Below are 57,671 nucleotides of genomic sequence, written 5' to 3'. Positions count from 1 at the left end.
AACGCTCAATCCTTGGGTAAAAATTGGCTGCATAGACTCCGTCCCTTAAAGGAGCTTTCAGCTTAGCAAAGACAGCCAACTCCTAATGATGAAGGGATGATGAGAACAGCGGTGAAGGGATAAAGATTTAGGAGAGCTTGGTCAGAATGCTGAGAAGTTTCTGGGTCCTTGGTGACAGCAACGTACGACGGTAAGCGTCAGCGGCTTGTTTGATTGCTCCAGCTTGAGTGGGGTAGGGATGAATCACACTCGAAAGAGTATTGAGACCGAGTTTACCCACGATCGCTAACGTAACCTCGCTAATCATCTCGCCTGCATGACGCGCTACGATCGTGGCTCCCAAGATTTGATCAGAGCCTTTTTTGTGCAGAATTTTGACAAATCCGTTTGTTTCGCCATCTGCGATCGCGCGATCAACCTCCTCCAGCAAAATCTCAATCGTTTCTACCTCAATGCCCTGTTTCTGTGCCTCGTGCTCATAAAGTCCCACATGAGCAATTTCGGGATCGGTATATGTCACCCACGGCATGACTAAACTACTGAGTTTCGAGCGACCCAACCCAAACGGAGAAAAGAACGCATTTTTGATCACAATCCGAGCTGCCGCATCAGCGGCGTGAGTAAATTTCCAATCCATGCAAATATCGCCAGCAGCAAAAATGTGGGGATTTGTGGTTTGCAAATGGTCGTTGACTTTGACCCCTTTGTGTTTGTCATATTCAACGCCGACCCCTTCAAGATTCAAGCCTTCTACATTCGGCGATCGTCCCGCGCCCACCAAAATTTCATCTACCGTTAGCGTGTGTGACTCCCCATCTTGGCTAACGTGAAGCACTTTTCCGTCCGCCGTTTGCTCAACTCGCTCAACAGTCGCACCTAACATGAGCTGAATGCCTTCTCGAATGAAGGTCTGTTGCACAATCTCTGCGGCATCTCCATCTTCGCGATCGAGAATGTGAGGACTCTTATGGATCAACACAACTTCCGATCCCAACCGACGAAACGCTTGAGCCAATTCAGATCCAATGGGTCCACCCCCAATCACCGCCAACCATCGGGGACGCTCCGTTAGCGCAAATACGGTTTCATTGTTAAGGTAATCCACTTCGGATAATCCTGGAATGGAAGGATGCGCGGCTCTTGCGCCTGTCGCAATTACGGCTTTTTTGTAGCGAAGAGTTTGATCCCCTAGGTCTGGATTGCTGACAATGACGGTCTGATTGTCGCCAAATTTTGCTTCTCCTAAAAACACATCTACACCGAGCTTGCGAAATCGCTCGGCAGAATCGTTGGGACTAATGCTCGATCGCAGCTTTCGCATCCGCTCCATGACGGCTGCAAAGTCAACCTCAACCTGTTCTGGCGGCATCACGCCAAACCGTTCCGCTTCCCAAAACTCTGATACCACACGCGACGAGCGAATTATGCATTTAGAGGGCACACAACCTACATTGAGGCAGTCCCCACCCATCAAATGTTTTTCAATCAGCGCCACCTTTAGCCCGACTCCAATACCAGCGGCTATACCTGCAACGACTAGCCCCGCCGTGCCTGCCCCAATCACGACTAAATCGTAGCGATCGCTAGGAGTTGGATTCGTCCAATCTAGAGGATGCACCTGGGAAACTAAGTGCTCATTGTAAACATCTGCTGGAGAGATCAAGGACTGCGACATAACAAACTCCTGTCCGCTAGAAACCAAAAAATTACGACTGATCAAGATTAGTATTTTGTTCGAGGGCTTTACGAGCAATGCGAGTGACATAAAGTGTAACGGCAACGGTTGCAATCAATCCGAGAATCCGACTGATCCATTGTGCTTTCTGAGCCTCCGGGTTAGTGGCCTGCGCCGTTCCGATCGTTGCCAAACTTCCGGCTAAAGAACCAATGTAGACATATAAGATTGTGCCTGGAATCATGCCGACACAGCCTAAGATATAGTCTTTGAGCAACACTTGGGTAACGCCAAACGCATAGTTAAGGAGATTGAATGGAAAAACGGGAGACAGACGAGTCAAGATCACAATCTTTAGTCCTTCTCTAGCAACCGCTTCGTCAATCGCCTTGAATTTAGAATTATTTTCGATCTGTTTAGCAACCCAACCACGGGCGAGATAGCGCCCAATCAAAAAAGCGAGTGTCGCACCGAGAGTTGCACCTATAAACACATAAACCGAGCCCAAAACAACGCCAAAGACAACGCCTGCACTCAACGTTAGGATTGAACCAGGAACAAAAAATATTGCTGCGAGAATATAGATGCCGATGAATACAATGACACCTGTAGCCCCAAGATTTTGAATCCAAAGTAGAGTATTCTGAAGCACTGTTTGAGGAATGGAATGTTTACAACAAAATAATAATTTAGCAATGATGGTGATGTCATGGTTTGAGGAAGAACTGCGAAGCGATCCAAAGGAGCTTGCAAAGCGATCGCAGGTTCAACCTAAATTCATGGCGGTCGAGATTGACGGGTCACACCAACCTCTAGAATAGTTCCTAACTGGCATGGAATGAATGGAATAATTAAAGCGATTTTGATTCTTGGAAGCTTGGTGGAGCCAGTCGCGCTGCCAGAATGATATAGACAACAGGTTGTTTGGAGATGAGTTGTGATTGTGTTTACTCGACGATTATCAGATCAACCGTGCAAAAAGGCTGAGTATTGTTTATCGCTCACGGCTGAAGAACGCCTGCGATCGCGCCATGCCTACCAAACGGATGAGGGACAATCCGTGTATCTCAACTTGCCGAGAGGAACCGCGCTCAAAGATGGCGATTGGCTGCAATCTGATGCTGGAGATGTCGCTCAAGTGTTTGCCAAACCAGAACCTGTTCTGACGGTAACAGCAACAACCTCTTTAGCTCTGCTGCAAGCGGCCTATCATCTTGGAAATCGCCATGTCCCGTTGGAGATTACAAATTCTTTTTTAAGACTGTCGCCTGATTCTGTCTTGCAAAAGTTACTCTTGCATCGTGGGCTGCATGTGCTGGAAGAGATCGCTCCTTTTCAACCTGAGACAGGAGCCTATGAGCATCAGCATTAGGGGAATCGGGTCATGAAGGGGCGAGTGATTTAACGATGCAAACTCAAAATCGGACTCAAAACCATAGGCTCCTACGCTTGCTTCAACTTGCCAGTCCAGTGCTGCCTGTAGGAGCGTATAGCTATTCGGAGGGAATTGAAGCGCTGGTTCAACAGGACACGATAGGAATTGCCAATGCCGCCCATCTAGAGCAGTGGCTGATGGAAGAATTACAGTATGGTGCGGTACGGCTTGAAGCGGCAATTATGGTGCGGGCATATCGTGCTGTCGTTGCTCAAGACCTAATTGCTTTGGAAGCGTGGAATGATTGGTTATCGGCGGCGCGAGAAACTGAAGAACTGCGATCGCAGAGTCTGCAAATGGGCCGTTCTCTGCTTCGCCTGTTTCAAACGCTCTCGCCTGAGACGTCTCTTCCATCTCAATGTCACTTTGCGATCGCGTTTGGTCTGGTTGCTGCGACTTGGCAGATTGACGTAGAGTGGGCAACGCTTGGCTACTTGCACAGTTGGGCTACTAATCTTGTCAGCGCAGGCATCAAACTGATTCCTCTCGGACAAACGGCGGGACAGCAATTGCTCTTCAATTTGGAACCTTCGATTGAATGCGCGGCGCAAAACATTCTCACCTTGCAAGACAATGACTTAAGCAGCTGTGGCTGGGGACTAACTCTAGCAAGCATGGCTCACGAAACCCTTTATAGTCGCTTGTTTCGGAGTTAATACATCTCTTCCCCGAAAGAATACTGGCTACAGGTGGAGGTTGGTAAGAGCACAACAGCGCCATGTCCCCACCTGAATTTGTTGTATTGGTGAATATATCACACCCGATCGCACTCTTTTTCTACTTCTGCTTCAATGCGGTTCAGAAGCTGATCCGTGACATATTTCATCACAACAGGCTGTAAGGTAAACGAGCCAGCCCTTTTTTCAATCAGCGATCGCTGTTTCAGTGACAACAATGCTCCTAACAAAGTCGAGGAAGAGATAGGAACAAAATCATCGCGTAGTGCCGCGAACGATGCCCAGTCTTGATGAACTGCTAGCCAATACAAAACCTGTTTTTCTAAATCGGACAATCGCTGAAACTGTTCGTCCAGCAACTCATAGATATCGCTAAACGTGATTGTGCCTTGCACTAAAAAGGTTGTGATATTGCCATCAAACAGATCGCGAACGGCAGTCGCCACGACCTTGAGCGCAAACGGATTACCAGAATAGTACTTTGCTAACTCAATCCAATCAGTTTGGGTTTCAGCAAAACAGCCATCCGCTTGAACAAGTTCTCGAATCTCCAGTGGATTTAATCCCGTCAACGTTAGAGTACGGATAGGTGAAGCCTTGCCTTCCAAAGACATTAACGTTTTGGGCTTCTCTCGACTCGTTAACACCAAACAACTGGCGTGATGTTCGCTACCGATTCGTCGCAGCAAATCCTCATAGTCCTCATATCCTTCTCGGTATTGCCCTGCTGGAGTCTTCTCTAAAATAGATTCGACATGATCTAAAATCAGCAGACAGCGTGACGAGCGGAGGTAGCCCATCACTTGAGAGATTTGAGTATCAATTGAGGATGCCGGTTGGGTTTCTCGTCCGTGTGACAGGACATGAATCCATGTTGGCAATAGCTCTGCGATCGCAGGCGCATTCCGCAACGATTGCCAAATCACCACATCAAATTTGTCTTGACACTGTTCAGCAAACTTGGCGGCTAAAGCAGTTTTACCCATGCCTCCCATGCCCGCGATCGTCACCAACCGACACCGTTGCGAAGCAGTTCCCCCTAGGTAATCGCGCAAAATCCACTGTTGCAGGAGCGCGAGTTCTTGACTACGACCGTAGAAGACAGACACATCCAACACTTCTTCCCAATGCTGACGGCGAACAGGAAGGGTAACTCTAGTTCCAAAAGCCCTATCATTCTTGCTCAATCGCGCCATTGGTACAGCGCTCTTAGGAGATGGTTCAGGATGTTGCTGAGCATATCGCCGCAGCACAGCCTGAAGATTCTTCTTGGTGACTAACTCTTCCATCTCTTGACTGAGTTGCCGCCATAATTGAGAACCCACATCTCGAATATGACCCGTATCGTAACCGAGATGATCTGCGATCGCCGGATACGTCCAGCCTTGCCAAGAATAACGAAAGATCTGCTCCTGAACATCTCTTAGCTTTTGTCCTTGCAGCACTCGATCAAGCAAGACTAAAGCTTCCTCTACTGTCATGGAAACGACCCTCATCTACTAGTCATCTCTATATTCATGATCAACTTGCTCACTTTATGCACGTTGTGTGATGCAATAACAACATCAAGACTAAAGCTGCGATTTCGATTGCTCAAGCGTTTGCAAAACCTCGTATTTTAGCCAGTTGCAGTAGAAACAGCAGTACCCAAATGGTGAACAAGTAACCCGATCGTTTCTGATCATTGATCCGATCGTTTCCGACTGCCAAAGCAAGTTCTGATTTTTATGGTTGAAGAGTGCTGATATCAGTCAGCCAATCAAACAACATCAGAGGTCGAAATGGCTAAATTTTCTTCACGGACAACTAGGTGCGTACAAACGGTTCTAGTGCTCTTAACCCTTTCCATTCCACTCACAAGTCAGGTTGCGATCGCGCTAGATGATATCAATGATGCGACGTGCAATCTTCCATTTGATAGCTATTGCACTTACGGCGGACCCTATGATGAGCCTCGTGGTGGCGATCGTGATGCTCCTGATCCTCCAGAACCGTACCATCCACCAAGCCAACCTGCTCCTCAACCTGCTCCCCAACCTGTTCCTCAACCTGCTCCTCAACCAAGTGGCAGCGATATCCCTCCAATTTGCCTCAAAAAGCCTGACTTGCCTCAGTGTCTGTAAGCACACATTGCTCGAACAACTTCCAAACGACAAACAACCCATCAAACCAACACGGAGAATTTTATGACTCAAACAGAACTCAAAACCACACTCCAATCTCAAGTAAAGCGGTTTACCCTCAGCGATTCCGAAGGCGTTACCAAAATCGCCTTCTTTCCTCAAGCGCCTCTTCCAACGCTGCCTGGCTCAGCTCGGCTCGACTATCGTGGTCTAGAAGGTGGGTTTACCTTTGTTGGAGATGACATTGCTCAGCAGCAAAGCCCCCTTGGGTTACTCATCACTGTGATTCTAGAACCTGATGTAGACGCAGGAGAACTGGCGCTGACGCTCATTCTTCCTCCAGTTAACTTGGCAGGTCAGAAGCAACAGGACTTTGCAACCGTGGCAATTAAAACTCGGAGCTTAGGCTTTGTCGTAGATCGATCTGGCGCACAACTCAAATACAGAGTTCTGAGCTTAACAGGCGTTGCGGATGGCGTCCTTCTTCCACCCATTTCAAATCAACGGTCAAGCGATCTTACTCAACAAAGCGTTACCGTCACCGCCGTCAACCTGACGCTTCTAGAAAGCCATCCGCCCCAGTTGCAAATCATTGCACGGGGCACAGTTCCTTCGACAGGTTGGACAAATCCTCAACTGATTCCCCTGGTCTACGTCCAAGCGCCGCCCGACTGCATCTATGACTTTGAATTTGTGGCGACCCCTCCTACAGACCCGGCAGCACAAGTGATTACTCCTATCGTTGCCAAGTATCGGTTTCCGGCTCAAGGGCTAAGAGGAGTTCGAGTCAATGGAATCAAAGCTCTGCTAAACAGAGATTTATCGGACTGCGGAATGGCTGAAATATAAAGCCATTAACCACTGCAAAGCTGATTCAAGATTAACGTGCATGATTTTGAATCAGAAATTGCAAACAGATGAGAATCGATTGAGTAATAAAGATTCTCTCGCCATTCAATCAATTTGCGATTACTGATTAACCCAACTCAAATACAAAGGAAACAACATTATGGTGAGCTTACGTAGACAACTGCGCAAGATTGCGATTAATGGTTTACGCAATTCTCTAGGAATCGCAAGCTTAGCTTTACTGACGCTGCTCGGTACTTACAGTCTGGCCTTCGCTGCGCCTGACTGTGACAAAACTCCAGATGCGCCTATCTGTAATGGTGGCGATCCGAAGCCCAAGCCTAAACCCAAACCCCAACCCATTCCTCAACCCGCTCCTGCGCCTGTCAACTATCCCGCCGCGATTCAGTTCATTCTGCAACGGTCTGACCTGATTGAACAAACGATCGATACCGTTTGGAGAGAGTTTGGCAAAGGGGTTGCCGCACAGAAAATAAAAGAGGAACTCAACGGTAAACGGGTTGGAAAGGGCATGAGAATTAAAGATGTGAACGTGAATCTGAGAGATATCACGGTCAAGGAAGTAAAACCAGGTCCGGCTCCCAACCAAGTGAGTGTCAGACTCGTGATTCCACAGAACAATGAGGAGTTTCACGTGAGTGTCCCCATCGTGCCAGATCCATCTTTTAGAGTAAGGCACACACTGACAATGAATCTCACGTTATCGGTAGACAACTCTAGCGAGCCGATCAAAGTGAATCAACTTAGGGTTCAAGTTAGTGATGCAGACGTTAGCGGTTCTAACCTAATTGGAACGCTAGTTAAAGCAGTTGGCGACCTGTTTACCGGAGGAAGCTTCAGCAACAATTTAGAGTCTCGCATCAACCAAGACATTAATCTGACCCGACAATTGGGTGGAGTGATCAAGTCTGCGATCGATCGCTTACCCATTCCTCGCGGTTAATTGTCTTTCTAGATCAACGACCTACTTTTTTCGGAAACGATGGGAGATCAACGGCTGCCAGAGATGGCAGCTTTTTCTGCGATCGCGTCGGATACACCACCGGCGAGGGTGCGTTGCCAGAGGAAGCCGCTACTCCAGCTTGCTCTAACGGTACAGACTGCTTTCCAGAAGAATTTAGTGTGATGAACGGAGACGATCCTTGAGCGTGATTCTCAAAGGTGACAAACGAAGCACTCTTGCTCTCTTCGTTCTTGCTCTCTTCATTGCGCTCTGCGAGCATCGCATTTGCATCTAACGAGGTGGATGCAGGTTCATCGACCTTGCACAATTTGCCAATCTCAAGCTGGTCAACTTCAAGCCCATCTTGAGCTGCAGGATCGTCACTGACAGCCACTTCACCACGGTCGTCTCCAGTCCGATCGATAGCGTCAAGCTGGGCAGCAATGCCTTCTGCGACAAACCGATCCGATTGTTCAGAAGAGGCTGTTGGTTCTAAAGAAATTGGGGCTGGCCGTTGAACTTCCGCAGTACGTTGAACTTTCCCAGCCCGAAGGACGGGAGGCATCTCCGGTGGGGTGAATAGTTGAATTCCACGCTGAAGGTCAGCTAATTCTGAAGAGGCGTGCTTGATGGTGTAACTCAGCGCGTTAGCTTTAGGAATCGGCGCAATGACGCAGTCCTCCGAACTTCGCTCTACAAAACTCTGCGGAGCCTGAGCGCGAACAGTACGTGGAGCGGCATTGAGTTCGTCTTCCAAGCTGTGCAAGGCTGCCATCGAATCGTGCGACGCTTGGAGAGTTGAGCCTAACAAGGATTGTCCTTCTGATAACTCAAAGGAGTCAGAGGGCAGGTCTGTCATCCAGGATGTTTCGGCTAACAGCTCGGCTGTCCATGATGCCTGATCTCGCGAGGTAACTTGCTCTTCTAGGGTCGTCTCATCGGCATCAAACGTTGGGAATCCGGGTGAGGCTGACCACGGTTGAACTGGCTGCGATTTGACAAAGGCGATCGAGGAGTCTGAGAGATCCCCCTCTTCGTCTACAAGCTCAACCTGTTCTGGCAGATGCACTGGAGCGTGAGCCGGGGCATCCAAGCACTTCTCAAGCGCAGCTTTGAATTGCAATGTGTAGCGCTGCTGACGATGCAGGCGCGATCGCAGATCCCGACAGAGGATCTCAGCTTGCCGCGTTCCTTGCAGCTGTTCACTGTAGCGTTGCTGCGTCAGGGCGCATTCCCGCTCTAGCTGGGCAACTTGTTCTTGACTCGATTCAAGCTGAGCGGTGAGGGTTTCGACCAAAATCTGCTGCTTCTGAGCGCTTTGATGAGCGTTCTCTAATTCTTGAAAAAGCTGAGTCAGATGCTCTTGAGCCGTGACTAGCTCTTGAGTACGCTGGACGATCTGCACGTCTTGCTCCCGAATGCGCTGTCCGGCGAAGTCTAAATCTTTGCGGAGTTTAGCAATCAAAGCCACATGCTCGCGCGATCGCTGCTGAGCGCTGGCATACTGCGCGCCTGCTAAGGTTTCTAATCGTTCTGTTTCGCTCTGTCGTAAGATTTCAGAGTGAGCCAAGGCAGCTTCTAAGCTACTAACGTACTCCTGCAACTCCCCATTTTGCCGTTCTAATTCTTGGATACGATCGGCTTTGCCAAGCTCCGACGGATCGGTGGGTTCAGCATAAGGAAGCGCATCGACTGGAATCGCGTCTGGAAAATCCACTGTTGTCCATTCTTCATCGGTTTGGGGCGCGATGGCAGCAATCCCTTCCTCGGTTGGCTGAGAAGCGTCCTGATCCGGATTGGACTCAAACAAATTAGAGGAGTTGTTAGGGATTTCAGCTTCACTCATTGCTTTTAAAACCTAAGAAAATGCGGTGTCCAGGCGAGTAACGAATCTCTACAAGAGACTCAGCTATTAGTTATAGCGACAGTTCAAGAGAATAGAACATATTCTTAAAAAAATCTGTCAAGCTAACAACTAAATTTTGTTAAGCTGGCACTTAAATGTATCAGCAAGCAAAACAATATTAACGGGATTAAAGAACAAATTACGCTTAAACTCTTAAGATTTCCTGATGCATGAAGGCGCGATCGACAAGAGATTGCCGCTGGTCGTCTGAGAGGGCCTCTCCATTCGCATACTCTTCTAGCCACAGTTGGCTAATCTGATTGGCGGTTTGCGGCAATTCTGAGAGTTCGCAGCCTGGTAATTCTAACTGCGTTATCAGTTGACTCACTTTAGGGTCATAGCTGAGAGCAAACGTGCGACATCCTTCTGCGGCTGCCATAATCACGCCATGCAATCGCATTGCGATCGCCATTTCCACACCTCGAAATACCCCTTTTAACGATTGCGGATCGTCGAGCATCAGAATTCGACTTTCTCCGGGCAATTGAGGCTGAATCGTTTGCGCGATCGCCAGATCTTGACTCGCCTGAAAGGGAACCAACAATATACACACCTGAGTTGCTTTCTGAAAGTCGATCAAGGCGCGAGTTAAAAGATGCAATCGATCGGGCGTGAGTAGGGGATGCGATCGCAAGTTCACCGCCACTCGCGGCGCAGGCAAATCCCACAAGCCTTCAACCGGAGTTGACTCCATCGCCCACACCGGATCGGGCGCAAGCAGAAACGGAATCTTCCACTCGTGCAGCAGCGCCGCCGAACCGCGATCGCGCACACTCACTGCCGTACAGTTGCGGAAGACCTGTTTTGCCGACCAGCGATTGAATGAGCGATGAATTGGACCAATGCCCTGCGCCCATGCGATCGTCTTTAGCCCCATAATTTGCGCGATGGCCATCAACCCGGTGTAGTAAACCGGACTCAGCGCACTAGTCGCATCTTGAATCAGACTTCCGCCGCCCCAAATAAACAGATCGGCAGTGCGAAGCGCCCGGATCACGGCTGTGAGAGACTTACGATCGCAGCTTTCAATCCCGTAGCGATCGCGGGTTTGCTCAGGATTACCCGACAGCACCACTGGCTCAACCTCAGGAGGTAACATTTGCAGCAGCGAAGCCAGCAACGCTTCGTCGCCACCATTGCCCATGCCGTAGTAACCACACAAAACAGCCCGCATAATAGAAGGAATAATAGGGTTCCTCAAACCTTACACTATCCTTGATCCCTGTTGTCTAACCTAGTTATCTAAACCTAGTTGTCTAATCCAACGGTTCAACCTTATGCACGCGCTTTCAATTCCAACTTGGGTGATTCATGTTTCCAGCGTCATTGAATGGATTGCGGCAATCTGGCTGATCTGGCGCTATGCCGAGGTCAGTGGCGATTCGACCTGGCGATCGCTCTCGTTTGGAATGCTGCCTGCTTTGGTCAGCGCTATGTGTGCCTGCACTTGGCATTTCTTCGACAATTCTCCGTCTCTCGAATGGCTGGTCACCCTGCAAGCGGCTATGACGGTAGTGGGAAATTGCACCGTTGCGATCGCGGCTTGGTGGATCTGGCGCGGCAGCAAAAAGCTAGAAAAAAGCTAACTTCACTCCTCCTTGCGTCAGCGTTGCCATAAAGCATCCCTCATCCCTCATTCTTTTTCCATGTCCAAAGAATCCCTCTTCGCCCTCTCCCTCTTCCCTTATCTCGCTTTCCTCTGGTTCCTCACTCGCTCTGGCAAAACGCCCAGACTTGCCCTGATTGGCTTCTACATGCTCCTTGTATTTGTCGTTGTCACAATTCCAGCAGGCATTTACGCGAAGGTCGCGTATGGAGAGCAACTCGCTAACATTGATTGGCTCCACGGTGCAGCAGAATTCTTTCTCACGTTGTCTAATATCCTGGTTGTTCTCGGATTTCGGCAAGCCATCATCGACAAAACCCAGTCCTCTGACTCTAAACCCGTTTAATGTCATCCCGTTACACCCTCGCGATTCATACCAGCAGTCCAGATTTAGGATTGGCAATTTCAGATGGTGCAGGAAACCTTCGCCAGCAGGTTTGGCCTTTGGGGCGAGAACAGTCAAATCTCATGCATCATCATCTACAAGCGTTTCTCCAACCTCAAACGTGGGCGGAGTTGAGCGCTCTTGCCGTAGCGATCGGTCCTGGCGGATTTACCGGAACTCGGATCGGCGTTGTGTTGGCAAGAACCTTGGCACAGCAGCTACAGATCCCCTTATTTGGTGTGTCAAGCTTAGCGGCAATTGCTCAGCAAGAAGCGGATCGTTTGTCCCGCCGTGTGCTTCCTTCGGAGTTGCCCTTTGGGCAAATGGCGGTTCAAATGCCTGCCCAGCGAGGACAACTTTTTACTGGGATCTATCAAGTTTCAGATCAGTTCACGGTCATGCAATCTGATGCTGTTATGACTGAAGCAGTGTGGCAAGAAACCTTGGCAACCTTAGAGAAACCCTATCATCTTGTCAAAGCTGAATCGAACCAGGGTGATTACGTCGCCGGTGTTTTAGAACTTGCTCATCGAGCACAAACCGCCGGACATCAGCCAAATTGGTCAGACGTTCTACCCTTCTATGGACAACATCCCATAGAGTAACGCTGAAGAGCAACGCTTACCCATGACCACTCACTCCCTTCAAGCGACTTGGATTACTTCAGAAGCGTTTTATCCCTTTGGGCAACTGATTCGCGCTGCTGACGATGGCGCACCTTATGGCACAAAAGATGCTCAACTGCACCTTCAGAATGGTATTCCTCGGTTTTACATCATGCGTCTGACACGACGCGGTCGCACCTTCGATCGCATCACCCGTCACCAGAAATGTACACAATGTCTCGGTTCATTAGCAGGGAAAGATTGGCTGTTAGCCGTTGCGCCGCCGAGTCATGACAGCCAGCCACCTCTAGACGCGATTACCGCCTTTAGAATTCCGGGGGACTGCTTTGTCAAACTTGAACTGGGTACATGGCACGCCGGGCCGTATTTCGATACCGGCTTTATCGACTTCTACAATCTGGAACTGAGCGATACGAACATCACCGATCACGACACCTGTAATCTTAAAACCGCTTATGGTGCTGCCTTCGAGATTTTGGTGTAACTAAAAAAAGCAAAGCCATCGTATGAGATAACTTTGCTAGATGTGTTGTTGACGTAATGCCAGATCGAAATGCAGTGTTGTAACTGCGGTTAGCCAAGTATTCCAAATGCACTACTCGTGAGCGTATTTGCCTGAACACCAGCCACGATTGCCAGCAATTCATTGGTGCTGCCTGCTTGAATCAACGCATTGCCTGCATTGGTTCCAGTTCCTTGCAGAATCGATAACCGACCAAAGCTCAATCCGCCCGATAAGGCAATGCGATCGCCATCTTCAAAATTGAAATCTTGGATCGTATCGGTTCCGGAGTTTTCGGCTAACACAAACAGATCTGCCCCCATGCCGCCCACGAGGATATCCGCTCCAACGCTACCAAACAGCAGATCGTTTCCAGCGCCGCCTCGGATCAGATCGTCTCCGCTCAAGCCGTTAATGGCGTCGTCGCCTCCTTGGGCGTTGATCACATCATCCGATTGGCTCAAGCCCATCACAACGTTGTCTAAATCATTGAGGAACGTGACACTGTTGCGATTGAAGATGCTGTTTCTGACTAGATCAGCATCGAACACATCGAAGCTATCTTTTATCTGAGTTTGTCCTTCAAACAATAGATTGCCTAAATCAAGCGTTGCACCAGTCGATTGGCTCAGGTTATCTAGGTCATCGAGTTTGAAGTTCCGTAGAATCGCACCAGTTGCCGCAACACCCTCAAAGCTGATGGCTAAGTCATCCCCAATTTGGGTCAGCAGCAAATTTTGAGCCGTCAAATCCGTTCCGCTAAATTTCAGCGTATCTGCTTCTGCAATTGCGCCTTCAGACGGTGCAACGCCACGACCCACACCGCCAAAGTTCACGCCTGCCAAAACCCCTTCACCTTGTTTAACCTCGACTGTTTCCTGCCCACCCTGACCATCAACTACCTCAGAAAAGCGAGTTCCAAACAGGGTTTGGTACATTAAGCGATAAATTTCGGTGTTGTCTAGCGTGCTTGGCAGTTTGTCGGCATTGAGTCCATAGGTTTTAGACACAATGCTGCCCGGAAAATCGGGCGTACCCGCCCAGGCGACCGCAAAATTTCCCATCGGACCATCCAAGCTATCCATTGCCGTCAATGACTGCCAAGGATTATCAGGACTTGCCGTGCTGCCGTTCGCACCATCCAAGAAATTCTTCGTGTTAGAGGTCGTAGGATTGACGTTAATAAATGGCACTTCTGCTTCCGTATCACCCAAGGCAGGGGTTGTAATGGCATTGCCAGAAGGACGAGTGTAAGGGGCAAACTGAAAGACTTGCAATCCACCTGCGTCGCTATCGGCGGCAGTAACCACTAGCGTGTTTGGGTCTTGCGTATCGACATAATTTTTGGCAACCCCGATCGCGGCATCTGCCCGGCGCAACCCTTCGATCGTTCCGGCGGCGTTATTGTTATTGCCGAAGTTATCGGTGCCTTCCTCTTCGACGACAGCAAAGAATCCATCAGAATCACGTTTAAGAATTTTGAGCGATGCGTCTAGCATTTCCGCAACAGTTGGCGCAGTCGCAACATAAAGCGGGCTTGGGTTAGCGGTATTTAATCCCAGTTCTTCTTCTGTGCGATCATCAAATGTATGATTTGCCGCAAACACACCCATTAACTTTTCGGGCGGAGTTGCACCCTCTACCGCTGCGTTCATCTCGTCTTCGGTGTACACCACCGTGTAGCCTAGGGACTTGGCTAAATCAATCAGATTCGTGCTGGGACGATCAGCAGGATCGTCATATTCAGCGTCAATTTCAGAGGTGACGTGAACTCCCGTTGTGCCTTTCGGAAGCAAGTAAACTTCACCGCCTGCCATGATCACATTCACACCAGAGCGAATCACCTGCTCGGCAATTTCTGCTGTCTTGTCCCGCGCCCGCGTATCATCCCCCAAGCGATTGGTGGTTTTCGCCGCAAAAGCAGCCGATCCGGGTTCGCCGATGTGACCCGATTGCAGCAGCGCCGTGGCTTTACCGGATGCGATCGCTTCATCCAAAATCGTCATCCCCGTCTTTCCAGACAACGGCACGACTGGATTGTTGCTTTTATCTAACCCAAAGGATTCAGCAAACACCTTGACCCCATTGGCATGGGTCACTGCACCCGCGTTAGAGGTTCCGGTCAACTGGTCTTCCATGTGTCCGAGGTAAACCCCAGCGTTCGACATCGTATCCCAGTTCAGTCTGCCATCGGGTCCTTGATCAATGTTTCGTAGCGCCATATAGTGCGACGGGCTGGTTCCATCGGGATGGATGAAAATGACATTTCCCGTCTCTTGGGTTGCAGCCGGGGCAGGCGTCGGAGCCGGATTGCGCGCCGCTAGTTCTGTCTCGAACAGCGTTTCATACATCAACTCATATATGCCCGTGTTGTCTACTGTAGCGGGCAGCTTTTCTGAGTTGAGTCCGTGCGCTTTAGACACGATCGACCCGCTAAAGTCTGGTGTACCTGCCCAACCGACGCCAAACGAGAAGCGATCTCCACTAGCATCGGGCACAGAAACAAAAGGTTGAGTGTCGGCTCCGGTTTGACCATCTAGCGGCGCAGAACGGCTAGGGGGATCTGTTGGTGTAGTTGGATTGACCTCAATCGTGCCAACAGTTTCAGCGCGAATCGGATCGCGCACCTGCAAGCCACCAGCATCGCTATCTGCCGCCGTTAAGAGCAGAGTATTGGGATAGCGATCGACAAAATCTAACGCCACCCCGATCGCCGCATCGGCTCGCCGCAATCCTTCGATTGTTCCAGCCGCGTTATTGTTGTTTCCAAAATTATCCGTTCCTTCTTCTTCAACGATCGTGAGTGATCCGTTGCTAAAATTCGGATGTTTTTCTGACAGTTTTTGTGTGACCTCTAGCATTTCCGCAACGGTTGGAGCCGTGGGAACATAAAGCGGAGTCGCATCGGGTTGACCCAGTTTTAGAACCTCTTCAGGCCGATCGTTAAAGGTGTGAAACGCTGCAAACACACCTAACACTTTTTGGGGAGGCGTCGGATTTTTGGCAGGATCGAGCAAGTCAAATAGCTGCTCTTTTGTATAGACGACGGTATATCCCTTATTTTTGGCTAACTCAATTAAATTTTCTGAGGGACGACTGACGGGATCAACGCTCCGCGCATCCAATTGAGCTGCCGTTTCATGGAAGCCGTCTGTGCCAACTGGGAGCATGTGAAGTTCACCGCCGCCCATAATGAAATCTACGCCAGATTCAAGCACGTCTCGCGTGATGTCTGCAAGTCGCTGCCGGGGCGGAATCCGCCGCCCATCCACTGTAATTTCTTCAACTTTAGAGACAAAAGCTGCCGTTCCGGGTTCTGCCATGAATCCTGATTGCAGCAGCGCCGTTACTTTGTTTGCATCAACGGCTTCATCCACGATCGTTTTACCAACACTACCGGATAACGACTGGACGGGAGAATTATCCGCATTTAGTCCAAACGATTCTGCGTAAACTTTTGTTCCGGTTGCGTGAGTGACTGCGCCTGCATTGGAGGTGCCGCCAAGCTGATCCTGCATGTGCCCCAAATAAACACCCGCATGATCCAGTTTGTCCCAGTTGAGGCGTCCGTCAGGACCTTGCTCAATAAATCGGGCAGCCCCAAAGTGAGATGGACTCGCTCCGTCGGGGTGAACGAAAATAACGTGATTATTTGACATGATTTTGCCCAACAAAAAGTACTGCGAAAGGAGCAACAGTGCAGTTCACAATGCGAAAAGCTAGATTGGTCAATGAGTTACTTCAGCAGAAGAGTTGCTGAATGAGCCAATATTCATTCAGCGTTGTGCGTCAAACTCAGTAAGAATTTCACAGTTCCCTATTAGGCTCACATCCAAAGGTTAAGAGGCAGTACTAGGTTGAGTTAAGAGTTGAGCAAGTGCTGTAAGGTAACGCTGCCTTATTTAAAATTGTGGATCAAATATAGATTTTCCATTCATAGCAGAATTGCTCGGATTGGGGCTGAGAGCAAAAGGCACAACCGTAGACCAAAGAGTTCTAAATGTTGTTTAAGCAATATAAGCTCCTATCATTCAAGGAATAGGAGCATTCAAGGAATAGGAGCATTTATAAAGCGAATTTTGGCAACTCACGCGATCGCGTGAGTTGCGCCAGCAAATGCAGCACGTTAATGGATTATTTCGCGATGTGCCTTTCTAGAACCCGTTCTACAGGGGTTGTACATCAGCCAATTCTAATGCCAGTCGCTTCAACAGTATCTGTACCGTTCACACTCATCGCAATTTTGGTCAATTGCGTTAGAACCTGCGAATGCGGCAGGCGTCCCATTAAGATTACTACTCGCCCGCGCTGCGTCACCCGCAAATCTTCGATCTCTGCGACCGCAACACTCTCTCGAAAGGCTGCCAAAACCCGCTTTGACAAACCATTGTGATCATATTCCCCATTCAGCCCAATGCGTTCGGGTGGAATTGTGCTGAATAGAGCATACGGCATTTCTTTCACCGTCGAGGGTTGGTTAGGTCTAGAGGGCGGTCTTTCATCCAGCGGTCTTTCATCCAGCGGTCTTTCATCCAGCGGTCTTTCACCCAATGGAGTTGGCATCTGCACCGAAGATTTCATAACGCTCCGCGAAGAAAAGGTAGAAGTTCTCTTTATTAGAAATTTATAAAAGAGTTTCGACAATCTATCTCAAGGCAGAGGTTATTTTTAGTATCAAATCTAACAAATGCTAGAAAGGTCACTAACGGTATTGCAAAACACAATCAACCACCATGCTTTTCTCGATCACGAGAGATGCACAGCAGCGATTGGTTTGGCTAAATTCCAAAGGATCGCGGAAGGAACGATATCGAAATTAGATTGTAAGTCAGGACACTATAAAACTCCAGAATTTGAAACTGGACGTTACTTCTAGCAATCAATTGCAATTGTTTTAGCGAATGACCTGTTTCATGTAGTTCCCCCATAACTGAGCAGCGATACCGCTATTCCCGTTCGTAGAGGTGTTCTTGTCATTCCCTAACCAAATTCCTGTTACAATTTCACGATTTGGTATGTACCCAACAAACCATAAATCTATATTGTCATTTGTTGTTCCAGTCTTGCCTGCCTCTCCCAAGCCGAGAGCAGCATTTTGCCCGGTTCCAGAGCGCACCACGCCTTGCAACATAGAAGTCATCGTATTAGCAACGTCCGCTGGAATCGCTTGAATGTTATTCTCTCCGTCTTGATCCGCGCGGTAAATGATTCGACAGGTGCTAAGGTCTTCTCGCGTTTTACAGTCGCTACTGTCGAGAATGCGCTTAATCGTGTGGGGCCGATTTCGCACACCCTGGTTTGCCAAAACGCCAAAAGCCCCGGTCAGTTCCAACGGAGTGACTTCACTTTGTCCTAAGACGAGTCCGGGCACGGGATTTAGATCCGACCGAATGCCCATCTTACGAGCCATATCGACGACTTGGTTAAGTCCGACTTCCTGAGCGACGCGCAGCGCAATCACGTTCTCCGATTGGGCAACCCCAGTCGCCATGTCCAAGCTACCGCCGCCAGTCCGACAGCCATCAAATGTGCTGCCACCCCATGAGAGCGGGGCACAGGAAAACGTCGCACTGGGAGGAATGCCTTGAGCGATCGCACCGGTGTAGGCAAAAATTTTGAAGGTTGATCCTGGCTGACGCTGGGCTTGAGTTGCCCGATTGAATTGGCTTTCTTCATAGTCTACGCCGCCGACTAGTGCCATCACCTCGCCTGTTTTCGCATTCAGGGTGACTAAGGCTCCTTGCGAAAATCCGGCGCTACTGCCTTGAGTCTCGACCGTGTTGCGTAGGTTACTTTCGGCGGCAGTCTGCATTCGCTTGTCGAGTCCGGTTTCAACAATGAAATTGCCTTCTCTTGCCAAATCCCCACCAAGCAACTCTTCTAACTCGTCAAACACCGCGCTGTAGTAATAGGGCGCGATCGTACTGGTTAATTCTTGGCGAGCTGCCGGACTGATTTCTAGCCGCGATCGCCGCGCCCGCTGCGCCTCTTCTTGCGAAACCATACCTAGCTCTGCCATCCGCGTAATTACGCCATCGCGCTTCTCGATCGCACTTCTATAGCTCCGAACCGGGTTAAAGCTGTTGGGCGCAGGCAGAATTCCGACCAGAGTGGCCGCTTCAGATAGATCGAGATCTTTGGAGGACTTGCCAAAGTAAAACTGGGCCGCATCTTCAAATCCGTAGATGCCGCTACCTAGGTAAACCCGATTGAGATAGGTCAGCAGCAAATAATCTTTGCTGTAGACCGTCTCCAACTTGAGCGCAACGATCGCTTCTCGGAGCTTGCGACCTGCAGAATCCTGTCGCCCTACATAACTGAACGTGTTTCGCGCGAGTTGCTGCGTTAGGGTACTGCCCCCTTCTCGAATCTCGCCGCCTTTGATATTGGTGACTAAGGCTCGACTTGTACCGATCGGATCGATGCCAATGTGCCAATAGTAGCGAGAGTCTTCAGACGCCATTACAGCCTTGGGCAAGTAGGGCGAAAATTCCCGCAGGTTTTGCATTTCTAAGTGGCGTTGGGTGCGCGGCGTTCTCAATGGTTCACCATCTTTAGACGTCACCACCACGGGGCCTTGAACCGAAACGGGCAGTGGGTAAACCGAAAATTTCTGCCATTCAACGCCAATAATCAACGCGGTTAGAGCTGAAACGGCTGTTACCCCATACAAGGCATAGCGCACTGCTTTGAGATACCAGGGAATTGGATCTTTGAACTCAAGGCGAACGGCGGCGGCGAGTTCTGGTGGCCCTAAGGTCAGCACATCACCGTTGTAAAGGGTTTTAGAGCGGAGTCGCCGCTTACCGCGATAGATGCCATTGGTAGACTCTTCATCGCGGATCAAGAAGCGCGATCGCATCGGGATGCCCAAAAACTTGCGCTTGCGATCGCGCTTCACCACTAGATGCGTCTGACTCACGACCGGATTTCGCACCACAATGTCACACGACTTGGAACTACGCCCCAACACGTAGCGATCGCCCAGTAACGGAAAAACATCTGCGGTTGGCGCGTCTGCATCCTGCACCAAAAGCTCTGGTACACGGGCGTTAGGCTTAATCTTGAGACGAGAGAAGTTGATTCTTGTCAGCGTCGTCTTGACTGCCTGAGTCATCGTACCCAGCAGCGTTTTCGATGCCTTGCGCGAATTTCCAGCAGGGGGGCGGGGGGGTAGCGGTGGTTGAGTCATGCGATATCGAGCAGCAGTACTGCGTTCCATTCTAAAGGAGGAGACAGACGAAGCATCGCCCTCCGTCTCCTCTGAGTATCTCTGACTACCGTTTGAAGGGGTCGTGTTCCGCCAAAATTTTCTCTAGTTTTGCTTCATCGACTCGCGAGATAAATCGTTTTGATTCGTGAACGTCGCGTACCGTCTTGGACAAGCTGAACGTAGAGGTAATCGAAAACACCGTTCCCATGCCTACATAGGACTTAACCCAGCCATCCACAGGCAGGCAAAAGATGCCAGCGGTGGTTGCCGAAACTGAAATTACGAATGCTGCCCACGATTGAACAATCCAGGCATTGCTGTGGGTTTGGGGAGCGGTATCAAGTTTCTGCATATTAACCTCAACGAGAAAAGGGAATTGTGTTTTCACAATATCAGTTAATTCGTATACGAAGTAATTTAGGTAGACACTCCACAAAGCGGCTTGAAAACGCACAATTTGAAACCCGGACAATTAAAATTTTGGACGAAAACGAGTGCCTATTTAATCACTTTGCATAGTTCAAAATTTCCGTCGTGTAAAGCTTTGATGAATTTTAAAGACCTTGCAAATAACGAATGATGAGTAGCGATCGCTAACTTTATTCAGGTCTCCTAACAAACTTGTTAGACAGGTAGATGTTGTCTGACTAAACTAGTAGTGAAGATTCGTGTGTAACGTTTCGCAATACTCCTCTGTTGTGCCCTTTGTCCTACTCTCTTCTGAACTCATTATGATTAACTCAACTCAGCCTCATCGGGTCGTCATTATCGGCGGCGGCTTTGGCGGACTCTACGCCGCCAAAGCCTTTGCCAAGTGCGCCAACGTCGAAGTGACTGTGATCGACAAACGGAACTTCCACCTGTTCCAGCCGCTCCTCTACCAGGTAGCCACTGGAACACTGTCTCCAGCCGATATTTCGTCTCCCCTACGATCGATTCTCAGTCAGCAGAAAAATGCACGCGTCTTGATGAAAGAAGTCGTAGATATCGATGCCGAGCAGCAAGCGGTAATTACGTCAGAGTCGGTGATCCCGTATGACACGCTGATTGTGGCAACCGGAGTGAGCCATCACTATTTTGGCAACGATCAGTGGAAAGAGTCGGCTCCGGGTCTCAAAACTGTAGAAGATGCGCTCGAAATTCGCCGCAAAATTTTCGTCGCGTTTGAAGCAGCAGAGAAAGAAACCGATCCCGAAAAGCGTAAGGCACTGCTGACGTTTGTGATTGTCGGTGCAGGCCCGACGGGTGTTGAACTAGCAGGCGCGATCGCAGATCTGGCATACAGCACTCTGAAGCATGATTTTCGCACGATCGATACTCGTGAAACCCGCGTGATGCTGCTAGAAGGACTCGATCGGGTCCTGCCTCCCTTCGCCCCCGATCTTTCTGAAAAAGCCAAAGAAGCGCTGACTCGCCGTGGCGTCACCGTGTCAACCAGCACGCGAGTCACTCAGATTGAAGCCAATGCTGTCACGTTCCAGAAAGGCGAAACAACAGAAACGATTGCCGCACAAACAATTCTTTGGGCAGCAGGCGTGAAAGCGTCCTCGATGGGACGAGTGCTAGAGCAGCGTGCAGAAGCTTCGCTCGATCGCGTCGGTCGGGTCATGGTCGAGGCCGATTTGAGTTTGCCAAAGTATCCCAACATTTTTGTGATTGGCGACCTAGCGCACTTTAACCATCACGACGGAACGCCGCTCCCAGGAGTCGCCCCGGTCGCGATGCAGGAAGGAGACTACGTAGCGCGGCTCGTTCAAGCCCGACTGCAAAATCGTGCTATCCCTGGATTTGTCTACCGAAACGTGGGCAGCCTAGCCGTGATTGGACGTAATGATGCCGTCGTCGATCTAGGATTCATTCGATTCTCCGGCTTTATTGCTTGGTTTGTCTGGATCGTCGCGCATATCTACTACCTGATTGAGTTCGATAACAAACTTGTCGTGATGGTGCAGTGGGCGTGGAATTATGTCACCCGCAAGCGAGGGGCTAGACTCATCACCGGTACAGAGCTTGAAGAATTAGAGACAAAGCCAGTCTCAGAACCTGATAAATCTCCGATTAAGGTGTAGAGGAAGTAGGGCAGACAAGGAAATATGAGTAGGAGTGGGGAATGAGGTGACTCATTCCTACTCATATCTTTTTCTTGTGTCCACTATGTATGATCCCGTATCGCCTGCTCAACAGTTCTTTCAGCAAGGAGTCCGACTCGCGAAGGCTGGGGTTTACGAGGACGCGATCGCGCTCTTTCAAAAAGCGTTAGAGCGGGAGGCAACATCCTATGAAACTTGGTACGAATGCGGCAAAGCCCTACACGCACTAGAACGATATGAAGAGGCTGTCGAAAGTTTTGCAGAGGTTCTCACGCTCAAACCCGACTATGCTCCCGCTTGGAACAATCAAGGCATCGCGTTAGCGCGGTTAGCCCGCTATGACGGAGCGGTTGCCAGCTATGATCGGGCGATCAAGATTTTCCCGCGCAACTACAAAGCTTGGTACAACCGAGGGAATGCCTTGATGCGGCTTAATGCTAACTATGAAGCGCTGCAAAGCTACGAACAAACCCTAAAACTCAAGCCAGACTATGCTAGAGCCTGGTACAACCGGGGTATTGTTCTGACGCATTTTCAGCGCTTCGATGATGCGATCGCCAGCTATGCTCGTGCGTTATCCTTCCGTCCTCATTTTTCGGCGGCACACTACAACCAAGGCAACTTACTCTACCGAACTGAACGGTATGCAGAAGCGTTGCTCAGCTATGAGCGCGTGTTAGAGATTCGTCCGACCCTGTATGAGGTTTGGTATAACCAGGCAAATGCGTTACACAAGCTAGGATTTGATGAGAAAGCCCTGTTCAGTTATGACAAGGCGTTGGAGTTGAGGCCGGGTGCGTGTGAAATTTGGTGCAGCCGCGCGACTGCTTTGGATGCTCTTGGTCGGTATGCCGAAGCCACTACGAATTTCCGTCGTGCCGTTGAGATTAAACCTGATTTTTATGAAGCGTGGTACAGCTTTGGCAGCAGCTTTCATCGACGCGGGCAGTACGAAGCCGCGATCGCGCAATATGACAAAGCGATCGCCATCAAATCCGATTTTGCAGAAGCGTGGAGCAATCGTGGCAATGCCTTGAGAAAAATGGGGCGCTACCAAGATGCGATCGCCAGTTTTGATGCCGCCCTGAAAGTTAGCCCTAACGCAAACCGAACTTGGTATCGGCGGGGACGGACCTTAGCTCATCTAGGCAATAGTGAAGGCGCGATCGCTAGCTATGACAGAGCGTTGAAAATCAATCCAAATGATGCCAAAGCTTGGTACAGTCGCGGTGTTGAGTTGAGCCGTTTGGGTCGGCACGAAAGCGCGATCGCAAGTTACGATCGTGCGATCACACTTAATGAGAGGCTTGTAGATGCAAAATCTCGACGCTCTGCATCTGTTAAAGCTTTAAACGCTGACTCAAAGAATTTATAACAAATACTATAACTACAAAAATTCGCAGTTCGCCGGTTACATTAAGCCACTAAAATCAACAGCTCAACGAACAACAAACTACGAATTACGCTTAGGGGTTATTGAAGCGAAACATCAATAAAACTACGCCTTGTCAACAGCGTCTTTCACAGCATCTTTTGCATCTTCTGCTGTATTACGAACTTCAGCTTCACCTTGCTTCGCTTTGCCTGCCATCTTGTCAGCTGGGTCGCCAGTAACATTACCCTTAGCTTCTTGTGCCATACCTTCGACATTCTTGGCAGCAGCTTTAGCTTTATCTTCTAAACTCATGATTTTACTCCTTAATTCCTTAATGTTTTGACTGGACGCGTAAATCGCATCGCTTTATTTAACTGTATTCAGCATAACTAAATGCTTTTACACCAGCATCTAACAGAAGACACACTCTTAGTCGAATTTCTAATTTTGTTTCTCTGCCTAAAGACTCAATAAAGCATTACACTGGGCTATTTTGAGCCAAAAAAACTTCTGATTAGAGTTTATAAAAACCAACGTTTCTCATTTTGTAAAGAACAGATAAAAAGTATTGGGCATCGCTTCGATCAAAGGGTTTGAATTATGAATTGCTCAACACTAACTCGTGTTGCCACATCCACTCTCAAATACTAACTCCTTTAAACTGTGGGCATCGTTAGTAAAAACGTTATGCTCCGTTCGCTCAATCTTCAGCAGAAGTTGCTCTATAGCTGCACCTCTGCTGGAATCAATCTGATAAATACTACCGTTGCCACTTGGCTTCTTTACTTTTATGCCCCTCCACCCAACTCTGGTCGCCCTCAATATCTTTCTGTCAGCTTGGTTGGCGTCTTGCTGACAATCGCTCAGTTATGGAATGCCGTGATTGATCCATCTATTGGATATTGGAGCGATGTTAGTCGTACCCAATGGGGACGGCGGCGACCCTTCATGGCGTTGGGAAGCCTTGTAACGGCTGTAGCGCTTTTGCTCTTGTGGACACCGCCGACTGCACAATCGGGGTTGCTCAACGCCATTTACTTTTTGCTGGTGACGATCGCGTTCTATACCGGGCTGAGTTTGGTTGGTGTTCCCTACGATGGTAGCTTGGCAGAAATGGCGACTACTCCTGCCGAGCAAGTCAATTTAAGTATGTGGAAGAATGTATTTGGTATCATCGGCGTCCTGTGCAGTGCCGTCATCGCCAGCGTTTTATATAGCCGTTGGGGCGCGATCGCAATGAGCGTGGTGATGGGTGCGGTTTGGTTAGCATCAGTGGGACTGTCGCTACTGGTCTTACGTGATCGCATCCTTCCTGTTACCCAAAGTTTGAGCTTTCGGCAAAGTATTGTTATCACCTTGCAGAATCGACAGTTTTTAATTCTATGTGTCTCCACGATCGTTGTGCAGACGGCTTACGCGATGCTGCTGTCGAATCTGCCCTACTTTGTGACGCTGATTGTTCGTCAGCCGGAACCAACGGTGGGCAGGTTCCAAGGAATTGTAGTTGTTGCGATGCTGATTGCGGCTCCGATGTGGAATTGGCTGAGCCAGTTTTATCCCAATCGGCGGTTACTGTTGGTTACCATGCTGGGATTAGCAACGAGCAGTGTCCTGCTGGCAGGAGTTGGAGTGTTGCCGGGAGTCGCGCTTCAGGTTCAAGCCGCGATCGCACTTGCACTCATTGCTCCTTTTCTCGGTGGCTACTTTGTGTTGGTGTACGCGCTCATGGCAGCCGTGGTTGAGTATGACGAATGGCTGACGCAGCAGCGTCGAGAAGCCTTTCACTACAGCGTTTTCTCTCTCTCAGCAGGAATAGGAGTTTCTTTATCATCGCTAGTGATAGCGCCCATTTTTTCACGGTATGGGTATACGGTAGAGCAGCCGCTGGGGGTGCGGGTTGTGTTTCTAGCCGCCGCTATTCTAGTTGCACTGGGTGCGGTTGTGTTTTTGGGATACCGCTTGGGAGACACGCTCTCCGAAATGCAATAGAAAGACAGGATTAATTGCATCCGCCGCTATGCAAAATCTCCGATTTTTTCGAGAAATCGGAGATCTGGATAAGCTATTCTTTGAGTTCACGGACTTAAACTTGCAGCATCATAGGGTAGATTTTCACAACTGGCTTGAAAGCGCTAGAGGTCGCTTTCGTAAGTGATGAGCTTTAAATGCTGAGCATTGACAATAAATTCTTTTGCTAACAAATACCCTGAGATTGTCCAAGTTTGATATTTTCTCGCTTCTTTGCCAATCAAACGTCCATCTGGGCCGTCATAGTATTCGGGCCAATCATCGAGCAGCAGACGACGCTCCGCAATTGCGATCGCATGATGTGCCAATTCTGCCCGCTCCATTTTTCGAGCCGCTGCCGCCAACATCCACAGCAACACGGGCCAACTTCCACCATTGTGATATGACCACGGGCGATTTTTTGGATCGGCTCCCGTCACGGTTCGCCATTCTCGGTCTTCCAATACTGGGTAGCATACCTTCATCGGCATTTGACCGACCAGATCGCTCCATCGCAGCTCAATCAGATTCAAAATGCGCTGCGATTGCGACTCGTCAGTTAACGATCCCATAATCGCCATCAAGTTACCCAACGCAAAAAACCGACAATCCAATTGAGACGGACCTAGATTACCCGCCAGGTAGCCTCCTGCTTCGGGCAGCCATTTTGCCAGCCAGTAGAACGGAATCGAATCAGAGTAAAGGTTAAATTGGTTCAGTGCTTCTTCACCATATTCCTCAACCCGATAGCGGTAAATCACATTTAAGCGCTCCGAGTCTAGCCAGTAATTGTCCCGTAGTTGCATTCGCAGCGGACGCAACCGGCTGTGGATTGCTCGTATCATGGCTTGATTTTGCGGATTGGGCAGCAGGAGTTCGAGACTGGCGCGGAGCGCAAAGTAGAACAGCGACTGAATCTCGATCGGGTGCCCATACAACCCCATGCGCCGATCAATCATCGTGGCTCCATCGGGAACCAACATCATCGGGTACATATCAAATCGATTGACCAGACACAGTTCGAGAATGAGGCGAATTCCTTCTTGAACATCGTCTCGTTGACCGAGAGTTGTATCTTGAGTCGAAATCACGTAAGCGCGCAGTAGAATGATCCACCACAGGCAAGCGTCTGCTGGAGCAACTCGCCCGATCGCATGATCACCAAAATCAGCTTTGAGATATTCCTTCCCATTAATGGACTGAATCTTGAAACTAGCAGGCATCAGCCCGCGGCTGGGTCTCAGACAGTCAAGCTGAGTTGTTTTCGGCTGTAGTTTCAGTGTGGCTTCTAAGAAATTGCGAACAATCTCTGGTTTGCCTCGAATCAGAAACAGCAGTGCCGAGGAAATGAAGTCTCGAACAAAACACTGATCGTAATTTAGGGCAATAATATCTGGGTCAGACGCTGCGATCGTGCCAACGGGCTGTCCTTGATAATAAATAATCGACTTTTCCAGTGCATCCCACGCTTTTTCTGCAAGTTCTTGGTTGCTCAACGCTCCGCCCTCGTCTAAAGACAATGAATCAGGCTCTATGGTAGATCAATCCAACAAGGCTAGGAATGAATGCCATTAAACGCTCACACTGTTCTAATACCGACTGTTCTATGCGTATGAACACAAAAAATTGAGCATCCAAATTTCCAATTGCTTAAAAAAATCAAAGATGTTCGCATCTACAAACTGTCCATAACTTGGACATCTTGTGAACCATCAGTTGAGCAAATATGAGAGAGAAAGCTGATCTTATCGTGCTGTCTTACCTTGTAATATTCGATACTTCTAGACCCAAGCTGAACAATAGTACAAACACACAAGCATAAACTGGACAAAGTTTTGTTTGTATAACTTTACGACTAATCTGCTCTCATTTTCTACGTATTAAAAAATTAGTTAAAGAAGCGACAACTCCAAAGATTTCTTTAATAAACTTTGCTTGCTTGAGAAATACTATTTCCTTACTCCATTCACTTATCCTTCGCCAATCATATTCATCGCTTCAATCCCTCGTAGTGTTAGTCTTACCGCGTTGAAGTCTTTTCTAATTGGATGTCTACAGGCTGGCGCTGGGGTATTTTAGCGACAAAGGTTGTTCCTACGCCCACTTCACTCTCGACAGTGATTTGCCCACCGTGCAAGTCCAAACATCGTTTTACCATCGTCAGCCCTAACCCAGTGCCAGGAATTTTACCCACGTTATTCGCCCGTTGAAAAGGCTCAAATAAATGCTTTTGAGCGTCAGGAGGAATTCCAATTCCGGTGTCTCGAACTTGTAACATGACCTGTCCAACGGTACAGGAGAGGTCAAAATAGACCGGGCTACCTTGAGGGGAATATTTGACTGCGTTTGAGATCAAATTTGTGAGAATGTGTCTGAGAAGCTTTTGATCCAGGCAAGCATTCTCACAGTCACCTTGTTTATTGAACAAGATAGGGTGGTTTAACCCTGTGCTGAATTGGATTTCCTCTAGTAAACCTTGACAGAACTGCTCCAAATCTAAAGGGGCTGGATCAAACTTCAAGCTTCCGCCTTCGACTCGACCAATGGCCAATAAATCGTTCAACAGTTGGTCCATAGACCGGACTGATTGTTGAATCATGTATAAGAACTCGCGTCGTCGTTCTTCAGTTAAATTGTGATTTTCATGCTCAAGTAACTGAGCACAACCCAAGATAGATGTCATCGGGCCTCGGATTTCATGAGCTGCCATCGACCAAAACCGAGATTTTAGTTCGCTCAACTCTTTTTCTTTCTCTAAAGCAACGCGAATGGCGGTTTCTGACAATTGGCGGCGCAGGGCAACTTCGATCGCAACATGTAAGTCCCGCTCATCAAACGGTTTCACGATATACCCAAAAGGTTCTGTCGCTTTCGCTCGTTGTAGTGTGGCTTCGTCGGCATAAGCCGTTAAATAAATGACAGGCGTATTAAAATCAGCTCGAATTTGTTCTGCAGCTTCGATGCCATCCATTTGACCTTTTAGGCGGATATCCATTAAGACTAAATCTGGTCTTAATTCTGCGACCTTTTCAATGGCTTCTTCTCCAGAGGCAACCGATGCGGGTACGACATACCCCAACTTCTTTAATCGCTTTTCGATATCTCGAGCAACGACTCTTTCATCCTCAACAACTAAAATTTTTTCAGTAGCCATTTATTATACCTTTCCTGTATTTTCTAATTCTGAGAATTTAATCGTAAAGGTCGTTCCTGCCCCTTCTGCCTGATCGAGGTCGATCGTGCCGTCTAGTTGCTCAGTGAAGATACAGACTAATTCTAAGCCGAGTGATTCTGTGTTACGAAAGTCTAGTTCTGACGGAAAGCCAATCCCATTATCTCGAATAGTTAATATAAATCGATTGTCAGCAGCAGGGGAAATCTCAACAAGGATTTCATTTTCTGAGGTTGGGGTTGGAAAGGCATGTTTCAAAGCATTGGAAACTAATTCATTGATAATCAATCCACAGGGAATGGCCGTATCAATATTGAGGTGAACACCTGCCGCTTGGGTGCGTAACGTTGCTGCCTGTGAATTTGCCGCATACGATCGGAGCAAATTGTCTGCCAAGTCACGAACGTATTCATCAAAGTTGATTTTGAGTAGATTACTTGATTGATGCAGCTTTTCATGAATCAGTGCCATTGAACGGATCCGATTTTGGCTGTCCTTAAACAGTGTGAGGACTCTTTCATCCTTGATGTAGTCGGATTGAAGTCTCAAGACACTCGAAATCACCTGTAGATTGTTCTTGACCCGGTGGTGAATCTCTTTCAATAGGGCTTCTTTTTCTTTCAGCGATAGCTTTAATTGCTCCTCCGTGCGCCTGCGCTCCTTAAGTTCGTTCTGGACTTGCTGATACAGTTCAGATTGCTGAATCGCGATCGCCATGTGAGTGGCGAGTTGCTTCAGTAGCTCAACTTCAAAGGAATGCCATCGCCTTGGTCCAGAACAGTGATAGGCACACAATAACCCCCACAGATGTTCCCCTTGCAGAATTGGTACGACTAAGCTTGCCCGGATATCGTATATGACCAGAATGTCGATATGACACTGAGTTAAACCAGCGGTGTAAATATCCTCACAAACCTGAGTCCGCCCTTCTTTATAGGCTTGGGCATAGTTTTGTCCAAAGCACGTATCCCGAACGCTGCTGTTGAGCGCAGGTCTCCAACCGTTCTCGACCGACTCGACCACAGTCGTACCACTCCAGTCTGGATGGAACTTGTAGATAATCACCCGGTCGGTTTTGAGGAAGTGTCGGACATCCTCTACGCTCCTCTGGAGGATGTCATTTAGGTTAAGGGATTCCCGGATATGTAGCGCCATCCCTGCTAGAATCTGGCTGCACTGCAGTTGTTCCAGCAAGCCTACCGGATTCTCTAGCAACTGCAGGTCTAGCTCTGGGCGCTGGTCTTGAGTGGATTGGGATCTTGAGGTCTCAAACTGCTTAATCGATCGCTGCAGTTGTTCCACGATGCTCTGCATCTCGCTTAGGTCTAAAGTTTCTAGAAAACTCGTCGGTGAGACAACTCCTAAAAGGTCTCCCTGGTTTCCGTACACTCCAAACCGCTGCACTTTTGTTTGCTGCATTTTCCAGTAGGCAACTAATACCGACTCTGAGGAGGCAAAGTGCAGGAATGGAGCGCTCATCACCGTCTCGGCTCGTATCTGCGATAAATCTAGCCCTAATGCCCAAAGTTGAAGAACATGCCGCTCTAAAATCAGTCCCACGGGTTGAGAGCCATTCTGCGTATCGTCTGTTGCCGTTAGCACAACACAATCCACCTGATGGTCAACCATGAGTTGGGCCAACTCGAGAACTGTCATTTTTGCAGGTGCTTGAACCACTGGCGAAGAAACAATCTCTGCCAACTGCTTTGATTTCAGTAATTCATCTAGTTGTAAGACACTACGAAGACTGGCTGGGGTAATGATGCCGAGCCATTGCTCGTGTTCATCAACTACAGGAAGATGATGAATTCGATGCTGACGCAGTTGAGATAGGGCAGTAAAAGCGTTTTGATCCTCAGATTGGGTTAAGGCAATTACAGGTCGCCGCACACCGTCAGCGACTGTTACCGCTGTTAAATCTCGCCCTGAGACAATTGCCCGTAGTGCGTCTCTTTCGGCAAACACCCCCAGAAGCCGCGCTCCTTCCACAATGAGAATGCCACTCGCTCTTGCTTCGCTCATCAATATGGTATTGAGCGAGAGTTCCAAACCCGGAAGAACGCAACTGCTTTGCGCTTTGCTCATCATTGCGATCGCGTTGCTTAGAGACGTATCAAGAGACACGGTCAGCGGGCGTCGATCAATTACAGGGTCTAAAGATAGGAAAGGGGCTGATGAGTTTTGCAAGTGCATGGAGACGATAAATTTTTAGCAGCAGGACTCTATCGAGAGGCGTGTCGTTTAGCCGAGCACATTGGATGTCAATCAACGGATATTAATCAACTCAAGACGATTGATGTAACTTTTATATAAACCATAAGCAACTGAGTTGAGAATATTTCTCTTGATAGAGCTTTAGGCTCCTTGGTGCCTTAACAAGAGGCCCTTTTGGTGTTTCAATCCTTCAAAATTCCAACGTTTCAGTTCAAGATTTTTTGATCCGGTAGAAGCTGTTAAAAGAAGTTCAGATCCTCCTAATCTTCAAGGGATGATATCTCAATCTTGCACTAGTTCACCAAAACTTGGGAAGAGCCAAAACAATTTGAGACGCGGCGACTCTCAAGTTCATTGCGCCTTCCGTGTGAGGATCAGCGACAGAAAGCACGGAACGCAACACTCAAACTCAGCACTTCAAAGAAACGTGAACTGATTCATTGATAAGCCCTAAACTTTACAACGGCTTCATAAAGGGTTGATTCGAGGTATGTGATGATCAGTGCCAACTGCAAATCGGTTGCTCTACCCATCACTTTTCTCAAAATTTTATGAAAATTGCTTTAATCAATCAGCCTATTTGTCAAGTCTTACCACCAGGTTTATCGTCGGTTGGGGCGTGCAGCTATGGCTTAGCGACTTCGCTAGCTCAGCATTCTGAGAATCAAGTGTTTATTTATGCTCGGCAGCAAACCGTCAATCGACAGCTTTATCCAGACGTAGAGAATGATTATGTCGATCGCAACATTCACTTTCGATTCTTGCCTTCGCCAAAATCTGACCAAATTCTCAGCAAGGCAGCACGCGGATTTTATCAGTATGTTCCATTCGCACCGATCTTTAATCGCGGTATGAAGCCTGCACCTTCACAGGCAAACTGGCGATATCCGGGCTATTCTCGTCGCGTTGCGCAAGATATTAGTCAATTCGATTTTGATATTATTCACATCCAACATAGTTCACAATTTTTGCCAGCAATGCGGGAATTTAACCCCAAAGCAAAAATCATTCTTCAGCTTCATGCAGCGCTTCATCCGCAATCCGATGCCGCGATGCTGGCAAATCGTCTGCAATATGCCGATCGCATCGTGGCAGTGGGCAATCATGTGGTTGACAAAGTGCAACAACGGTTTCCTCAGTTCGCCGATCGCGCAGCAACGTTGTATAACGGCTTTGATGCCGAGTATTTCACACAGGAGAAACAATACAAAAGCGATGCTCAATCCGTTAAGCGCGTCATGTTTGTAGGCCGCGTGACGCCAGAAAAAGGCGTTCACCGTTTGGTTCAAGCGTTTAATTCCGTTGCAAAACGCTATCCGAATGTGGAACTGCTCCTGTATGGCGGAATGGGCGTCGGCTTACTCGAAGAAAGTTTTCCAATGAACGATCAAGCACTGCTGCAATCGATGCGTCCATGGTACAAAAATTACATTCAACAGCTTCAAGACCTGCTTGACCCTAAGATTGCGCCCCAAGTGAGGTTTTTAGGTTCTGTGCCTTATACCGAGCTGATGCAGCAGTATTATGCAGCCGATGTCTTTGTGTTTCCGCCGATTTGGGAAGAACCGTTTGGGTTGCCGCCGATCGAAGCAATGGCAGCCGGAACGCCTGCGGTTGGAACACGCCTTGGGGGCGTCATGGAAACGATTGTGCATGGTGAAACCGGATTGCTGGTTGAGCCGAATAATCCGGCAGCGTTGGCAGATGCGATCGTACAGTTGCTAGAAAACGATGCCCTGCGCGAATTGATGGGACGCGCTGCTCGTCGGCATGTGTTCAATCACTTCACTTGGAATCGCATTGCCGATCGAGCGATGAGCTTGTACAACGAGCTTTTGAGCTAAGCCTCTCGCAGTTGTGTGACTGTAAGCATAAGTTGTCCAGAACTGTAAGCATAAGCTGTGCAAACCAACGTTTACAGCCTTTTTCGAAAGTGAGGTACATCCTGAATGGAAAAGGGGCTAGGAGCTGGGGACCAGAGCGTACCTCATGGGAATGGAAATCGCTATAAAACCCTAATTATAGAAAACGAGTTCCCAACTATAGAAAATGAGTTCGTCGAACCAAAGAAAAAACAAGAGGATATGAGGTGAGTCAAACGATTAAGCCATGTTTATCTAGCGATCGCGCCAACCGTGTCACAATGAAACCCATCATTAGCTGCAAGACAACAAAGTAGCGTTGTAGACCTGCTGATCAGCTTCGATCCCATGTTGTAAAGACGCTGTTATTCATGTCTTACAAGGGCGATGCGATCGCTAATTTGCTGATGGTGAATCTCTGCGCTAAGGTGAACTTAAGATTCATTTCAGGACAGTAGACCAATTTCAAAAGTACAAATGTTTGTCTATTCAGTTCAGTCGTTAAACTGAATAATTCTAATAGTTCGCCTCGGCAAATCATTTTCGTCTAGCCAAGCTAAACCAATAACTAGGCATTGCTCCTGCCTTCTCTAGTTTCAACGATCTACACGGTAGGATTACTTCTGCTTCCAGCGCTATCTGATGCAATACTCTGTTCACCCGCCCAATACCTTCATTAGTCAGTATAGCGACCAACTACTGCCAGAATGGTCTGCCCCAGTGCGCTCAATTATCGTGATCTTGCAACCTGCCAATCTAGAGCTGACCCATTGCACTCCAGAAGCCGAATATTGCAAGCACCAGCTCAGGCAACGCTTCCTAAAAATCGGATTAGAAATTATTCAGCATCTCAAGCAGTTAGGCTACTTGGCCGACGGGTTTGATCCTCAAACTGGGTTACCTCTGACTTCTCAAGCTGGACGAATGCGATTGGATGATGTAGCGGTGGTGCGATCGTCCCTCGGCTATTCAACCACTCAATTAGGCGCGTGTTCTACCGTCGTTCATCCCCTGTGGGGAAGCGCAGTCTACCCCTCGATCTTGATGTCTTCAGCAGACACTAAACTCGTTGAGTCCACGGTCAAGGCAGTAGCGGGTTTACTGGAGTGCCACCATTCTTTAAGCGGTTGAGGAAGTTTAACCCAATATAGCGTCATCACAACTGATGCTCCGGCCTGTCCTTGTCCAACAATTTCGACGCTGTAGGATGGGCTGCTACGAGTGGCAATATCGGGTATGAATCGTTTGCCAATCCGCCGCCAACTCGGTTCTTTGCTACGCCATTCAATTCGGCAACAAGGATAGGGCAAGGTTTCGCGATCGAACAATCGGCAGCAGGGGCCAATCACTCGGTAGCTGTAATGACAACCAGGGCTAAAAAAGATGTGTCCGTGGGAAAAAGGATGGGACATGAAATGGGCAAGAGACTAAACAGTAGAAATGACGTGTCCTCTCTATAGTAAAGAAAGAAAGAAAGAAAGAAGAAGTAAGGAAAAGGCGCTGATTCCCATTTGAATCAGCAACCCGACAGATTCTAAGTAGATGGGCGTAATCAAACAGCAGAAGAAGGTCTTCAGTTTAATTACGCCTCCCTACTTATTGGCGATCCATCTTGAAGTCATCAACTGCCTCAATGTGCCAATTCTTATCTGTGTAGGTGGGCAGATACATGCTGATGCCAAAGTCAACTCCAATGAGGAACCAAATCGCAGTTTCTCCGGTGCGACTGTTTTGCCACAGCAGATCGACGGAGCCGTCTTCGCTAAAGTCGCGGATGCTGTAGATGTCCCAAGCGGCATCGCCAACCGTAGGTAAGTAGTGAGCCTGCTGAAACTGAGTGTCATTCATTAACCAAACGGCGACTTCGCCTGTACTCTCATTGCGCCAGAGCAAATCAGGTTGACCATTGGCGTTAAAGTCGCCGACGCCTTTAATTCTCCACTCGTTGGAAACCGTTTGCAGCGGCACAGAGCGGTTAAACTGGAAGCCATCCATCAACCAAATGCCAGTCTCTCCAGTGCGACGATTGCGCCAGAGGAGATCAGGGCTGCGATCGCGGTTAAAGTCTTGTACGCCCTCAATCTCCCAGTCCAGATCAGCGACTCGCGGTAAATAAATACCCTCTGATATGAACACTCCATCCATCTTCCACAGTGCTACTTCTCCAGTGCGATGATTGCGCCACACCAGATCGAGGTTGCGATCGCCATTAAAGTCTGCCGTACCTTCGGCAACCCAAGCTGGATCACCGAATTGAACACCAAAGCCATTGGCGTAGCGTGCGCCGTTTTTCATTAACCAGAGTCCGGCTTCACCCGTTCGGACGTTGCGCCAGAGCAAATCGGCTTCTCCATCTCTAGTAAAGTCACCTGAGAGATCAATGACCCAGTTGGTGTCGCTTACGGTAGCCAGTGGAAGGTTCGATGAGAATAAACTTGAGTTGAGCTGCCAAATCATTGTCGCTCCAGTGGCGTTATTGTGCAGCAGAACCTCCTGCGTCCGGTTCTTATCAAAATCACCAACTAGAAAGCTATCCCAAAGGAGATCGTCTAGGCGGGGTAAGTATAGACCCGTTCCAACATTGGTGCGGTTCATGTACCACACTGCGTTTTGTCCGGTGAGGTAGTTGTGCCAGAGCAAATCGGGATTGAAATCACCGTTCAGATCCTTCGTTCGCTGAATCTCCCAACCTGAACCAGGCAGGGTTTTAATGAAAGACCCTTGCTCAAAGGCAAAGTTACGGGTTTGCCAGATAGCAGCTTGTTGGCTAACGTCGTTTTGCCATACGATGTCTAGGAACGTATCTCCTGTGAAGTCGGCAACGCCTTTTATTTTCCAAGCCAAATCCGCGATCGTCGGCAGGTAGTATCCAGCTTTAAATTGGGTGGTCTGGAGTTGCCAGATAGCAACTTCTCCGTTGCTTTCGTTGCGCCACAGGATGTCGGTGTCGCTATCGTTGTTAAAGTCACCAAACTGCTGCATTTTCCAAGACAGATCTAGCACGGATGGAAGATAAACCGAGCTACTGAGCGTGGTGCCGTTCATCAGCCAGATCGCGTTTTCTCCGGTTCGAGTGTTGCGCCAGATGATGTCTGCTTTGCGATCGCGGTTGAAATCTGCCGCTCCTTGAATTTTCCAGTCTGTTCCGGGCACGAGCGGGGGAATCGCATAGGTGATGGCTTGATTTCCCTCCATCAACCACAGCCCGACTGAGCTGGTGCGCTCGTTTTGCCAGATCAGGTCATCGTCACCGTCCCCATCTAGGTCAGCCGTCGCTTTAATGCGCCACCCTTCCTCGTCTACGGTCGGCAGATTACTTGAGCTTTCATAGGTTGTGTTATTGAGATACCAGATAGCATTCTCACCCGTGAGAGCATTGCGCCAAACAATATCTGTTTTGCTATCTCGATTGATTTGAGTGCTGGGACTGGTGTCGTCGTTTTCAATTGTCCCGTTAACTTCCTCTGAACCAGGAGCGATCGTCGCATTGCTGGGATTGCTGAGTTTGAACTGGAAGGTTTCGTTGGCTTCAGGACGAGTATCGCCTAAGACGTTAACAGTAACAGTCTTCTTCGTTTCGCCCGGATTGAAGGTGAGCCTGCCTGTGGTGGAGGTGTAGTCGTTGTTGGCGATCGTCGCTTGTCCATCAGCGGTAGTGTAGGACACCGTAACCGGCAAGGAACTTGCTTGGGACAGACTGACTTCAAACACAAACGGGGTAATGCCACTATTCCCCTCTTCTCGACTCGGCGTAGCGCTGACTTGCACTTGCGGCAACGAATCGTCATTTTGAATTGTGCCGGTGGCGACCAGCGTAGAGCTTGGAGACGGCAAAGTTGCGTTAGTTGGGTTGCTCAACTCGACGGTAAACGTCTCATCCGGCTCATATTGAGTGTCACCCGTCACCGGCACTGTGATGGTCTTCGATTGCTCAGACGGAGCGAAGGTTAAAGTGCCCGTGTTTCTCGTGTAGTCAGCGGCATCGGCGGTTCCTGGCTTCGTGTCATATTGAACGGTAATAGTTTCGCTACTAGGGTTGGAGAGGTCAACCTTAAAGGTAAACGGGGTTGTGGCACTATTACCTTCTGGTGCTGTGACATTCTGGATGCTAAAAGTTGGACGAAGATCATCAGCAAGAATGGTTCCAGTGCCTTGATTAGACACGGTGGATAGGGTCGCATTGCTGGGATTGCTGAGTTTGAGTTGGAAGGTTTCGTTGGGTTCGAAGCGAGTATCACCTAAGACATTGACGGTGACGGTCTTCTTCGTTTCACCCGGATTGAAAGTGAGCGTGCCTGTGGTGGAGGTGTAATCGTTGTTGGCGATCGTCGCTTGTCCATCAGCCGTCGTGTAGGACACCGTAACTGGTAAGGAACTTGCTTGAGACAAACTGACTTCAAATACAAACGGGGTGATGCCGCTGTTGCCTTCTGCCTGGCTAGGCGAAACACTGACTTGCACTTGCGGCAACGAATCGTCATTTTGAATTGTGCCTGTCGCAGCCAGCGTAGAGCTTGCAGACGGTAAGAGTGCGTTAGTTGGGTTGCTCAACTCGACGGTAAACGTCTCATCCAGCTCATATTGAGCGTCACCCGTCACCGGCACTGTAATGGTCTTCGATTGCTCCAACGGAGCGAAGGTTAGAGTGCCTGTGTTTCCCATGTAGTCGCTGATGTCAGCCGTTCCTGGCTTCGTGTCATATTGAACAGTGATGGTTTCACTACTGGGATTCGAGAGGTCAACCTTGAACGTAAATGGTGTTGTACCACTATTGCTGCCTTCTGGCACTGTGACATTCTGGATGCTAAAGGTTGGACGAAGATCATCAGCAAGAATGGTTCCAGTACCTTGATTGGATAGGGTCGCATTAGTAGGATTGCTAAGATTGAATTGGAAGGTTTCGTTGGCTTCAAAGCGAGTATCACCTAAGACATTGACGGTGACGGTCTTCTTCGTTTCACCCGGATTGAAGGTGAGCGTGCCTGTAGCGGAGGTGTAGTCGTTATCAGCAGTCGTGGCTTGTCCATCAGCGGTAGTGTAGGACACCGTAATCGGCAAGGAACTGGCTTGAGACAAACTGACTTCAAACACGAACGGGGCGATGCCGCTGTTGCCTTCTTGCTGACTCGGCGAAGCGCTGACTTGCACTTGCGGCAGCGGCTCATCATTCTGGATTGTGCCTGTTGCGCTTGAAGGCGGCAAAGTTGCGTTAGCTGGGTTGCTCAACTCGACGGTAAACGTCTCATCCGGCTCATATTGAGTGTCACCCGTCACCGGCACTGTGATGGTCTTCGATTGCTCAGACGGAGCGAAGGTTAAAGTGCCCGTGTTTCTCGTGTAGTCAGCGGCATCGGCGGTTCCTGGCTTCGTGTCATATTGAACGGTAATAGTTTCGCTACTAGGGTTGGAGAGGTCAACCTTAAAGGTAAAGGGTGTTGTGGCACTGTTGCCTTCTGGTGCTGTGACATTCTGGATGCTAAAAGTTGGGCGGAAATCATCAGCAAGAATGGTTCCAGTGCCTTGATTGGACACAGCGGATAGATCTGCATTTTTGGGGTCTTTGAGACCGATCGTAAAGGTTTCGGTGGGTTCAAACGTGCGATCGCCAACGACCTTCACCGTGATGAACTGCCGCAATGGATCACCAGGAAGAAAGGTCAGCTTTCCGGCTGCCCTCTGGTAGTCACTATCGAGCAGGCGAGCAGTGCCATCCAGCGTGTCGTAGTCAACCTCTACAGTGTCAGCAGTTGGATTCGACAGATCCACGGCAAAGACAAAATCTTTTAGTCCAGCATCACCTTCTGTGAGCGCGATCGCATTAATGCTGAGCGTTGGTTTTGCATCATCATTAGTGATTACGCCTTTGGCTTGACTTGCGATCGCCGAAAGTTGAGCATTGGTTGGATTGACTAGAGTGACATTCAGAATTTCGTTTGGCTCAAACTTGCTATCGCCATTTACAAGTACGGTAACGTCTTTTTCGGTTTCGTTTGGTGCAAACGTTAGCGTTGTGGTTGTTACTCCCGTGTAGTCCCCGTCATCTGTTTTGGCAGTGCCGTCGCTCGTTGCGTATTGGACTGTGACCGGAACGGTGGTCGCTTGAGAGAGTTTGACTTTGAATGTGAGTGGCGTTGTAGTTCCGGTGTTTCCTTCGTTGCTACTTGCATCATCAATGCTGATGGTCGGGAATGGAGGCTGATCGTCATTTTGAATGATGCCTTGAGCATCGGTTGCTCCTGCGGGTAACGTTGCCTTGACCGCGTTACTGAGTCTTAGCGTAAAGTCTTCATCTGGCTCAACGTCCGTGTCTCCCTTGGCTAAAACAGTGATTGTCTTTTTCTGATCACCTGGATTAAACGTGAGCGTGCCAGAAGCGGGAATGTAATCCACATCGGGCGTTGAGCTTCCGGGAATCGTAGTGTAATCGACAGTAATCGCGTCACTACTTGGATTCGAGAGAGCCACTTCAAAGGTAAACGGTGTTGTCTCACTATTTCCTTCATTTTGCGATTGGCGACCGCTTAGGGACAGAGTAGGCTGATTGTCATCGTTGGTCAGAACTCCATCCGCTTGGTTGACTGAGATATCGGCATTAACCACCGATTGATCGAGCAGTTTGACGATGAATTTCTCTGTCGGTTCAAACTTGACATCTCCCGTTGTTTGCACGGTAATGGTCTGTTCAAGGGAACCACCAGGGCTAAAGGTGAGCTGTCCTGTTGTGGCGATGTAATCCCCGTCTGCAACGGTTGCTGTATCGTCTTGCGTGGCGTAATCTACGGTGATCACCTCCGCGCTTTCGTTAGACAATGCAACGGTAAAGACATAATCTTGAGTACCGCTATTGCCTTCACCTTTAGTCACGCCACTAATGCCAAGAGTTGGTCTGCGATCGTCGTTTGTGATCGTTCCCGCCGCGATCGCACTTGCAATCGTCGCGTTGATTGGGCTGGTCAGCGTCACCTTAAAGTCTTCGTCGGGTTCTAACTTGGTATCACCATTTAGCAGAATGGTGATCTCTTTCAAGGTTTCTCCAGGGGCAAAGGTAATGCTCGCATTCGACACACTGGCGTAATCGTTGTCACTCGTTTTTGCTGAGCCGTCGCCCGTTGAGTAGGAAACAGTAATCGGATCGGTGCTGGCACTCGACAGGTTCACCTTAAACTTGAGAGCAGTTTGACCGGAATTGCCCTCATCAATACTGGCACCTAGAATGCTAATCGTTGGCGCAGCATCATCGTTCCGAATCAGTCCTTGAGCAGTATCTGTCTTTAGCGTTGCGCTACTGCTGACGTTGCTTAATTTGACGAGATAGGTTTCGTCAGGTTCTTGATCTGTGTCTCCTTTAACATTAACCGTAATGGCTTTTTTCGTTTCACCAGGGTTGAAGGTTAGTATGCCAGAGGCTGCTTCAAAATCATTATTCTCAAGAGTTGCATTTCCACTTGGAAGATTGCCATTCAAAGCATCATATTTAACCGTGATGATCTGAGCGCTAGGATTCGATAGTGAAACTTCAAATGTGTTGGCATTCGTCTCACCGATCGCACCTTCTAGCTGATTTTGAGTGATATTCGCGATCGCAATTTCCGGCGGTAGATCATCATTCTGAATCGTTGCAACGGCGCTCACTCCATTCGCATTTGCAAGGGTTGCATTCGTTGCGTTTGTCAGTTTAATCGAGAAGGTCTCATTCTCTTCTCGCTTGCGATCGCCTAAAACATCGACTGCGATCGTTTTCTCGGTTTCGCCTGGGTTGAAGGTCAGCGTTTGATCAATTTGAGCCGTGTAATCTTCTCCAGCTAATGCGGTTCCATTTTCGGTTGTGTAGTTGACAGTAATCGCTGTATCAGAAGGGTGAGAAAGCGAGATCAGAAAGTTAAACGGATTTGTTGTATCCCCTTCAACTTTATTAGGTGCAGTAATTTGAACGGTTGGATGCAAGTCGTCGTTTTTAATTGTTGCGATCGCGCTGCCTTGCTCAACCGAAATCGCTCCATTGGTCGGCTCGCTCAACACTAGTTTGAACTGCTCATCACTTTCAGACGTGCGATCGCCTTTTACTTTCACTACAACCGTTTGGGTTGTGGTGTTAGGTGCAAACGTCAGCGTATTTGTAAGCGTGTTTGTAATTGGCTCGTAGTCGTTATCAGAGGCTTTAGCCGTCAAATCTTCAGTGCTATATTTAACCGTAACCGTCTCGCCGCTCGGTTTGTCTAAACTGACGGTGAAGACATAATCGGTAGTCGTGCCTTCTGCTCCTTCGTCAATGGCGGTAGCAGCACTTACACTGATAACAGATCCTTGATCATCATTTTTGATCGTACCTATTGCCGTTGCAGTGGCGATCGACGCATTGCTACTGACATTACTTAGCGTGACTGTAAAGGTTTCATCTTGTTCAAATTTCGTATCTCCCGTTCCCGACACAGTGATGATCTTTGAGGTTTCTCCAGCCGCAAAGGTTAGCATTTGCGACGTCGTGGTGTAGTCATTGTCACTTGTGGTTGCGCTGCCATCGGCCGTGGCATAGGTTACCGTCACCGGATCACTGGTCGCATTCGAGAGTTTGACTTCAAACTGGTAGTCCGTTGTTGCTGTATCACCTTCACTAACGGTTGTGGGAGTGACATTTACGATCGAGAGGGTTGGCGGGTTGTCATCATCTAGAATCGTTGCGATCGCGGATGAATCGCTTCCTAACACCGCATTCATCGGCGTGTTAAGAGACACTCTAAACGTTTCATTCGGCTCTTTAGCCGTGTCTCCTTTTGCCGTAATACTCACCGTTTTGGACGTTTCACCAGCCGCAAATGTGACCGTTTGATTAAACGCCTCATAATCGCTGGGACTCGTCGCCGTAATGTCAGCTGTAGTGACTTGTACGCTGACCTCCTGGCTACTGGCCTGATCGAGATTTAGCGTAAAGACGTATGTTGTTCCTTCGCCTTCTAGCTGCTCCAGCGTCGTTGGGCTAATCGTTACTTTAGGCACTGCAACAGCCCGTGAATTTGAGAATTCAGACGTATTGCCCGTTGCATCGGTGATGGTCGCACTGATGAACTGTCCCGCCGCGATCGCTTGAGGATGGGTGTAGCTGACGATCGCTTTTCCGGTAGCGTCGGTGGTGATAGTCGTTGTGCCTAAGAAGGTTTGTCCTTCCCCAAAGCCAGAAGGATCAGCCGTTGTGTTGCTAAAAAATTCGACTTGGAAGGTCGAGTCTGCTGCGCCGTCAAACGTGCCGAAAATAGCGGTACTCGTGCTAGAAGGTTCTGCGATCGTCAGCACGGCTGTATTTTGTAACCCGTTTGCGCCTGAATCAGCGTCTCCAGCATCGTTCGGCGTTACCCCGTCTTTGCCTAAATCAATGCCTAAGCCACTGTTGAGGAAAATCGCATTTTTTTGAATCCGGTTTCCAATGGCATTTCCTTCAACTGTAATTCCCGAACCTTGATTGTTAGCAATCACATTTCCTATCGTGCCACCAATTATATTGTTACTAGAATTAATGCTAATTCCGTCTGAAGCATTTCCAAAACTACCGTTTCCAGCCGCATCCGTTCCAATACGGTTTCCTTCAATAGTATTGCTGCCTGTGCCCTCTAACCGAATTCCATTTTGCGAGAATCGATTAATAACCAATCCCTTAACGGTACTATCGCCTGATGTAATCGTTAATCCATTAGAGTTTTCTGCACCTGCACCGTTAAGTTCAACGATCGGAGTGTTCGTGTAACCCTCTTGAGTTGTGCCGTCGATGATCACAGCATCTGTGATGTCTGGGAGTGCAGATGCAAGAGAAATCGTTTTAACACCCGATCCTTCAATCTTGAAGCTAATAGTATCTTTGCCGCTAAAGGCGTTTGCGTTTAGAATCGCTTGCCGCAGTGACCCTTCTCCACTGTCGTTGATGCTAGTCACAACCGTATCATTCGCCTCGATCGTGACCGTGTCCGTATTGGCGGTGGTTGAAATTGAATAGGCTGGATCGACGGCTAATGTTAGCTTCACAAATTCGGCAGCTTCTGCCTGAATGTCATCTTGCGGAGTGAGCGTCAAGTTCACCGTTCCCACGCCATCCGGTAGAGTAATGATTAGATCACTACCCGTGATGGTAAACGAGCCAGCATCAATCGTCGGAGTAAAGTCTGCTCTTGCACCTACTGTTGCGGCGATCGTGGCGGTACTAGTCGCGTCGATTTTTAGCTTAATTGTGAGTGTACCCTCGGTGCGGCTACGGCGAATTTGATAGGTCGGATTTGCGAGTGCGCCCGATTCAGCAACGCTTTTGTTAGTGGCTGACAGACTTACTATGGTAGCTAGGGTTGAGCCAAACACGTCTGGTTTGCCGTTTAGATCAGAACCGGTTAAATTGCTCGCGTTACTTGCAAAGGCAAGGTAGCTTCCAGTGCTGTTGATGACTGGATTAAATGAGGCCCCGTTGCCGCCTGCTGTATCTGTGCGGCTGATCCAAGTTGTCGAAGCCGTTTTGGAGTCGCGAACAAAAATATCTTGAACTCCATTTGTGTCACCACTAACCAAATCAGTTGAGTAGCTGCTGAAGCCAATAAATCGACCGTCGCTGCTGATGACGGGATTGGAAGAACCAGTTCCAGATGAGCCAGTTGATCCATTGCTCGTGCCCGTTCCACTTGCTCCCGAAGAATTAATACTGACTAATTGAGTTGTGTTATCTTTGAAATTGCGAACGAAAACGTCTTCAGCATTGTTTGAGTCATTGTTAGTGAGATCGATAAAGGTGCTGCTAAATGCGACAAATTCACCGTTACCACTCACCATCGGGTTAAATGCGCCAAAGCGGTTGAGGGCGTCGCCTCCACCTGCGCTGTAAGTACCACTGGTATTTGCACTGACTAGCGTAGTTGTATTGGTATTGAGATTACGAATGAAGATGTCTAGTCCATTATTGCTATCTGTTCCTCCACCTAAGTTGCTTGCAACACTAGTAAAGGCGATGATCTTTCCATCATTACTGATACTAGCCACTGAAGAATCGCCATTGCCGATCGCGCCGCCACTGCTTTGACTGACCAGCGCGATCGCATTCGTTGAGCGATTCCACACAAAAATATCTTTCTTGTTGTTTGTATCGCCTCCAACTAAATTTGAAGCCGCACTGGTAAAGACAACATACTCACCATTACCATTAATCACCGGACTATCAGAGTCACCATTACCACCAGCATTACCACTCACAAGAGTAGTAGTATCAGTTGCACTATTCCAGATAAAAATATTTTTACCACTTGTAGTAACGTCTGTGAGGTTTGGAGCGCTACTAACAAATGCTACAAACAGCCCATCTGTACTTAGAACGGGACTGAGTGATGCTCCGTTGCCCGCAACACCCGCGATCGTATGACTAACCAACACCATTTTATTGGTTTTGCGATCGTACCAAAAGACATCGCTCACTGTATTGCTATCGTTAACGGTGATATTTGACGCAGTACTGCTAAAAACGATGTATTGACCATCAGCACTAATTTGCGGAGCGAAAGAGGCGGCATTTGCACTTGCGGTTCCCGTGTGATTGCGACTAATCAGCGTTGTCTCTCCCGTTTGCAGATCTCGCAAGAAAACATCTTCAGCCGCGTTTGTGTCATCTGCTGCCAATTCAGAGGCTTTGCTGGTAAACACAACATAGCGCCCGTCTGCACTGACCGAGCCAACATGAGTGTTAGAGTCGCCACTTCCAGTTTTAGAATTTCCGAGTGATCCTGTATTGCGACGGGTTGCTAGTACCGCACTGCCAAACGAGACGCCTGTAACGAACACATCTTCTAGGTTGTTGCTATCGTTGATAATCAGGTCAGTGGCAGCGCTGTTAAAGGTAACGAAACTACCATCTCCACTGATCACAGGAGCAACTTGAGTGGAAAGACCATTAATGGTGGTGCTACCCGATGCGTTGTTTCCCACAGTGCTAGCGGGAGTGGGAGTGCGGCTGATGAGATAGGTTGAAGGCGTTGCAGAAATGTCACGAACAAAAATATCTGGCTTGCCATTGGTATCGCCATTCACTAAATTCGTAGCGTTACTAATAAAGCTCACTCGCTTGCCGTTGTAGCTCAAGGTTGCAAAATCAGAGTCGCCGTCACCTGCTGTGCCTGCCGTGCTGCGGTTGACTAAAACTGTTGTGTTTAAGGTCAAATCCCGCAAGAAAACATCTTTCTTGGCGTTTGTGTCATCTCCCACTAGATCGTTAGCGGTACTAGTAAAGGCAACATAAGTACCCGTGTCGTTCATTACAGGTCTAAATGACCCGTCACCCGTAACAGAGTTAGGAGTTGTCCCACTTTGACCCGCACTATTAGCACTGACGAGTTGAATCGTTCCTTTAGTTGGATCGGTCGTTGAACGAGTCCAGACAAAAACATCGTTAAGACCATTCGTGTCGTTTGTGCCCAGCGGACTATTGCTTGTAAATGCAACGCGATCGCCACCTATACTAATCGAGGGCGTGCCGGAAACATTGCCGCCAGAGGTCAATCCTAGTAGGACGCTGTTATCGGTAGAGCCATCATCAGGGCGTTTCCACAAAAATACGTCTGGACTCTGAAATTTATCAGGATCATTCGCAATCAGGTTGCTTGAGGTGCTGGCGAAGGCGACATAGCCTCCATCACTGCTCAAGACCGCTGCACTGACTATTCCATCGCCAACATTTGTTCTGTTAAAATCGCGGCTGATCAACGTGACCTTGTTATCTGATTTAGTCCACAGGTAGGCGTCCCGTCGGGTATTTCCGTCCCGTGGGTCAAGATTCGTGGCTTGGCTGAGAAACGCGATCGCATCTCCAGTTGAACTAATAGTTTGATTAGAGGAAGTATTGTCTCCGCTCAATCCTGTGGTCGAACGGCTCACCAGCGTAGTGGCATTATTCTGTCGATCCCAAACAAAGATATTTTGCCGATTGAATGTATTTTGAATATTGCCGGATACAAGATTACTAGCATTACTGACAAACGTGACGAAATCTCCGTTACTGCTAATGATTGGGTTGATCGAATCACCTGTGGCGCTAAACGTGCTGCCTGCTTGATGACTAATTAGTTTGACAGACCCATCTGTGCGGTTAAATAGGAACACATCTGACTTCCCATTCGTGTCGTTGTCAACCAGATTGTTAGCACTGCTGGTAAAGACAACATACTGCCCATCCTGACTGGTGCTGCTTGCTCCACTGCTGCCACCTACACTGGCGCTAAACAGCGTGGGATTAGAAACCGAGATCAGATCAATGGGCAAAACGCCTTGATAAGCGGCTAACGTACCTGATCGGAGCGCGATCGGAGCCTCAATCTCTCCCGTATTCACTTCTAGCGTCCAGTCGCCGCCCAACTCTGCGTTTCCTGTCCAATTCGTTGAGGCAGCAATGTCCGCTCCGGTTAGTTGACCAAATTGATTAAGGAAGGCTTGCCCCTGTTGTCCCTGAGCAATATCGCACCCATACAGCAGAATATCTGCATCTTCTGTCAGCGCCTCTGACCAACTTTTGAATTGCGATGCGTAGTTGCTGAGTGTCTCCCCTGTTAACCAGGTGCTGCCCAGTTGAACCTTTCCCGCTTCTCCATGAGAAATGATATGCAGGCTAGAAATACCGCTTCGCCCCAAAAGGGTTTGAGTAATCTGCGCGATCGCTCCGCTAGCTTCCTCAGACGCGTTTTGTGCCGAATGAAGGACATGAACTTCGGTTCCTGCCTGCACGCCCGTGACTAACGATTGGTAGTCTTTCACCCCCGACTCGATGAAGAGGATAGAAGCCGGGGCGCTTCGCGCTAATCGGGTCTGAGGGGTTTGCAGGGGCGATGCAGTCGCTTCAAGGGTACGCTCAACGTCATCCGTACTTAGAACAAACGGCGATCGACTCCAGATAGATGACCCAGTAAGTTCCATGGGGCGTACTCCTCAGAAGGGGTGAGTTAGGGCAAAGACTAATGGTGAAAATTATTACCAAGTAGCCGTAGACATTTTGCCCAAAAAACTCATTTTTGCGTACGCTTTCGGATGAGGATACGTAAATTCTGCAATTAAGTAAGTAATAAATTCATAGATATTGTAAAAAACTTAAGAGAAATTACGGAAGAAATTTATTTGGTTCTAAAGCGTAGGTTCGGTAGAGTTTTACTTTGCACAAATAGTTTGTACAAAGCAACGCGACGTTGCTAAAGCTTAGGCTTACCTGAAATACTTCCAAACAGTCAAAATTTGGCTTTACAAAAATCTATTTGATATCATAATATAAAAACATTGACTGTTAGAACTCAAACTATTTAAGGCGTCAACCGACGCAGCGCATTTTTAGCCGTGATGGGTCAAAGTCAGCTAGATATGAGTGGCAAAGAAGCAGAACTTGATCCGGGCAATTGGCTTTGCCAAGCTCCGAACGATCGCTTAACGGCACATCATTTCGGTCAGCGGATTGCGGAAGTGACCGAGCGATATGTAGCAAATAGTTTAGTGGCAGCAGATTAGGTAGTGGATGAACGAGCTATCCGCTATCTCTACTACCTAATTCTTTTCCAAAGCGATTATTTCAAATCTAGCAATCCTTCTTCTTTAATCTTAGGATTGAACCGAATCTCAGATTGAACTCCTCGTTCTTTCAATTGAGCTAAAATCTCTGCCTCAACTCGTCTAGCAACATTTTTCAAGACTTTTCCTTGAGCCACTTCATCATGAATTGGATTTTGATAATTTGCCTGTTCTTCAGGCGTCATCAAGGCTTTTACCTGGATGGGTTGAGTCCAAGAAGTATCGTCACCCAAAGCTGAACCGTTTTCCTCAATCCAAGCCGCACGAATCTCTTCTAAAACTGCTCGACTCGGACGATCAACAGTCTTCACTTTGACCCAATAGCAGCGATCGAGCTGTCGGACTAAATGCTGCTTCAAACTTAGAGAAACATCTCGCGAAAAACCAACAAATTGCAGTGTTTTTGCCTGATCAAAAACAGCATATACGCCTACTTTTCCTTGAAATTGTTCGGGTAATTGACCTTCACTATTGAGATAAGGAACAAAGTCTAAACTTGCCAATGCTGGAATGTCTTGTGCAGTCATTTTGGAATTTCACGTTAAAAATTACTGATGAAAAGTTACTGATGAAATTTTCTATAAATCGCACATAATCGGCTTGGCTTCATGATGTTTGATTTGAACATGAAATTTGGCGGAACGTGGATGACGACATGCTCAGCCGATTCGTGAAATTTTTCAAATTCGGCAGGCATTCCCTTCGGAGTTGCTGTGCTGTAGGGAACAGGCTGAAACAGAAGTCCGGTGAATTCAACCCTATCGCCCTGCAACTCTTGCCCAATCTGTCCCAGAAACGCCTCGCTGTTTAGCAATTCAAACAGGGTGGCTTTCGCTTGAGGATCGAGGGAAAAACTTCCGTCAAACGCTTCGACGATCTTGAGTCCCATACTGCTTAAACCAATCTACAGCCTCTTTCGGATCGTATCCCGTTTTGGCACAGATAAGGCATGATAGTGTCCTATTGCCCTCGCTAGAGACCCGATATGACCCCTCTCAAAATTCCTGCCTGCGCTTGGACTCGCCCCATCGGACTGGGATGGGAAAAGCCTTACACCGTTCGCTATGCCAGCAACTTAGATGATGGAGCTTGGCACGGAATGCCGCTCGGTGGATTTGGGGCGGGTTGCATTGGGCGATCGCATGGGGGCGATTTTAATCTCTGGCACATCGACGGCGGTGAACATGTGTTTCAGTCAATGCCTGCCTGTCAATTCAGCGTGTTCGAGCAAGTTGGGGAGCAGACGCAAGCCTATGCGCTCTCGACGAACCCACCAGAAGGGACGTTGGAGCAGTGGAGATGGTATCCGGCAAGTCAGGCAGAAGCGACAACCGGAACCTATCATGCGCTTTATCCCCGCAGTTGGTTTGCCTATGAAAACGTGTTCAAAGTGACGCTAACCTGTGAGCAATTTTCACCGATCATTGCTGATAACTATCAAGAAACAAGTTATCCGGTTGCTGTGTTTCAGTGGAGGGCTCACAATCCGACCGATGCGCCCATAACGCTGAGCATCATGATGACCTGGCAAAATATGGTCGGGTGGTTTACCAATGCGAATAAGTCGCCGGAAATTAAGGTGAGAGATGATGGCAGCCCCGAATATAACTATCGACCTCGCATCGGGCAGAGTGCCGGAAATTTCAATCAACTGACCGGAAATGAGCAACAGCTTGCGATCGTTCTGCGTCAGCCTGAACTTGATCAACCTACCGAAGGAGATGGACAGTGGGCGATTGCAACGCCTCTCAATCCTTATTTGTACGACGTTTTCTACAACACTCGCTGGAATCCTACAGGGGACGGTTCTGAGGTATGGACACCCTTCTCTAACGATGGCTCATTGTCCGATACGGATGATGAAACTCCAGCGAGAGACGGAGAGCAAATTGGAGCCGCGATCGCAGTGCGGTTCACGCTAAAACCCGGACAGACGCTCACCGTTCCCTTTGTCCTCAGTTGGGATTTTCCAGTCACAGAATTTGCTCAAGGGGTGAACTATTTTCGTCGCTACACCGATTTTTTTGGGCGCAATGGGCAGAATGCCTGGTCGATCGCGCGAACGGCGTTAAAACATCATTCCACTTGGCAAGAAAAGATTGTGGCATGGCAACAGCCGATCTGCGATCGCAGCGATTTGCCTGACTGGTTCAAAATGGCGTTGATCAACGAGCTCTACGATTTGACCCAAGGCGGTACGCTGTGGAGCGCGGCAGATGAGCGCGATCCGGTCGGGCAGTTTGCCGTGTTAGAGTGCATCGACTATCGTTGGTACGAAAGCCTAGACGTAAGGCTATATGGCTCGTTCGGATTATTAATGCTGTGGTCAAAATTAGAGAAAGCCGTGATTCGAGCCTTTGCGCGGGCGATTCCCCAAAGCGACGATCGAGATCGCACCATTGGTTACTACTTAACCATTGGTGCGGAAAGTCCCCAAGCCATTCGCAAAGCCAGAGGCGCAACGCCACACGACTTAGGCGCACCGAATGAGCATGTCTGGGAAAAAACAAATTACACCAGTTATCAAGACTGTAACTTGTGGAAAGATCTCGGTTCTGATTTTGTTCTGCAAGTCTATCGAGATTACTTACTAACAGGCGCAACAGATGTTGAGTTTTTAGCGGACTGTTGGGATGCTGTTGTTCAAACGCTGCATTATCTTAAGCAATTCGATCACGATGGCGATGGCATTCCCGAAAACTCTGGAGCACCTGATCAAACCTTTGACGATTGGCGATTGCAGGGCGTCAGTGCCTATTGCGGAGGACTGTGGATCGCCGCTTTGGAGAGCGCGATCGCAATGGCTAAAATCCTCTCTCAAACCCATTACCCATCCGCTACATCTGCGACTAAATCCGCTGCCACCTTTGTCGCCTGGTTAACTCAATCCCGCGCTGTCTACGAAAAAAAACTTTGGAACGGACATTACTATCGCCTCGACAGCGAAAGCGGCTCTAACATCGTCATGGCAGACCAGCTCTGCGGACAATTCTATGCCCAACTCTTAGGCTTGCCGGATGTCGTCCTAAACGAGTCCAGCGACGATTCACCCAATCGCGCCCAAACCGCTCTCCACACCATCTACGACACCTGCTTTCTCAAATTCAACACCTACATCCAAACCCACTCCTCTACTCAAGAATCTCGCTTCCAAGCTCCCTCCTCGCAAAGCGAGTCGAAGCCTTCATCCCTCTCTTCCTCTCCCATCGGAGCCGCCAACGGTGTCCGCCCCGACGGTTCCCCCGAAAACCCCAACGCTACCCATCCCCTCGAAGTTTGGGTCGGCATTAACTTTGGACTCGCCGCCTTCCTTCTACAGTCCGGCATGACCTCTCAAGCGTGGACATTAACTGAAGCCGTTGTGCATCAGATCTACGAAAATGGGCTACAATTTCGCACACCCGAAGCCATTACTGCAACCGGAACCTTCCGCGCCGGACATTACCTCCGAGCAATGGCAATTTGGGCAATTTATGGAGTATTGACAAACTTTGAGAACGGGTCTGAAAGATAAGTTAAGGTCTGACCCAACCCCAGCACTTTAACGTTAGCGTGGGGAATATCCTCACCGATCTCACGTTAGAACTAGGCTAGATCGCCATCCGCCCCCAGAACGTCTACAGGAAACATGAAACGAGTCTCGCTAATTTTAGCTTTTGTGTTTGGATTAATATTGGTCATCGTGCCAGGATCAGTTGCTCAGTGGTCGTCTGCTCAAGAGCCACCTACCCGCGCCTTGGCGAAACAGCCGTCTGCCGTGGCTCAGCAATCTTTTCCGCCCCCGCCTCCGTCATCTGACCCCAAGCCCGCCAGTAAACCTGCAGACGATGGCGATAGCGAGAAAGGCCAAAAGCCATTTGATGAAGTCATTCAAGATACAACGTCATCAAAAGGACTATTTACCCTATATCAGAACAAAAAAACAGGTAAACTCTACGCCGAGATTAAGCCTAATCAACTGAATCAAAACTATCTCGCCGTCATGACGTTAGAGTCAGGAATTGGCGAGCGTGGCATCTACAGTGGATTGCCGATTGGCGATTTTCTATTTACGCTTCGTCGCGTTAACAACAGCATTCAATTTGTCGTTCCTAACATCAATTTTCGAGCAGAGCGCGGAACACCCATTCGTCGATCGGTGGATCGATCGTTTAGCGATTCAGTTTTAGAAGCGCTTCCCATTAGAAGTACTCATCCTCAGCGTAAAAGCATTTTAGTCGAACTGAATTCGCTTCTACTCGGTGATTTACCAGGGTTAATGCCTGTGGTGTCGTCAGCGCTGGAAGGATCCTACACGTTAGAGCAAAACACATCCTTTTTCGACAAGGTAAAAGCGTTTCCGTCTAATGTCGAGATTGAATCGGTGTACGGATTGTCAGGCAGCGGAAATGATTCAGAGCTTCCGAGCTACATCGCCGCGTTGCCCGATAGTCGTGCCTTTAGTCTGAAAGTGCGCTACAGCTTGTCAGCGTTGCCCGAAAATAATGGGTATCGTCCTCGGTTGGCCGACGATCGCGTGGGTTACTTTATTACCGCGTACCGAGACTACACCGATGATACACCGCGCCAATCGTTTGTGCGCTACATTAACCGTTGGCATTTGGAAAAACAAGATCCCGCCGCTCCATTGTCAAAACCGAAACAACCCATTACCTTTTGGATTGAGAATACCGTTCCACTAGAGTATCGCGATGCTGTTCGTGATGGTGTTCTCATGTGGAATCGCGCCTATGAGAAGATTGGATTTAAAGATGCGATCGCAGTCAAACAAATGCCCGATAACGCCGATTGGGATCCGGCTGACGTGCGCTACAACACGATTCGCTGGTTTAACTCAACCGACGCGATTTTTGCACTCGGGCCGTCGCGAGTCAATCCGCTCACGGGTGAAATTCTGGATGCTGATATTCTAGTTGCCGCCGATTTCACGCGATCGCTCAAAGAAGACTATCGCAGCATTGCAGAGCAAAACCAAATGCGAACGGCTCCGTTTGCCGCGCAACTGCTCGGCAAGGATAACGTGTGTAATTATGGAATGGCAGCCCGTTACTTAGAGCGTCAAGCGAAACCCAGCGAGAAGAAATCGTCGCCGCACCTCAGATTTGGCTCTAGTTTGGGCAACTATCAGGATCTGTGTTTTGGCATGGATGCGGCTAAACAATACGCGGTTGGCAACATGGCGCTGTCGCTGTTTCAAAATGTGTTGCCCAATGGCTCTGAAATGAAAGACTATGTGCAGCAATTTGTTCGCGAACTGATTGCTCACGAAATCGGACACACGCTGGGATTGCGCCACAACTTCCATGCGAGTTCAATGCTGGCTCCAGAAGAGTTAAACAATCCTGCGATCACCCGGCAGAAAGGATTAGTGGCGTCTGTGATGGACTACAATCCGGTGAATCTTGCGCCCCAAGGGACAAAACAAGGGGATTACTTCACTCAGCTAGTCGGTCCGTACGACGAATGGGCGATCGCATACGGCTACACGCCAACGGAGGCCAAAGTACCCGCAGCAGAAAAACGGGTTCTCGATGCGATCGCAAAGAAAGCGCCTCAACCGGAACTCTCGTACGCGACGGATGAAGATGTATTCTCATTTCTCGATCCGAAGGTCAACGCATTTGACATGAGCGGGGATTTGCTGACGTATTCGCAATGGCAAATGGAAAATGCTCGCAAAATGTGGGATCGGATCAACACGCGCTATCCCGGCGAAGGTCAAAGTTTTAATGAAGTTCGAGTGGCATTTAATGCTGTATTCGACTATTACTTTCAATATGCGACGTTCTTGGGAGAGTACGTTGGGGGGCAATTCTTCAATCGCTACAAATACGGAGACGCGAAAGGAAGATTACCGTTTGAGCCTGTGCCAATCGAGCAGCAGCGCCTCGCGCTTGCCACGTTACAGAAAAATGTGTTTAGTGAAGAACCGTTCCAGTTTTCGCCCGATTTGCTCAATAAGTTAGCGCCGTCTCGCTGGTCTCATTGGGGAACTCAACCCAGTGTGACCTTAGACTATCCGATTCATGACAACATTCTGTTTTTGCAGAGCATTGTTCTTTACGATCTGCTCTCTCCTCAGCGTCTTGCTCGTTTGCGGGATGCCGAACTGAAGACGCAGCCCGGTCAAGCCTTGACGATTCCTGACCTGTTTGACTCGCTACAAACCAGCATTTGGGGCGATGTGATCAAACCGAAAGACAATCTCAAACTATCGGGATTGCGTCGTGCATTGCAGCGGCAGTATATGAATGTATTAGTCGCAATGGTGTTACGCCAAGCGGATGCGCTGGAAGACGCAAGAACCGTCGCTCGGTATGAACTAAAGCAATTGCATCGTTCAATTGATGGGGCAATGCGAAAGGTGAATGATAAAGAAATCTACACGAAAGCGCATTTAGAAGAAGCCCGCGATCGCATTGCTAAAGCCCTAGACGCTCAACTGCAATCTCAGTAGAGAAGTGCTAGAAGTGCTAATTGTGTCAGTTGGATTTTATGCTTCAAGCTAACTGACACAATTAGCGATCGCGCTGTTCTTCCATGAGCGTGTTCATCAAAGCGATAACGAAGGTGCATCAGCTATGAATTCTCGGCTGGGGATGCAGCGTGGACAAAATCTCGCTTTCGGTTTGAGCCAAGGCTTCGAGGCGTTCCATCACGGCTGTGCGATCGCAATAAGTATCTGCCAGCGTCCAATATACGCCGTAATGTCGCGCTTCCGATGCCATCAACGCTCGATAAAATTTAGCTAACTCCAGATCAGGACAATGCTCGGCTAACAACCCCAACCGCTCGTGACTTCGAGCTTCAATGATCCCCGACACCAAAAGCGCATCCAACATTCGATCCGGCTCATCGCGGCGGATCTGCTTATTCAACGTTGCCCCGTAGGGAGGCGGAACGAGTGGCGCTAAAGGAATGCCTCGACACTCTAAAATTTGGTTGACTTGCTCAAAGTGCTGCAATTCTTCCTGCGCGATCGCCGTCAATGACCTCACTAACTTAGCGCTAGACGGGTAGCGGAATATCAGATTCAGCGCAACACCGGCCGCTTTGCGTTCACAGTGAGAATGATCGAGCAAAATCGTCTCTATGTTTGCTAGGGCTTGTTCTACCCAGGCAGACGAAGTAGGCTGTTGCAGAAAGCGGATAGTTGGCAAAGACGCCACAGAACTTTTACCCATGATTTGGTTAGCCTTTGCAATTCTAACGGCTTTTTTTGAGTCTTTGAAGGATGTTTCGAGTAAGAAAAGTCTGCAAACCATCGACGCTTACATTGTGGCGTGGATGGCAAATGTGTTTGCGATCGCGTTTTTAATACCGTTGCTATTCATTCTTGGCATTCCACCATTGAACCTTCAGTTTTGGATCGCATTACTGATTGGCGGCAGTCTCAATGTCGTTTCGTTTATTCTCTATCTCAAAGCAATTCAAATTGCAGATTTATCGATCACTGTCCCGTTGGTGACCTTGACGCCATTATTTCTCTTAATTACATCACCCCTGATTGTGGGAGAATCTGCCACGATCGCAGATGTGGTGGGCATCATTCTAATTGTGCTTGGGTCTTACATTCTGAACCTAAGAGAGCGCAAGAATGGCTACCTTGCGCCACTGAAAGCCATTTTGCTAAATCGAGGGAGTCGGCTGATGTTTGTCGTCGCGATCATTTGGAGCATTACCGCCACCTTTGACAAAGTAGGCGTGGTGAATTCTTCTCCGATCTGTTGGTCTACAGCGTTGTACTGTTTCTTAGCGGTAGGAATGTTTCCGATCATGTTGTACAAATCTCGTCAAAAGATGGGCCAAATTCTGCCAAATCTAACGCCGTTGGCTCTGATCGGAGCCTTTCATGCCTTGGGGATCACTTTTCAGATGAGCGCGATCGCATTTACATTAGTGACTCAAGTCATTGCCGTTAAACGTACCAGTGCCTTAATGAGTGTTGTGTTAGGTCATTTCCTGTTCAAAGAAAGAGGGCTGCGAGAGCGGCTTGCAGGGGCAACCATTATGGTACTAGGTGTCGTTGTAATCACCCTTTCTAAACAATTTCTTCCACATTAAGAAGAACTTTTAAACAATAGCTTCGTTAAGTTAAATTTTCCTTTAAGTTAAGCGATTCTTCTGGAAGTTCCGTCATAAATCAAGAAGATCAGAAAACATGCTGGGAAGGCATCGGTAGTTCCTCTATCTACTGATGGATTTGTATCAAAAATCATTAAGTATTCTTAATCGGTTTTTGAAAGTTAAATAACCGAGGCATGATCAACAGAGCGTTAAGAACATCGCTGATGCAGACCCGACTTCGATCGAAACGATACCGCCGCCGCACTCGGAGACTCTCCAACCCAGGCAGCACCTTTATCACCTTGACCTGTGCTTTTCTAACTTGTGTGACTCTGCTACCCAAACTCTGGGAACCGCAGGCGTCTACCCCACCTACCCCGTCTTATCAAGAGGCGGCTAAAGTGTTTCAAGATGAGCGATCGCAGTCTCTCCAGAAGCGGGCTCAACGACCTCAGAAACCCTCTCAGAGGTCTGAGCATCCTCAGTCCGTGCCCCTATCGTTTCAGGAGCCAAAAAAGGCTGAACAGCCTCGACCTGCAAACACACCCCGAAACTCTGTAGAGCCTGATCAGTCTGCTCTAGCACCACTGACAAAGCCAGCGGTAACGCGCCCTGTCACGCTAGAGCATCGCAAAATTGCGGGTATTCCGATCTACTTGATCAATATTGACCTCGCCGATCCGAATACCTTTATTAGCGTTGGGCTAGCGAATGCAGCGACTGAAGCTAACAGCGCGCGATCAACAAAAGGTGACGAAGCGTTTAACGCGATGGTGAAGCGCTACAAAGCGGCTGTGACAGCAAACGGAACCTTCTTTAGCATGGACGCTCAAAAGCGGGTCATGGGCAATTTGGTTTCGGGAGGACGGTTTCTGAAATATAGCCCGTGGGAGAATTACGGAACAACGCTAGGGCTACGACCGGGCAATCGTCCTGAAATGATTACAGCACGAGCAGAAGGTCAGCCCAAGTGGGAACAGCACTGGTTTTCCCTTACGGCAGGGCCACGATTGCTGAAACAAGGCGAACTGTCGATTAACCCGAAACAAGAAGGCTTTACCGATCGGGCTGTGATGGGCGTTGCCACACGATCGGCAATTGGCTTTTCAGAACATGGGAAGCGGCTGTTGCTCGTGACGTTCCATAAACCTGTTTCACTGCAAAAAGAAGCTGCCATCATGAAAACGCTTGGCTGCTATGAAGCCATGAATCTTGATGGAGGGACGTCGGTTGCATTGGCTCAAGGCGATCGCGTCCTTCAACCCGCTGGGCGCGACCTGACCAACGTGATCACGATCTATGACGCTCAGCATCCGGCTCCTGACTCACTTCAGCGATCGTGGGCAGCGTTTCAGAAGAACGATCAGGTGGCGCTAAGACAGGATAAATCATAAGGTGCATTAGCCTGCATTATTCATAAGGTGTAACCCAAGGGCACAAATTAGCCCGACTTGAGAATGCAATCGGAAAAACTGGGGAAAGAATTTGGACAGAAAGGAGTGAATGGCGTTGAGCTAAGTACAGGACAAAAATTGCAGAGTATCCACAAATTCATCCATTTTCTGTTCCAAGTTGAGCATGATATTTCGCAGATAGTCGAAACCATAACGGAAGAGGCTCTGTGCTCTGCGACCATGCTTTTGGATAGCCAGGGGTTTGAGTTGATGTAACCACTCACGGGTGAGGAAGACCCAGCACAAAGCAAGTGAGAGGAGAGCAAGCAGCTTACTAAGTCATTCAGCATCAGTTAAGTGAGTGGATTCTAGACAAAATCCACGATTTTTGAAAATGCCAAAGAGCGTTTCAATTCCTCAGTGCTTGGCATAATCGGAACTGGCAGATTGAGGGTGAGGGACACGTTGAGTCGCAACGACCAGTAAGGAACGATCTTCCAGACGCAAAGCAGAAATGTAGACCCACTGCCCTTAGAGTCGCCGTTTGTTGCGCAACACTTTGTGCTGTCTAGGTTGTAAATCTTGAAACACCACGCTGACCTTGAGTGTTTGCCTTCCGTGGGTGAGCATGTGGTTCCCACGAATACGAATGCGGAACGGCGCACGCAGGTCTTGGAGCAGGTAGCCTAACCAATCTTTGCCCACAAACTCTCGGTCGCTTGTCAGAGACGGGTATGGTTAGCCTAACCTGAATAATTTAATCAGGTAAACCCCCAGCTCTGCTGTAGGGTTGATTCTCTAGTGGGAGGAATGCAAGCTGGAAGGAATGTCACTTGGAATGAGTCATGGGAGTAGAAGCACTGATTGAGCAGTTAAAAACAATTCCCGACTGGAGACGAGGACGTAAAGTCTAATATCGGCGTTGCTGAATGAGAAGATGAATTAGCATGGAATCGGCACATCTCGAAAT

At 48.7% G+C, this 57,671-nt stretch carries 39 protein-coding genes and 1 pseudogene (1 of these 40 running past the window's edge); 20 read left to right on the top strand and 20 right to left on the bottom strand.

Features of this window, described 5'->3' with window-relative positions; all coding sequences use genetic code 11:
- The 3 genes from AC5I6P_RS02805 to AC5I6P_RS02795 all read right to left on the bottom strand — a co-directional run.
- Window positions 1-33: the 5' end (the start) of a metallophosphoesterase gene (locus tag AC5I6P_RS02805; RefSeq protein WP_495692241.1), read on the bottom strand. Its footprint begins 807 nt before the window's first position; 33 of the gene's 840 nt are visible here — the first part of the coding sequence; it begins with the start codon at window positions 31-33; the stop codon falls past the left edge of the window.
- Between the two features lie 94 nt (window positions 34-127).
- Window positions 128-1,675: a mercuric reductase gene (locus AC5I6P_RS02800; RefSeq protein ID WP_495692240.1), complete on the bottom strand. Its 1,548-nt coding sequence runs from the start codon at window positions 1,673-1,675 to the stop codon at window positions 128-130.
- A gap of 31 nt (window positions 1,676-1,706) precedes the next feature.
- The gene (locus AC5I6P_RS02795) at window positions 1,707-2,327 is read right to left on the bottom strand and encodes a TVP38/TMEM64 family protein (protein WP_495692239.1); all 621 of its coding nucleotides are present in this window, start codon (window positions 2,325-2,327) and stop codon (window positions 1,707-1,709) included.
- 10 nt (window positions 2,328-2,337) lie between these two features.
- Here AC5I6P_RS02795 and AC5I6P_RS02790 point away from each other — a divergent pair, with 10 nt between their 5' ends.
- The 3 genes from AC5I6P_RS02790 to AC5I6P_RS02780 all read left to right on the top strand — a co-directional run bounded on the left by AC5I6P_RS02790 (window position 2,338) and on the right by AC5I6P_RS02780 (window position 3,766).
- Entirely contained in the window at window positions 2,338-2,496 is a 159-nt protein-coding gene (locus AC5I6P_RS02790) for a hypothetical protein (protein ID WP_495692238.1), read from the top strand.
- A gap of 116 nt (window positions 2,497-2,612) precedes the next feature.
- The gene (ureE, locus tag AC5I6P_RS02785) at window positions 2,613-3,047 is read left to right on the top strand and encodes an urease accessory protein UreE (RefSeq protein WP_495692237.1); all 435 of its coding nucleotides are present in this window, start codon (window positions 2,613-2,615) and stop codon (window positions 3,045-3,047) included.
- 35 nt (window positions 3,048-3,082) lie between these two features.
- Window positions 3,083-3,766 carry an urease accessory protein UreF gene (locus AC5I6P_RS02780; protein WP_495692236.1) on the top strand — a complete coding sequence of 228 codons (684 nt, stop codon included), beginning with the start codon at window positions 3,083-3,085 and terminating at the stop codon, window positions 3,764-3,766.
- Between the two features lie 98 nt (window positions 3,767-3,864).
- On the opposite strand, the gene AC5I6P_RS02775 is transcribed toward AC5I6P_RS02780, so the two are convergent.
- On the bottom strand, window positions 3,865-5,268 hold the full coding sequence (locus AC5I6P_RS02775) for a helix-turn-helix domain-containing protein (protein WP_495692235.1): 1,404 nt from the start codon (window positions 5,266-5,268) through the stop codon (window positions 3,865-3,867).
- 348 nt (window positions 5,269-5,616) lie between these two features.
- On the opposite strand from AC5I6P_RS02775, the gene AC5I6P_RS02770 reads away from it, so the two are divergent.
- From AC5I6P_RS02770 to AC5I6P_RS02760, 3 genes are all read left to right on the top strand, one after another.
- On the top strand, window positions 5,617-5,910 hold the full coding sequence (locus tag AC5I6P_RS02770; protein ID WP_495692234.1) for a hypothetical protein: 294 nt from the start codon (window positions 5,617-5,619) through the stop codon (window positions 5,908-5,910).
- A 63-nt stretch (window positions 5,911-5,973) separates the two neighbouring features.
- Window positions 5,974-6,759, top strand: a complete 786-nt coding sequence (locus AC5I6P_RS02765; RefSeq protein ID WP_495692233.1) for a hypothetical protein — start codon at window positions 5,974-5,976, stop codon at window positions 6,757-6,759.
- Between the two features lie 160 nt (window positions 6,760-6,919).
- Window positions 6,920-7,723, top strand: coding sequence for a hypothetical protein (locus AC5I6P_RS02760; RefSeq protein WP_495692232.1), 804 nt, complete (start codon window positions 6,920-6,922; stop codon window positions 7,721-7,723).
- A 13-nt stretch (window positions 7,724-7,736) separates the two neighbouring features.
- Here AC5I6P_RS02760 and AC5I6P_RS02755 read toward each other — a convergent pair whose 3' ends face one another.
- Both AC5I6P_RS02755 and csaB read right to left on the bottom strand, forming a co-directional pair.
- Window positions 7,737-9,569, bottom strand: coding sequence for a hypothetical protein (locus tag AC5I6P_RS02755; RefSeq protein ID WP_495692231.1), 1,833 nt, complete (start codon window positions 9,567-9,569; stop codon window positions 7,737-7,739).
- A 205-nt stretch (window positions 9,570-9,774) separates the two neighbouring features.
- Window positions 9,775-10,803 (bottom strand): polysaccharide pyruvyl transferase CsaB, encoded by a 1,029-nt coding sequence (gene csaB / locus AC5I6P_RS02750; protein ID WP_495692230.1) that lies wholly within the window; start codon window positions 10,801-10,803, stop codon window positions 9,775-9,777.
- A gap of 103 nt (window positions 10,804-10,906) precedes the next feature.
- Between csaB and AC5I6P_RS02745 the strand changes: the two genes are divergently transcribed.
- From AC5I6P_RS02745 to AC5I6P_RS02730, 4 genes are read left to right on the top strand one after another with little or no spacing between them, the layout of a single operon-like run.
- Window positions 10,907-11,215 (top strand): DUF2499 domain-containing protein, encoded by a 309-nt coding sequence (locus tag AC5I6P_RS02745; protein WP_495692229.1) that lies wholly within the window; start codon window positions 10,907-10,909, stop codon window positions 11,213-11,215.
- A 60-nt stretch (window positions 11,216-11,275) separates the two neighbouring features.
- Window positions 11,276-11,581 (top strand): DUF3593 domain-containing protein, encoded by a 306-nt coding sequence (locus tag AC5I6P_RS02740; RefSeq protein ID WP_495692228.1) that lies wholly within the window; start codon window positions 11,276-11,278, stop codon window positions 11,579-11,581.
- Window positions 11,581-12,225, top strand: coding sequence for a tRNA (adenosine(37)-N6)-threonylcarbamoyltransferase complex dimerization subunit type 1 TsaB (tsaB, locus tag AC5I6P_RS02735; RefSeq protein ID WP_495692227.1), 645 nt, complete (start codon window positions 11,581-11,583; stop codon window positions 12,223-12,225). Before AC5I6P_RS02740 ends, tsaB begins: the two co-directional genes overlap by 1 nt.
- 22 nt (window positions 12,226-12,247) lie before the next feature.
- Window positions 12,248-12,730 (top strand): ureidoglycolate lyase, encoded by a 483-nt coding sequence (locus AC5I6P_RS02730; protein WP_495692226.1) that lies wholly within the window; start codon window positions 12,248-12,250, stop codon window positions 12,728-12,730.
- An 89-nt stretch (window positions 12,731-12,819) separates the two neighbouring features.
- On the opposite strand, the gene AC5I6P_RS02725 is transcribed toward AC5I6P_RS02730, so the two are convergent.
- The 4 genes from AC5I6P_RS02725 to AC5I6P_RS02710 form a co-directional block, all read right to left on the bottom strand.
- The gene (locus tag AC5I6P_RS02725) at window positions 12,820-16,407 is read right to left on the bottom strand and encodes an alkaline phosphatase (RefSeq protein WP_495692225.1); all 3,588 of its coding nucleotides are present in this window, start codon (window positions 16,405-16,407) and stop codon (window positions 12,820-12,822) included.
- Window positions 16,408-16,930: 523 nt separating this feature from the next.
- Window positions 16,931-17,329 carry a hypothetical protein gene (locus AC5I6P_RS02720; protein WP_495692224.1) on the bottom strand — a complete coding sequence of 133 codons (399 nt, stop codon included), beginning with the start codon at window positions 17,327-17,329 and terminating at the stop codon, window positions 16,931-16,933.
- Between the two features lie 313 nt (window positions 17,330-17,642).
- Entirely contained in the window at window positions 17,643-19,970 is a 2,328-nt protein-coding gene (locus AC5I6P_RS02715; RefSeq protein WP_495692223.1) for a PBP1A family penicillin-binding protein, read from the bottom strand.
- Window positions 19,971-20,025: 55 nt separating this feature from the next.
- Complete coding sequence (locus AC5I6P_RS02710; protein WP_495692222.1) at window positions 20,026-20,313, bottom strand: YiaA/YiaB family inner membrane protein; 288 nt, start codon at window positions 20,311-20,313, stop codon at window positions 20,026-20,028.
- Between the two features lie 379 nt (window positions 20,314-20,692).
- On the opposite strand from AC5I6P_RS02710, the gene AC5I6P_RS02705 reads away from it, so the two are divergent.
- Together AC5I6P_RS02705 and AC5I6P_RS02700 are read left to right on the top strand one after the other, a co-directional pair.
- Window positions 20,693-22,030 carry an NAD(P)/FAD-dependent oxidoreductase gene (locus tag AC5I6P_RS02705; RefSeq protein WP_495692221.1) on the top strand — a complete coding sequence of 446 codons (1,338 nt, stop codon included), beginning with the start codon at window positions 20,693-20,695 and terminating at the stop codon, window positions 22,028-22,030.
- Between the two features lie 85 nt (window positions 22,031-22,115).
- On the top strand, window positions 22,116-23,426 hold the full coding sequence (locus AC5I6P_RS02700) for a tetratricopeptide repeat protein (protein WP_495692220.1): 1,311 nt from the start codon (window positions 22,116-22,118) through the stop codon (window positions 23,424-23,426).
- Window positions 23,427-23,549: 123 nt separating this feature from the next.
- On the opposite strand, the gene AC5I6P_RS02695 is transcribed toward AC5I6P_RS02700, so the two are convergent.
- Window positions 23,550-23,738 carry a CsbD family protein gene (locus AC5I6P_RS02695; RefSeq protein WP_495692219.1) on the bottom strand — a complete coding sequence of 63 codons (189 nt, stop codon included), beginning with the start codon at window positions 23,736-23,738 and terminating at the stop codon, window positions 23,550-23,552.
- Window positions 23,739-24,113: 375 nt separating this feature from the next.
- Between AC5I6P_RS02695 and AC5I6P_RS02690 the strand changes: the two genes are divergently transcribed.
- Window positions 24,114-25,415 carry an MFS transporter gene (locus AC5I6P_RS02690; RefSeq protein WP_495692218.1) on the top strand — a complete coding sequence of 434 codons (1,302 nt, stop codon included), beginning with the start codon at window positions 24,114-24,116 and terminating at the stop codon, window positions 25,413-25,415.
- A gap of 143 nt (window positions 25,416-25,558) precedes the next feature.
- Here AC5I6P_RS02690 and AC5I6P_RS02685 read toward each other — a convergent pair whose 3' ends face one another.
- The 3 genes from AC5I6P_RS02685 to AC5I6P_RS02675 form a co-directional block, all read right to left on the bottom strand.
- A complete protein-coding gene (locus AC5I6P_RS02685) occupies window positions 25,559-26,953 on the bottom strand; it encodes a glycoside hydrolase 100 family protein (protein WP_495692217.1) in 1,395 nt (464 codons plus the stop codon).
- A 500-nt stretch (window positions 26,954-27,453) separates the two neighbouring features.
- Window positions 27,454-28,587, bottom strand: coding sequence for a hybrid sensor histidine kinase/response regulator (locus AC5I6P_RS02680; protein ID WP_495692216.1), 1,134 nt, complete (start codon window positions 28,585-28,587; stop codon window positions 27,454-27,456).
- 3 nt (window positions 28,588-28,590) lie between these two features.
- Entirely contained in the window at window positions 28,591-30,729 is a 2,139-nt protein-coding gene (locus AC5I6P_RS02675) for a histidine kinase dimerization/phosphoacceptor domain -containing protein (protein ID WP_495692215.1), read from the bottom strand.
- A 641-nt stretch (window positions 30,730-31,370) separates the two neighbouring features.
- On the opposite strand from AC5I6P_RS02675, the gene AC5I6P_RS02670 reads away from it, so the two are divergent.
- Window positions 31,371-32,663, top strand: coding sequence for a glycosyltransferase family 4 protein (locus AC5I6P_RS02670; protein ID WP_495692214.1), 1,293 nt, complete (start codon window positions 31,371-31,373; stop codon window positions 32,661-32,663).
- A 660-nt stretch (window positions 32,664-33,323) separates the two neighbouring features.
- Window positions 33,324-33,812: a methylmalonic aciduria and homocystinuria type D protein gene (locus AC5I6P_RS02665; protein WP_495692213.1), complete on the top strand. Its 489-nt coding sequence runs from the start codon at window positions 33,324-33,326 to the stop codon at window positions 33,810-33,812.
- Here AC5I6P_RS02665 and AC5I6P_RS02660 read toward each other — a convergent pair.
- Window positions 33,710-34,093, bottom strand: a complete 384-nt coding sequence (locus tag AC5I6P_RS02660) for a DUF8632 family protein (RefSeq protein ID WP_495692212.1) — start codon at window positions 34,091-34,093, stop codon at window positions 33,710-33,712. The genes AC5I6P_RS02665 and AC5I6P_RS02660 overlap by 103 nt on opposite strands.
- A gap of 184 nt (window positions 34,094-34,277) precedes the next feature.
- Window positions 34,278-46,601, bottom strand: coding sequence for a Calx-beta domain-containing protein (locus tag AC5I6P_RS02655; protein WP_495692211.1), 12,324 nt, complete (start codon window positions 46,599-46,601; stop codon window positions 34,278-34,280).
- A gap of 414 nt (window positions 46,602-47,015) precedes the next feature.
- Between AC5I6P_RS02655 and AC5I6P_RS02650 the strand changes: the two genes are divergently transcribed.
- Window positions 47,016-47,180, top strand: a complete 165-nt coding sequence (locus AC5I6P_RS02650) for a hypothetical protein (RefSeq protein WP_495692210.1) — start codon at window positions 47,016-47,018, stop codon at window positions 47,178-47,180.
- Between the two features lie 56 nt (window positions 47,181-47,236).
- On the opposite strand, the gene AC5I6P_RS02645 is transcribed toward AC5I6P_RS02650, so the two are convergent.
- The gene (locus AC5I6P_RS02645) at window positions 47,237-47,767 is read right to left on the bottom strand and encodes a GIY-YIG nuclease family protein (RefSeq protein ID WP_495692209.1); all 531 of its coding nucleotides are present in this window, start codon (window positions 47,765-47,767) and stop codon (window positions 47,237-47,239) included.
- Between the two features lie 35 nt (window positions 47,768-47,802).
- Window positions 47,803-48,129 (bottom strand): hypothetical protein, encoded by a 327-nt coding sequence (locus tag AC5I6P_RS02640; RefSeq protein WP_495692208.1) that lies wholly within the window; start codon window positions 48,127-48,129, stop codon window positions 47,803-47,805.
- Window positions 48,130-48,225: 96 nt separating this feature from the next.
- Between AC5I6P_RS02640 and AC5I6P_RS02635 the strand changes: the two genes are divergently transcribed.
- Window positions 48,226-50,754 (top strand): GH116 family glycosyl hydrolase, encoded by a 2,529-nt coding sequence (locus tag AC5I6P_RS02635; protein ID WP_495692207.1) that lies wholly within the window; start codon window positions 48,226-48,228, stop codon window positions 50,752-50,754.
- A gap of 114 nt (window positions 50,755-50,868) precedes the next feature.
- Window positions 50,869-53,697 carry a zinc-dependent metalloprotease gene (locus AC5I6P_RS02630; protein WP_495692206.1) on the top strand — a complete coding sequence of 943 codons (2,829 nt, stop codon included), beginning with the start codon at window positions 50,869-50,871 and terminating at the stop codon, window positions 53,695-53,697.
- Window positions 53,698-53,815: 118 nt separating this feature from the next.
- Here AC5I6P_RS02630 and AC5I6P_RS02625 read toward each other — a convergent pair whose 3' ends face one another.
- On the bottom strand, window positions 53,816-54,424 hold the full coding sequence (locus AC5I6P_RS02625; protein ID WP_495692205.1) for a MiaE family protein: 609 nt from the start codon (window positions 54,422-54,424) through the stop codon (window positions 53,816-53,818).
- Between AC5I6P_RS02625 and AC5I6P_RS02620 the strand changes: the two genes are divergently transcribed.
- Window positions 54,423-55,304: an EamA family transporter gene (locus AC5I6P_RS02620; protein WP_495692204.1), complete on the top strand. Its 882-nt coding sequence runs from the start codon at window positions 54,423-54,425 to the stop codon at window positions 55,302-55,304. The two genes, AC5I6P_RS02625 and AC5I6P_RS02620, sit on opposite strands and share 2 nt — an antisense overlap.
- Window positions 55,305-55,531: 227 nt before the next feature.
- Window positions 55,532-56,701, top strand: a complete 1,170-nt coding sequence (locus AC5I6P_RS02615) for a phosphodiester glycosidase family protein (RefSeq protein WP_495692203.1) — start codon at window positions 55,532-55,534, stop codon at window positions 56,699-56,701.
- 120 nt (window positions 56,702-56,821) lie between these two features.
- On the opposite strand, the pseudogene AC5I6P_RS02610 reads toward AC5I6P_RS02615, so the two are convergent.
- A pseudogene (locus AC5I6P_RS02610) lies at window positions 56,822-57,427 on the bottom strand (transposase); the annotation flags it as partial.
- Window positions 57,428-57,671 lie beyond the last annotated feature (244 nt).

The sequence above is a fragment of the Myxacorys sp. genome (assembly GCF_059501405.1).
The sequence above is the reverse complement of the archived record's forward strand: the minus strand, read 5'-3'. Positions and strand labels throughout refer to the sequence as shown.

What these genes read in the sequence shown, in the direction of transcription:
- AC5I6P_RS02790 (WP_495692238.1), top strand. Translation starts at nt 2,338, where the DNA reads ATGGAATGTTTACAACAAAATAATAATTTAGCAATGATGGTGATGTCA.
- AC5I6P_RS02650 (WP_495692210.1), top strand. Translation starts at nt 47,016, where the DNA reads ATGGGTCAAAGTCAGCTAGATATGAGTGGCAAAGAAGCAGAACTTGAT.
- AC5I6P_RS02745 (WP_495692229.1), top strand. Translation starts at nt 10,907, where the DNA reads ATGCACGCGCTTTCAATTCCAACTTGGGTGATTCATGTTTCCAGCGTC.
- AC5I6P_RS02765 (WP_495692233.1), top strand. Translation starts at nt 5,974, where the DNA reads ATGACTCAAACAGAACTCAAAACCACACTCCAATCTCAAGTAAAGCGG.
- AC5I6P_RS02655 (WP_495692211.1), bottom strand. Translation starts at nt 46,601, where the DNA reads ATGGAACTTACTGGGTCATCTATCTGGAGTCGATCGCCGTTTGTTCTA.
- AC5I6P_RS02705 (WP_495692221.1), top strand. Translation starts at nt 20,693, where the DNA reads ATGATTAACTCAACTCAGCCTCATCGGGTCGTCATTATCGGCGGCGGC.
- AC5I6P_RS02665 (WP_495692213.1), top strand. Translation starts at nt 33,324, where the DNA reads ATGCAATACTCTGTTCACCCGCCCAATACCTTCATTAGTCAGTATAGC.
- AC5I6P_RS02640 (WP_495692208.1), bottom strand. Translation starts at nt 48,129, where the DNA reads ATGGGACTCAAGATCGTCGAAGCGTTTGACGGAAGTTTTTCCCTCGAT.
- AC5I6P_RS02635 (WP_495692207.1), top strand. Translation starts at nt 48,226, where the DNA reads ATGACCCCTCTCAAAATTCCTGCCTGCGCTTGGACTCGCCCCATCGGA.
- AC5I6P_RS02775 (WP_495692235.1), bottom strand. Translation starts at nt 5,268, where the DNA reads ATGACAGTAGAGGAAGCTTTAGTCTTGCTTGATCGAGTGCTGCAAGGA.
- AC5I6P_RS02670 (WP_495692214.1), top strand. Translation starts at nt 31,371, where the DNA reads ATGAAAATTGCTTTAATCAATCAGCCTATTTGTCAAGTCTTACCACCA.
- AC5I6P_RS02800 (WP_495692240.1), bottom strand. Translation starts at nt 1,675, where the DNA reads ATGTCGCAGTCCTTGATCTCTCCAGCAGATGTTTACAATGAGCACTTA.
- AC5I6P_RS02680 (WP_495692216.1), bottom strand. Translation starts at nt 28,587, where the DNA reads ATGGCTACTGAAAAAATTTTAGTTGTTGAGGATGAAAGAGTCGTTGCT.
- AC5I6P_RS02625 (WP_495692205.1), bottom strand. Translation starts at nt 54,424, where the DNA reads ATGGGTAAAAGTTCTGTGGCGTCTTTGCCAACTATCCGCTTTCTGCAA.
- AC5I6P_RS02730 (WP_495692226.1), top strand. Translation starts at nt 12,248, where the DNA reads ATGACCACTCACTCCCTTCAAGCGACTTGGATTACTTCAGAAGCGTTT.
- AC5I6P_RS02760 (WP_495692232.1), top strand. Translation starts at nt 6,920, where the DNA reads ATGGTGAGCTTACGTAGACAACTGCGCAAGATTGCGATTAATGGTTTA.
- AC5I6P_RS02715 (WP_495692223.1), bottom strand. Translation starts at nt 19,970, where the DNA reads ATGGAACGCAGTACTGCTGCTCGATATCGCATGACTCAACCACCGCTA.
- AC5I6P_RS02700 (WP_495692220.1), top strand. Translation starts at nt 22,116, where the DNA reads ATGTATGATCCCGTATCGCCTGCTCAACAGTTCTTTCAGCAAGGAGTC.
- AC5I6P_RS02620 (WP_495692204.1), top strand. Translation starts at nt 54,423, where the DNA reads ATGATTTGGTTAGCCTTTGCAATTCTAACGGCTTTTTTTGAGTCTTTG.
- csaB (WP_495692230.1), bottom strand. Translation starts at nt 10,803, where the DNA reads ATGCGGGCTGTTTTGTGTGGTTACTACGGCATGGGCAATGGTGGCGAC.
- AC5I6P_RS02695 (WP_495692219.1), bottom strand. Translation starts at nt 23,738, where the DNA reads ATGAGTTTAGAAGATAAAGCTAAAGCTGCTGCCAAGAATGTCGAAGGT.
- AC5I6P_RS02630 (WP_495692206.1), top strand. Translation starts at nt 50,869, where the DNA reads ATGAAACGAGTCTCGCTAATTTTAGCTTTTGTGTTTGGATTAATATTG.
- AC5I6P_RS02780 (WP_495692236.1), top strand. Translation starts at nt 3,083, where the DNA reads ATGCAAACTCAAAATCGGACTCAAAACCATAGGCTCCTACGCTTGCTT.
- AC5I6P_RS02660 (WP_495692212.1), bottom strand. Translation starts at nt 34,093, where the DNA reads ATGTCCCATCCTTTTTCCCACGGACACATCTTTTTTAGCCCTGGTTGT.
- AC5I6P_RS02615 (WP_495692203.1), top strand. Translation starts at nt 55,532, where the DNA reads ATGCAGACCCGACTTCGATCGAAACGATACCGCCGCCGCACTCGGAGA.
- AC5I6P_RS02725 (WP_495692225.1), bottom strand. Translation starts at nt 16,407, where the DNA reads ATGTCAAATAATCACGTTATTTTCGTTCACCCCGACGGAGCGAGTCCA.
- AC5I6P_RS02740 (WP_495692228.1), top strand. Translation starts at nt 11,276, where the DNA reads ATGTCCAAAGAATCCCTCTTCGCCCTCTCCCTCTTCCCTTATCTCGCT.
- AC5I6P_RS02720 (WP_495692224.1), bottom strand. Translation starts at nt 17,329, where the DNA reads ATGAAATCTTCGGTGCAGATGCCAACTCCATTGGGTGAAAGACCGCTG.
- AC5I6P_RS02755 (WP_495692231.1), bottom strand. Translation starts at nt 9,569, where the DNA reads ATGAGTGAAGCTGAAATCCCTAACAACTCCTCTAATTTGTTTGAGTCC.
- tsaB (WP_495692227.1), top strand. Translation starts at nt 11,581, where the DNA reads ATGTCATCCCGTTACACCCTCGCGATTCATACCAGCAGTCCAGATTTA.
- AC5I6P_RS02710 (WP_495692222.1), bottom strand. Translation starts at nt 20,313, where the DNA reads ATGCAGAAACTTGATACCGCTCCCCAAACCCACAGCAATGCCTGGATT.
- AC5I6P_RS02690 (WP_495692218.1), top strand. Translation starts at nt 24,114, where the DNA reads ATGCTCCGTTCGCTCAATCTTCAGCAGAAGTTGCTCTATAGCTGCACC.
- AC5I6P_RS02645 (WP_495692209.1), bottom strand. Translation starts at nt 47,767, where the DNA reads ATGACTGCACAAGACATTCCAGCATTGGCAAGTTTAGACTTTGTTCCT.